Genomic DNA, 46,193 nt, shown 5'->3' on the forward strand with positions numbered 1-46,193 from the left:
GGGCAGGGCTTGTCACGATCCCCATATGGGATAGCACCATGCGGTCCGACAAGTCGGGCCCCAAAAGGAGTTTGCCTTGCGCTTCGTTTCCCTTGCTCTCTTTGCCGTTTCAACCCTTGCCCTGACGGCCTGCGACAAGGCCCCGGCGCCTGCCCCGACCGCCAGCGAGAGCGCATTGGATGCGCCGCCGCAGATTCCGGTCATGGGGCCGGAGCGCTCGATCCTGGCTTTCGGCGATTCGCTGCTGGCGGGCTACGGTCTGGAAGACGGCGAAAGCTACCCAGACCGCATGGAACAGGCTCTGCGCGCGCGCGGCGTGAATGCGAAGATCGCCAATGCCGGCGTGTCCGGTGATACCACGGCAGCGGGCTTGCAGCGTCTCGATTTCACGCTGAAAAGCCAGCCGGTGAAGCCGGAGCTGGTCATCATCAGCCTGGGCGGCAACGACATGTTGCGTTCGCTTCCTCCGGCGCAGACGCGCTCGAACATGGAGGCGATCCTCAAGCGGCTGAAGGAGGAGAAGATCCCGATCGTGCTGCTGGGGATGCTGGCGGCGCCGAACCTGGGGCGTGACTACGCGCAGGGCTTCAACCCGATCTATCCGCAGCTGGCCGAGAAATACGGCGCCGTGCTGGTGCCGTTCTTCCTCCAGCCGGTGATTGACAAGCCGGACCTCCTTCAGGGCGACCACGTGCATCCCACGGCGATCGGTATCGACGCAATTGTCGCCGCGACAGTGGATGATGTGAAGGATGCGCTGCCGAAGAAGGCGGGAACTTGAGGGAAGTTTAGCTCACCCGCCGAACCGCACCGCCGCTGACTTCCCACACGGCGGCTTCCTCGGCGATGGCTTCGAACGGCGCGATTTCGGTGCCGGTCAGCCAGACTTGCGCGCTGCCCGCGCGCAGGCGTTCGAACAAGGCCTCGCGGCGCAGCGGATCGAGATGGGCCGCCACTTCGTCCAGCAGCAGGAGGCGGGGGCGGGCCTCGCCATAGCCTTCCAGCAGCTGCGAATGCGCTAGGACGATGGCGATGAGCATCGCCTTCTGCTCGCCGGTGGAGCAATCGGCTGCCGGCTGGCCCTTGCCTGCCATGGTCACGCCCAGTTCGTCACGGTGCGGGCCGGTGAGGGTGCGCTGCGCCGCGCGTTCGCGGGGGCGCCCTTCGCGCAGCGCCGCTGCCAGCGCTTCGGCATCCAGAGGGCCGCCGGGCTGATAGGCCAGCGCGGGGCGCGCAAAAGGCGCCTCGGGTAGGGCGACCAGCGCCTCGTCCAGCCGGGCGACGAGGTCCGCGCGCGCGGCGGCGACCAGCGCGCCGGCCTCGGCGATCTGCACTTCGATGGCGTCTAGCCAGCGCGGATCGGGCGCGCGCTCGTCGGAAAGCAGGCGATTGCGTTCGCGGAGTGCCGTTTCCAGCCGCACGGTATTTCCGGCATGGCCGGGGGCGAGGGCGAGCACCAGCCGGTCGAGGAAGCGCCGCCGTGCGCCCGCACCTTCTACGAAAAGCCGGTCCATCGCCGGAGTCAGCCAGCCGATCGACAGCCACTCTGCCAGGCTCAGCGCCGAGCCTTGCGCGCCGTTGACCTGTACCAGCCGCCGTCCGGGCCGCTCCGCCGCGATGCCGGTGCCCAGCCGCACGGGGTCGCCGCCCGCTGCAGCCAATTCGGCGCTCACCGCGAAGCCGCCGTCGCCCGCCTGTCCCGGCATGTCGGCCAATTGCGCACGGCGCAGGCCCCGGCCGGGCGCCAGCAGGCTGATCGCTTCCAGCACGTTGGTCTTGCCCGCGCCGTTCTCACCCACCAGCAGGTTGAACTGCGCCGTGCCTTCCACCGCGGTCTCGCGGTGGTTGCGGAAACGGGACAGGAGAATGCGGTCGAGGCTCATCGCGTGGCTGACTAGCCGCACTTCACCATCAATGCGAGCGGCGAAGGATCAAACCGACCGGGTCTTGGCGAAAGGCGAGAAATCCACGTTCTCGTCGAACACCTCGACGCCTTCGCGCGACTTGAGCCAGCCAACGGCGGCATATGTCACCGGCGTCAGCACCGCTTCCCAGGCGACCTTCATCGTCCAGTTGGTGACCATGACGGTCATAACCTGCGTGGTGGTCCAGGTGCCCAGGAAGGCGATGGGGTAGAACAGCGCGCTGTCGATCGCCTGGCCGAACACGGTCGAACCGATGGTGCGGGTCCACAAGTGCTTGCCGCCGGTCATCAGCTTCATCTTGGCGAGGACGAAGGAATTGACAAACTCACCCGCCCAGAACGCGGTAACCGAGGCGAGCACGATGCGCCAGGTGGAGCCGAACACTGCCTCATAGGCGGATTGTCCGTCCCAGCCATCGGCGGGCGGCATGGCGACGACGAAGAAGCTCATGAAAGCCATGAACACCAGTGCGAAGAAGCCCGCCCATACGCAGCGACGCGCGTTGGCGTAACCGTATACTTCGGTCAGCACATCGCCGATGACGTAGCTGACGGGGAAGAACAGGATGCCCGCGCCGAAGGTCACGCCGCCCAGCGAAGCCAGTTTGGACGCGCCGATCAGGTTGGAAAGCAGCAGGATCGCCACGAAGGCGACCATCACATAGTCGAAATAGCGAAAGTGCCGCCGGGCTCCTGCACTGCCGTCGATTCGGGAGAGGTGGGGCGAAGGGGTGCGAAGTTCGTCCGGGCTGGCGTTCATGGCCTGTGCGTAACCTGCCTTTTCGGCGGCGCAAAGCACAAGTTTGGGTCAGTGTCCCGGTTTGCCAAGCCGCGCTTCCGCGCTATGGGGAACTCGCGCGCGCCCGTAGCTCAGCTGGATAGAGCACGAGCCTTCTAAGCTTGGGGTCACAGGTTCGAACCCTGTCGGGCGCGCCAATTTTCTGTGGGAATGCCGGGTCTGGGCTAAACGATGGTTCGAACTGTGTTCGAACAGGCTTGCCACTTTTTGCAGCATCAAGCGCCGGCGCGGATATTCGTCCGCTGCGCTATCCCTGGGTGAGCGCGGAGGGCGTTCGGCCTTGCGAACCCTGTCAGGTTCGCAGTCAGCTCAATACCTGGGAAGCGTTTTTTGGGGTGGTTCGAATTTGCTTCGAACGGCGGGGCGTTTTGTCCCGCAATTCGGCGCATAGGCGCCGAAAGTCGCAGGACCCGGTCCGGCCTTGGGCGCGGACCGGGTCCCGACGAAGATTACATTGCTTCCGAAGCAGCCTCGGTCGGCGCGTCGGTGGCATCGCCAACCACTACGTCGTCCGAAGCGCCGGTGGCGGTTTCGGTTGCCGTGGGAGCCGGGGTGCCGTTGCAAGCCGAGAGAGCCAGAGCAGCAGCAGTGGCAAGCGCGGCGAGAGCAATCTTCTTCATAGGTATTCCTTTGCGATGTCTGGTGCACAAGCCGCCGCTATCGAGCAGGCCTGCGCTGGTGCCCATTTGCTGGACTTGGCGCGCGAGTGCAATGCACTTTGCTGCATTGCATTAAAACTCCTTGGTTTCTGCACAGATGTCGCAAGGTTTGCCGGAAAGGTCGCCTTGGTGCTTCGGCGCGAACTTTCGGGGCTGCAATCGCTTGCTCTGCGCAGCAAAAGTGCGCAAAGACGCGGGTCTTGCCATGCCGTTTCTGCAGGTTCGGCCTTTCGGGAGAAAACGGCAATGGCCGTGATGATGGATACCGGTAGCAAAGCCCCGTCGGAATTTGGCGACGAAGTCCCCGGCGGCTATGTGGACGCGCCGGAGCTGCGGTACTTCGTGATGGCGCTGTTCTTTATCTTCGGTGGCATCACAAGCCTCAACGACGTGATCATTCCCAAGCTCAAGGAGCTGTTCACGCTGAGCTACACCGAGGCGATGCTGGTGCAGTTCTGCTTCTTCACCGCCTATGCCGTGATCGGCATTCCCGGCGCGATGCTGGTGCGCAAGGTCGGCTACATGCGCGGCGCGGCTGTCGGCCTGGGCATCATGATCCTGGGCTGCCTGGCTTTCATCCCGGCGTCGGAGACGGCGACTTACTGGCTGTTCCTGGCTGCCTATTTCGTGTTGGCGGCGGGCGTGGTGATCGTGCAGGTCGTTGCCAACCCGCTGATCAGCCTGCTGGGCAAGCCCGAGACGACCAGCTCGCGCCTTACTTTCGCGCAGGCCTTCAACTCGCTGGGCACCACCATCTTCCCGATCGCCGGTTCGGTGCTGATCCTGGGCAGCCTCGCCACGGTTTCGGCCAAGGAACTGGCAGGCCCCGCGCTCGATGCCTATCGCAGCGCCGAGAGCCAGGCCATCGTGCACGGCTACCTCGGTATCGCGGTCGCCCTCGCGCTCGTCGCGGCGGCGGTGTGGATGTTCCGCAACCGCCTCCCGCGCGAGCAGCATGAAAACAGTGCAGGCAGCGGCGCCGGATTCGCCGGGCTTGACCTCCTGAAGCGCGCGCGCTTCGGGTACGGCGCGCTTTGCATCTTCCTTTACGTCGGGGCGGAAGTCTCGATCGGTTCGCTGGTCGTCAGCTATCTCATGCAGGACCATGTCATGGCGCTGCCCGAGCAGTCTGCCGGAAAGCTGATCGGTGTGTACTGGGGCGGCGCGATGATCGGCCGGTTCATCGGTTCGGCAGTCCTGCGGGTGCTGAACCCGGGCCTGGTGCTGGTGTTCAATACTTGCGCGGCGATCGCGCTGATCGCGGTTTCGGTGACCACCACCGGGCATGTTTCGGGCTATGCATTGCTGGCTGTGGGCCTGATGAACTCGATCATGTTCCCGACGATCTTCAGCCTTGCCTGCGAGAAGCTGGGCACGCGCGCTGCGGATGGCTCGGGCATCATCAACGTGGCGATCTGCGGCGGTGCGATCGTGCCGCTGGCGACCGGCGCGCTGGCCGACGCAACCGGCGGGAACCTGGGTATCGCGCTCGTCTTGCCGGCGCTTTGCTATGCGGTGATTGCAGGCTTCGGCATCTTTGCGCGCAAGCCTGCGGCAGCCTGAACTGAGGAATGTGCGGCGCGATTAAGCGATGTTAAACCGAATCGGTCTAGACGTCGCTTTATGACTCGCCGCATCCTTCCTCGACGTTCGCAGCGACGCTCCGTCGCTCTGGCCGTCCAGTGCCGCACCCAAAGCGGCCTGCGCGATGATGGCGAGATTTCCGACATCTCCACCGAAGGCTGCTGCCTGCGCATGCGCGGCCTCTATTTCCGGGTCGGCTCCCGCCTGATCATCCGTCCGAAGGGGCTGGAGGGAATGCCCGGCGTGGTGCGCTGGGTCAGCGCCGACCTTGCCGGCGTCGAATTCGACCGCCCGATCTACGGTCCGGTGCTGGACCATCTCGCCTCGGCGCATGCGGTTCCGCAGCAGGCCTGACGGCCCCGGCGGTGCGGCTTGGCGTGCGACGACGCTTCAACTTCACGTCAACCCGTTCTAATCCTTGACGGCCCAAGCCGCAGGTGATGGAACACGCCCCGTGAACGATAGTCCCCCCCAATCCGAAACCAGCGCTCAGGCCCGTGCCGAGGCGAAAGCCGATGTCCGCGCTGCCGAGGCTGCGGCGATCCGGCGCCGCTGGGTCACGCTGGGCGAAGCGCTGGCGGTGATTGCCGTCGTGATTTCCGGCCTGACCCTGTGGAACAACTGGAGCCAGAGAAGCGACAGCGAAGCGGTGAAGACGGCCGAAGCGCAGCAGGCCTCCACCCGTGCGGCGACTCTGGTGTTGATGGCGACGGGCTCCGGTGACCGGGAGTTGATCCTGAGGCCTTCCGCGGCCGAACAGTCCGTGCAGAGCCAGGAGGTATCCTTCCCCAGCGCGCTGGAAGTGCCTCCCGCGCACACCACCGGAGAGCCTCGGATAGAGGCGGCATGGTTCGAACGTGCGCTCAAGAAGGCCCGCGATACGGCCCGGTTGCCCGACGACAGCCGCGGCGACGAACGGCTGCCCGTGCTCATCATCACCCGTTTTCTGGTCGGTGGCGAGCCGCATGAGGATGTTGCGCTCTACGATGTCGGCTACAGCATTTCGGGCCGTTGGCTTGGCGGGCACAGCGTCACCCTTCGCGGTGTCTCGCTGGTATCGCGGGTGAAGCGCGCCAGCGGCCAGGCAAAGCTGGATGCCCGCTGGAACGCATTGCTTTCCGCGAAGGGTGCCGACCACAAGTGAGCAGGCGGTTGGCGAGGTGCAACGACGCCCCCGCGAATTCTCGTTCATATTCGGTGAAAGTTCTGGCCAAGCTCTGAAGGCGCCCCGCACACTCCCTGCGATACGACCGGCGCATACTGCCGGCACAGCACAAGCATCGGGAGAGAGCGCTTGGCACTACCCTCAGGCCCCGCAAGCGAGGCCCCCAATCATCCGCTTGCCGTCCGCATGGGCGTTATCGCGGGCGTATCGCATAACATGGTCATCGGAACGGTGATGGGCTCGTTCGGGCTCATGCTGGCTTCGGCCGAGCAGCGCCTGGGCATTAGCGGTGAGCAGGCGGCGGCGGGTATTCCGCTGGTGCTGGTCGGCTCTTCGGTGCTGGCGCCTTTCGTGGGCGTACTGATCGCCAAAGTTTCGCTACGCTTGCTGATGCTGATCGGTGCGCTGCTGACGGTGGCAGGGTATCTGACGCTGGCCTTTACCCAGAGCTACGCGCTCTACCTCATCGCCTATGGGTTGTTATTCGGCCCGGCGATGAGCCTGGCCGGATCGATTGGTCCGGCGACGCTGGTGACCCGCTGGTTCAACCGCAACCGGGGGCTGGCGCTGGGCATGGTCCACTTGCCGGTAGTCATCGCCGTGGTGCCATGGACGCTGGAGCGCGCGCTGTCGGTAACTTCGCCCTCGACCATCTACCTTGTCATCGGCCTGATCTGCGCTGTGCTGATGCTGCCGCTGGTATTGCTTGCCGTCGATCATCCGCCGGGCAACGCCGAAACCGTCGCCCCCGAACCCAGCGAGAAGCGCACTGCCGATGGCTCGCTGAGCATGGTGCAACTCCTCGCGCGTCCGCGCTTCTGGGCGCTTTCGCTGGCTGCGGTGGCCAGCATGACCAGTTCGGTGCTGCTCGGCTCGCTACTCGTGCCGATGGGCATGTCCTGGGGCTTCACCCGGCCCGAAGCGGCACTGTTGCAGTCGATCATGTCGCTGGTGGGAATTGCCGGTTCGATCCTGTTCGGCTGGGTCGCGGACCGGATCGGCGGCGGACGTGCATTGGCGCTGATCGGCTTCGACTGCGCGGTGCTTTGGGTGCTCCTGTTGCAACACCCGCCGTTCTGGCTGGCGGCGTTGATCATCGGCCTGATCGGCATGCACGGTGCGGGCGCGATCCCGACGCTGGGGCGCGGGTTGTCGGACGCGTTTGGGCAGGCCAGCTATAGCCGGGGCTTCGGCCTCGTCACGCTGGTCGGCCTGCCGTTCATCGCCTTTGCAGTAGTGGGATCGGCGCGGGTCTTCTCGGTGACCGGCAGCTACGACGGCGCGATTGCGGCGATCAGCGCCTTCTTCGCCGTTGCGATCGTGCTGGGCCTCTACGGTGCGAGCGGCGCAAAAGCGCAAGCCCCGGTGTCGGCGGTAGCGTGAAACGCCTGCAACCCGTCCCGCTCAGGTTGAGCGGGACGGGCAAGCCCGCTTAGCCTCGCCGCGCGGTCGCTTTGAGCTGACCAAGCACGGGGTAGCCGTGGCCTTCCGCAATGACGAGCCATTCGCCGTCTTCGCGTTCCTCGATGCCGGGGTGTATCCGGGCGACCGGATGCGCGGCGATATCGGCCAGCGCCTCGGCGTGGCTGGCGTATTGAGCCAGGCGCTCCAGGTTGCGACGGGTCGGGAAGATCACCGAGATGTCGCCGTTGTCGGCCATATCCAGCGCCTCTGCGGCGCTGGTCCAGAACAGGCGGGTGTTTTCGGTGGCATCGACAGTGATGTCGACGGCGCCGGTGCCAAGGTCGATCACGAAGAAGCGGGTGTCGAAGGCCTTGTCCCACAAGGGGCACCAGTGCGCGAAAAAGGTGAGGGCGGCCGGCTCGAGTTCCCAGCCGAAACGCGCCAGCACGGTGTCGAGGCGGCCGTCTTCCAGTAGCAGCGCGCGCGCCTGTGCTGCTTCCTGCGCGCCCACGGGCTGGCGGGTGGCGATCATCAGGCCAGTTTCCTCCAGCGTCTCGCGGATGGCGGCAATGCGGGCGGCGGCGATTTCCTCGGCCTCGTCCGGTAGTAGCCGTCGGGCAAGTTCACGGTCGGCCGGATCGACGCGGCCGCCGGGGAACACGGCAGCCCCGCCGGCAAAGCGCATTTCCTTCGCGCGCTGTACCATTAGCACGTCCGGCGCGCTGCCGGTGGCGGAGTGACGGAAGATCACGACGGTTGCGGCGGGGACAACGGCGGGACCGTCGGCAGCTATCGGCTGGTCGGAAGGAGCACTGGACATGCAAGGGATGTCGGCCGCGCGGCGCCCGGGGGCAAGGGGAAACTGCTTCGCCCCGGCGGGAACTAGTGTCGGAATGCTTTACAAAACGCCGTAAGGTCAGGTGGAGGTGTGGTATGAAAACGGCTAATTACGGCCGATTATTGAAACTGGCACGCCTTGTGCTTATATGAGCGTACCCCGAGAAGCAGTCTCGATAGAGGCGGGGCCGATCAGTCTCACGGCCCCGCCTCCCCGAGAAGTTCTCCTCCCCAAATCGCCGGAACGTCTCGCCGCAACAACGATGGCTTGTGATTTGCCGCGTGATCTGCTGCCCGCGCAGGTCAGGCCCGGACGCACGAAAGGCCCGGGCGTTTCCACCCGGGCCTTTGAATATTCGGCTATGCCGAGGGCCGAGGGCCGAGGGGCTCAGCCCTGCGCGGCGATCCCGGATTCGGTGATGAGCTGGTGCAGTTCGCCAGCCTCGTACATTTCCATCATGATGTCGCTACCGCCCACGAATTCGCCCTTGATGTAGAGCTGCGGGATCGTCGGCCACTCGGAAAAGCCCTTGATGCCCTGGCGGATTTCCATGTCCTGCAGCACATCCACGGTCTCGTAAGGGACTGCGAGGTGTTCGAGGATCGCGATCGCGCGGCTGGAGAAGCCGCACTGCGGGAACAGCGGCGTTCCCTTCATGAACAGGACGATGTCGTTGCTGTTTACGATTTCGCCGATGCGGGCGTTGACGTCGGACATTTCAATGGAACCCTTAGTATGTATGCGACGTCAGTTGGGGACGGCGGTGGTCAGTTGCAAGGCATGGAGCACGCCGCCCATGCGTCCGCCAAGCGCTTCGTAGACCAGTTTGTGCTGGGCCACGCGGGGCTTGCCGGCGAAGGCGGAGGACACGACATGCGCGGAATAGTGGTCGCCGTCGCCGGCAAGATCGGTGATCGTGACATCCGCATCCGGCAGCGCGGCGCGGATGAGGGTTTCGATTTCTTCGGAAGACATTGCCATCGTGTAATTCCTTAGCCCAGAAACGCGCGGCGGGCTTCGACCTGCTTGGCCTCAAGCGCAGCGCGGATTTCGCCTTCGCTGGTGTCGACCCCGGCGGCGGTGATGTCGCCCAGCAGCTTGCGGATCACGTCCTCGTCACCGGCTTCCTCGAAGTCGGCCTGGACGACAGCCTTGGCATAGGCGTCGGTTTCGGCGGGCGAGAGCTTCATGCGCTCGGCCGCCCATTCGCCGAGAAGGCGGTTGCGACGGGCCTGGATGCGGAACGCGGTATCCGCGTCGTGCGCGAATTTTGCTTCTTCGGCGCGCTCGCGATCCTGGAAACTGGTCATCGGACAACCTCGAATGATGGATATGCATCAGCCGATAGGGCCGGGAGGGTTCCGGTTCAATCCCGATTCGTGGCCGGGTGCCATTCCTGCGCGTTGCGAGGCAATGGCGGCGTAGCGGCGTCTGACGCTGAGGGAGGCGGTTTTCTGCCCCTCGCCACTCGCTTTGCGGCCGGTTCACCTCCCCATCGCCATGCGACGGGGAGGAACTGGCGTGGTCAGGCGGCGCTGGCCAGGGTCTTTGCAAGGAAAGGCAGGCTTTCGCGGGCCTTGTCCTCGTAGGTCGAGATCGCGGCGCCCTGGGCCATCGTCAGGCCCACCTCGTCGAGGCCGTTCAGCAGGCAGTGCTTGCGGAAAGCGTCGATTTCGAAGCTGAAGCGGTCCTGGAACGGGGTGGTGACGCTTTGCGTGTCGAGGTCGATGTCGATCGGATCGGTCTGCGCCACTTCCATCAGGCGGTCGATCGCCGCCTGCGGGAGAGCCACGGTCAGGATGCCGTTCTTGAACGCATTCCCCGAAAAGATGTCGGAGAAGCTCGGCGCGATCACGCAGGTGATGCCCATGTCGAGCAGCGCCCACGCGGCGTGTTCGCGGCTGGAGCCGCAGCCGAAGTTGTCGCCCGCGATCAGGATCGGGGCGCCCGCGTTTACGGGGTCGGTGAAGACATTGCCTTCTTCCTTCTTCACCGCCTCGAACGCGCCCTGGCCCAGGCCGTCACGGGTGACGGTCTTGAGCCAGTGGGCGGGGATGATGACGTCGGTGTCGACGTTCTTGCGGCCGAACGGAATCGCCTTGCCGGCGACGTGGTTGATCGCCTTCATGTCAGTCCGTTTCGTTCGGGAAGTGCGGCGCGGTGCCGGTGGCGCCGGGTTTGGAATCACCCTTCTTGCGGTCGTTCCGGCGCTTCACGAAAAGGAGGGCCGCGGCGATCGCGGCCGAACCGATGGCGGCGCCGGCGGCAAGGGCGGCGCGACCGGCCAGCGAATTGTCGTTGTTGTCGGACATGGTGGCTTTCCTGTCAGTTCGCTGGTGCGAGATCGCGCACGTCGGTCAGCTTGCCGGTGACGGCAGCGGCTGCGGCCATCGCGGGGCTCATCAGGTGGGTGCGTGCACCCGGACCCTGACGGCCGGTGAAATTGCGGTTGCTGGTCGAGGCGCAGCGCTCGCCCGCCGGAACCTTGTCCGGGTTCATGGCGAGGCAGGCCGAGCAGCCCGGTTCGCGCCATTCGAGGCCGGCGTCGATGATGATCTTGTCCAGACCTTCCGCTTCGGCCTGCTCCTTGACCAAGCCCGAGCCGGGGACGACGATCGCCCACTTGACGCCTGCCGCCTTATGGCGACCCTTGAGTACTTCGGCCGCCGCGCGGATGTCCTCGATGCGGCTGTTGGTGCAGCTGCCGATGAAGACGTTCTGCACTTCCACCTCGGTCAGCTTGGTGCCGGGCGTAAGGCCCATGTATTCCAGGCTGTGCTTCACCGCGTCGCGCTTGGAGGCGTCGGCGAAGTCCTCGGGCGCAGGGACAACGCCGCCGATGGCCGACGTGTCCTCGGGGCTGGTGCCCCAGGTTATGGTGGGCTGGATATCCTCGGCGCGGATGTGGACCGACTTGTCGAAGGTCGCGCCCTTGTCGGTCGCCAGGCTCTTCCACCAGGCAAGCGCTTTGTCCCAGTCCGCGCCGGTCGGCGCGTAGGGGCGGCCCTCGACATAGGCGAAGGTGGTCGCATCGGGCGCGACGAGGCCGGCGCGGGCACCGCCCTCGATCGCCATGTTGCACACGGTGAGGCGGCCCTCGACGGTCATTTCCTCGAAGACGTTGCCGCAGAATTCGATGACGTGGCCGGTGCCGCCGGCGGTGCCGATCACACCGATCACGTGCAGGACGACGTCCTTGGGAGTGACGCCCGCGCCCAGCTTGCCTTCGACGCGAACTTCCATCGACTTCGACTGCTTGAGCAGGAGGGTCTGCGTGGCGAGTACATGCTCGACCTCGCTGGTGCCGATGCCAAACGCCAGCGCACCCAGCCCGCCGTGGCTGGCGGTGTGGCTGTCGCCGCAGACGATGGTTGCGCCGGGGAGCGAGAAGCCCTGCTCGGGCCCGACGACGTGGACGATGCCCTGCTCACGGTCGGCATCGCCGATGTAACGGATGCCGAAAGCGGGGGCGTTCTTTTCCAGCATGTCGAGCTGCTGCGCGCTCTGCGCATCGGCGATGGGCACACGCCCGCCGCTGGCATCGCGCCGCGCGGTGGTGGGCAGGTTGTGATCGGGAACCGCGAGCGTAAGATCGGGACGGCGCACCGGACGGCCGGCAACGCGAAGGCTTTCGAAAGCCTGCGGGCTCGTCACTTCGTGAACGAGGTGCCGGTCGATGTAGATGAGGCAGGTGCCGTCGTCGCGTGTGTCGACAACGTGGGCGTCCCAGATCTTCTGGTAGAGGGTGCGCGGAGTGTTTGTCATGATAAGGCGCGATTAAGCCCGGACCCTTCGAAATTCAAGAGGTAGGACGATTCGTTTGGCGGGTTTCGCGAAACTTTCGTTCAAGGTGCGGCACTTTTGCGATTTATCGTTGCCTTGGGGTGTCACTCTATCCGGCTGGCGAAACGCGCCCGGACCTGTCGGTCGGGCGCGTTCCTCTCGTTGTCTGCGATCCGGCGGGCGGCCGGTTCGATCAGCGGTGGTGTCGATCGTGAACCGAGGCGCGGTGGTGCGCGACATGGTGCTGCGGGGCGCGATGGACCGCGCGGTGCTTTACATGGCGCGGCGGTGCGTGGCGGACGTGATGCACCGGCTTGTGGTGACGGGCGCGCTGGTCATGGTGACCGCGCTGGTCGTAGTGGCGCGGCGCGGCCTCGGCGATCGAGGGGGTGAGTGCGGCGACGCCGAGCAGGGCGGCGAGGGCCGGGGCGATGATCTTGGTCAGCTTGCGCATGGGTGAATTTCCTGTGTGGGGTGTGCCTCCCCCTCTGCGGGGGTCGGCGTATGTTACTGGGATGAACCGCTGCCGGGCCGGATGCATGCCGGGCATTCGACACGTTCAGCTCATGGTTTAGAGGCTGAACGTGTCGGCGCGGGGCGTCAGCCGCGGCGGCCGTCGTAGTCGCGGCGCTCCATGTGGAGGGCGCCGTAGACCTTGTTGATCCGGTTCCCGAGGGTACGGGTCTCCTGGGCGCTCAGTCCGCCGCGGGCGTAGCTGGTGTAGAGGCGCTGGACCTCGGCGGCATCGCGGCGCAGGCCGGTCGCTTCGCGCTGCGAGATCGTGCGGCGTGCTGCGGCGCGGTCGATGTGGGCGCGCAGGCCGGAGATGTCGGCGCGGATGTTGGCGTTGCGGTTCGGAGTATAGCGAGCCGCTTCGTGACGCGGTGCGGCTTCGGCGATGGTCGGCGCGATGGCCGACATGCCGAGCACGGCGACGAGGGCGGGAGCGATGAGCTTGGTGAACTTGCGCATGAGTGGCACTCCTTCTTGAAACCTTGAAGCGGAGGAGGTGGATGACCTCGCTTCCGATGCATTCAGGTTTAGGACCACGAAGCTGAACGCAAGTGATATGACCCGTCGCAAAAAGTCTGCGATTGTAAGAGAGTGTCGCAAGCGCCGACGAGGCTGCTATAAGGAGCGGCATGTCCCTTGCCGCCGTGATCCTGACCGTCCTTGCTTCCGTCGCCGCGATGGAGTTCGTCGCATGGTCGAGCCACAAGTATGTCATGCATGGGTTCGGCTGGGCCTGGCACCGCGACCATCACGAACCCCACGGCAACCTGCTGGAGAAGAACGATCTGTTCGCCCTGTTCGGCGCGGCTATCAGCATCGGCATGTTCGCGCTGGGCTCGCCGCTGGTAATGGGCGCGGCTTCGTGGGAGCCGGGGACGTGGATCGGGCTGGGCGTCCTGATTTACGGTGTCATCTATACGCTGGTTCACGACGGGCTGGTGCACCAGCGTTACTTCAGGTGGGTGCCCAAGCGCGGCTACGCCAAGCGGCTGGTCCAGGCGCACAGGCTGCACCACGCGACGATCGGCAAGGAAGGCGGGGTCAGCTTCGGCTTCGTGGTTGCCCGCGATCCGGGAGTGCTCAAGCGCGAACTGCGCGAGCAGCGGGCCAAGGGCATCGCGGTGCTGCGCGAGGCGGTGGATTAAGACGGACTACTCAGCCCGCGTCCAGATCCACATCCCGATCGTCGCCAGCACGGCCACCGGGATCAGCGTCCACCAGCCCCCGGCGGTGAACCATACCACGACCACGCTCAGGCTCATCGTGAGGATCGCGGCGATCTTGCCCTTGCGGCTTATGGCCTTGCGGTCACGCCATTCGCGCAGGTGGTGGCCGTATTTGGGGTGTTGGTAGAGCCGCTCCGCCCATTCCGGGTGGCTTTTTGAAAAGCACGCGGCGGCGAGGATATAGAAGATCGTCGTAGGCAGGAGGGGCACGAAGATACCGAGCGTTCCGATCCCCACCAGGATCACCCCGCCGATAATCCAGAGTGCGCGCCGGGCCTTATGCATAGCGCGCGGCGGTCTCCCGGATCAGCGCGATCATATTGGGTATGCCCTGGGTACGGTTGGAGGACAGCTGGTTCTTCAGGTCGAAGGGGCTGAGCGCCTCGGCAATGTCGGTCGCGGCCACGTCGGCGGCGGGGCGGTCCTGCACGGCGGCGATCACCAGCGCGACGATGCCCTTGGTGATCCCGGCGTTGCTGTCTGCCAGAAAGTGCAGGGTGCCGTCTTCGCGGGCGGCGGGATAGACCCAGACGCTGGCCGAGCAACCGCGCACCTTGGTGGCGTCGGTCTTGAGGGCATCGGGCATATCGTCCAGTTCGCGCCCCAGTTCGATGAGGAGGCGATAGCGTTCGTCGCCATCGAGGAATTCATACTCTTCGCGGATATCTTCGAGGCTGCGCATGGCTTTGGCATTTAAGGCCGGCGGCTCCGAGGGCAAGGGGAACATTGTAAGGCGATGTTGCAAGGGGTGGGGGTTCCTGTCAGGGAAATGCCCATGACCGCAGATCGCAGCCACCCCTTTTACGCGATGCACGAGCACGGCTTCGTGCGCGTCGCTACCTCAACCCCGCGCGTGCGCACGGCGGACGTTGCGTTCAACCGCGATGCGGTGCTGGCCGAGGCGCGGCGGGCGCACGATGCCCATGTCGACCTGCTGGTCTTCCCGGAGCTGTGCCTGTCCTCCTACGCGATCGACGACCTGCACCTGCAGTCCGCGATGATCGAGGCTGTCGAGGCAGCCATCGCCGATGTGGTCAAGGCCAGCGCCGAGCTTTCGCCGGTGCTGCTGGTCGGCGCCGCGCTGATGCGCAAGGGGCGGCTGTATAACTGCGCGCTGGCCATCGCCGGAGGGCGGCTGCTGGGCGCGGTGCCCAAATCGTACCTGCCCAATTACCGCGAGTTCTATGAAAAGCGCTGGTTCGCCAGCGGCAAGGCGATTCGCGGCAGCACCATCACTGTGAACGGGCAGGAAGTGCCGTTCGGCGTCGACCTCGTTTTCGCCAGCCAGGTTCTGCCGAACTTCCGTTTCTTCGCCGAGATCTGCGAGGATTTCTGGGCGCCTACGCCGCCGTCGTCGCTTGGCGCGATGGCCGGGGCGACGATCCTGTGCAACCTGTCGGCCTCCAACATCGTGATCGGCAAATCGGACGAGCGCCACATGCTCTGCCGCGCGCAATCGGCGCGCGCGATGGCGGCTTACGTCTACTGCGCCGCCGGGCATGGCGAGAGCACCACCGACCTGGCATGGGACGGGCAGGGCGTAATCTACGAGCTGGGCGACCTGCTGGCCGAATCGGAGCGGTTCTCGCTCGATCCACAGCTGTGCGTGGCCGATGTCGACTGCGACCGCATCGTCATGGACCGGGTGCGGGCACCCACGTTCAATGACGCCGCTGAAGTTGCCGGGCTGCCGGAGGAAACCTTCCGCACCGTCCCGTTCCGCCATGCCCCGGCGGGCGGCGATATCGGGCTGACACGCCCCGTCGGCCGCTTCCCTTTCGTGCCGGACCGCGCCGACAAGCTGGATGCGGACTGCTACGAGGCGTTCAACATCCAGGTCGATGGCCTCATGCGGCGTATCGAATCGACCGGCGCGAAATCGTTGGTGATCGGCATTTCGGGCGGGCTCGATTCGACCCATGCGCTGATCGTTGCTGCCCGCGCCTGCGACCGGCTGGGTCTGCCGCGAACGACGATCCGGGGCTATACCATGCCCGGTTTCGGCACCAGCGACGGCACCAAGTCCAACGCCTGGAAGCTGATGAACGCGGTGGGCATCACGGCGGAGGAAATCGACATCCGCCCCGCCGCCACAACGATGCTGAACGATATCGGCCACGATTTCGCGGACGGCAAGCCGGTCTACGACGTGACCTTCGAGAACGTCCAGGCGGGCCTGCGCACCGATTACCTGTTCCGCCTTGCCAGCCAGCATTCCGGCTTCGTGGTCGGCACCGGCGACCTTTCGGAACTGGCGCTGGGCTGGTGCACTTACGGCGTCGGCGATCATATGAGCCACTACGCCGTCAACGCCGGCGTGCCCAAGACGCTGATCCAGTACCTGATCGGCTGGTGCGCGCGCGGCGACCGGTTCAGCGCCTCGACCGAGGAAATCCTGCTGGCGATCCTGGCCACGGAAATCTCGCCCGAACTCGTCCCCGCCGGGGCGGACGGCGCGATCCAGAGCACCGAGGCGAAGATCGGGCCTTACGAGTTGAACGACTTCTTCCTGCACCATGTGATGCGCTTCGGGCAGAAGCCGTCGAAGGTGGCTTTCCTCGCCTGGCATGCCTGGCGCGAGGCCGGGGTGGGCGTGTGGCCCGCCGGTTTCCCGGAAGCCAAGAAGAACGAATACGATCTGGCGACGATCCGCTCGTGGCTGGAGAAATTCCTGCGCCGCTTTTTCGCCTTCAGCCAGTTCAAGCGTTCCGCGATTCCCAATGGACCGAAGGTATCCTCGGGCGGCGCGCTGTCTCCGCGCGGAGACTGGCGCGCCCCGTCGGATGCGAGCGCGGCGGTGTGGTTGGCGGAACTGGACGCAAGGGTGCCGTAACGCCGGTCAGGCACGGTTTTGCACCCGCCGGCGAGCGCGGGATAACGCCAGGGAAATTCAGCGGACGGGCTGCGGCCGGCGCTGGGTTTGGTCGCCAGCATCAGGCGACTAGTGCTGGACCCTGCCTTTTGATCGCGAACGGCTGGTAAGGGGCGTGACCTCGTGTGACTTCCAGCTCGACCCTGCGGTGCATGGGGGTGAGGGGGCGGGTTCGCACTCTTGCCCTCTTCCCTGAGGGCACACCCTCAAGTTCATCCACGCATCCATGAATTGCGGCTTGTCCGGTCCGCACCGGACGCCGACCGCTTCGGGAGCATGGAGTGTCAGCTACACACCCCCGACCCGTCACGCCGCAGCATATAACCTATATGGTTATAAATGTCAAGATCGGGGATCGGGGGGGCCCCCGTTAGCGCAGCTTTTCGATTTCACGCGCCAGGTCGTTGCCGCGCTTGTCGTCAGTGGCGATGCGTTCGAGGACGATGATGCGCTTGCGCATTTCCTCGACTTCGCGCTCCAGTTCATGCTCGCGCGCGGTATGGTCGTAGCCTTCGGCGCGGGGCCCTCGCTTGTCGCCCAGCGCCTGATAGCGCTGCGCTTTGAGCCAGGTGACGCACCCGATCGCGAAAAGCACGACAACGGCAGTCCAGAAACTCATTGCGTGGTCACCTCAAGTCCGCTCTCGCCGCGCAGCGCCTCGATCTGAAAGGCGATGTCACGGCCGCTGCCGCCATCCGTAATGATCCTTTCGAGCACGCGCACGCGATTTTCGATGTCGCTGTTATGCGCCGCATATTGCGCGGCCTTTTCGGCGGTGGCGCCCACGGTTATCTCCAGCTTGCGTTCGAGAAAGGCGAGGCGGCGCTTGTAGGCGCCCGCAAGGATCGCGAACATCACGATCATGGCGGTGAGGACGGCGCACAGGCCCATGAAGTCGCCCGGGCTCATTGCTTGGTCTGCCCCGATGTGCGCCCGGTTTCGACCGCCCGCTGGTCACGCAAAGCCTCGATCTGCAGGGCGGTGTCGTAACCGCCGTCGGTGATGATCCGTTCCAGCACGCGCACGCGTTCTTCCAGTTCGCGAGAGTGCGAGGCGTATTGCGCGGCCTTCTCGGCGGTGGCCTCGATCTGCAACTCGGCGAGTTTGCGCTGGTGCTTGGTCCAGATCGCGAAGCCGCCCATGATGAACGGAGCGAGCGGTATCAGCACCCAGATTGCGTCTTCCATCGAATGAGTCCCCTGTTGCCCGGAAAAAGGCGCTTAGCGCAGGCTGTCGATCTCGGCCGCGAGGCGCGAGTTGCTGCTGGAATAGTGCGCTTCCATATCGGCGACCCGGCGGTCCATGTCGGACAGGTCGGTGCGCAGGCGGCTGGAAGGCGCCGAACCGTTCAGATTCAGGCCCTTGCGGGCGCGGCGGCGTTCCATGCGGCGCAGCAGGCGCATTTCTTCCTCTTCGCTGTAAAGCCCCATCGGCCGCTTTTCGGCTACCAGGGCGACCACGATATAGACCGCAATGACGAGCGGGAACCCGAACAGCAGAAGCAGTACGGCTCCCAGCCGCACCCACAGGCTGTCCACGCCGGTGTAATCGGCGATGCCCGAGCATACGCCGGCGATCTTGGCATTCGACTTGTCGAGATAGAACTGTCCGCGTGACACTGGTTTTTCCTTTCCCTGTAGGCCGGCGTTACTGTTCGGTCGAAGTCTTGTCGGCCGAAGTATGGGCGGCGCTCTGGTTCTGGCCCATGGCGCGCTTCATCTCGGCCAGTTCGGCGTCGATCGTATCGCCATCGGCAAGCGCGGCGATTTCTTCGGCAAGGCTGGGCTGGCGATGGTCGGAGAGGCTCATCGCCTCGGCGCGGCCTTCCGCATAGTCCACCCGGCGTTCCAGCTGGTCGAACCGGGCCATGGCTTCGTCCACGCGCTCACTCGACAGCAAGGTGCGCAGTTTGACGCGATTCTCGGCGCTCTGCAAGCGGGCCGCGATGGAGGACTGGCGGCTGCGGGCTTCACGCAGGCGGGTCTGCAGCTTTTCGATGTCCAGCTCGTAAGCGCGCAGCGCATCGTCGAGCACCAGCGTCTCGGCGGACAGCTGCTCGGCCATGTCGGCGGCCTTCTTGCGCTCCATCAGCGCGGCGCGGGCGAGGTCCTCGCGGTCCTTGGACAGCGCGAGCTGCGCCTTGTCGGCCCAGTCTGCCTGCAGCTTGTCGAGCTTGCCGACGTGGCGGCGAAGTTCCTTCTGGTCCGCGATCGTGCGGGCGCTGCTGGTGCGCACCTCGACCAGCGTCTCCTCCATTTCCAGAATGATGAGACGGATCATCTTCGCCGGATCTTCGGCCTTGTCGAGCAGGTCGTTGAAGTTGGCGGCGACGATGTCGCGGGTGCGGGAGAAGATGCCCATGGCGGTGGTTCCTCGGATGAAAGTCGGGCGGCGGCCCATAGTGGCATGGTCGCCGGTATGTTCGAAAGCGTCGAAGCGGCGGGCTTGGTTCGAGCCGCCGCCCTCGCGCGGATTCTGGAGAATTTCGATCTCCGCGTCGAGCCTGCTCATGCGAGCGGGGCTCCGCAGGCATGGGTCTTCACCGGAGAGGCATAAGCCTTGGTGCCGAACTGGTCGGCCATGACGTAGAGGTTGAACGCGCCCATCGCCAGGAGGCTGGCGATGATCGCCCAGTCCAGCCGGGTGCGGGCCAAAGTCGAACGCACCGGCGCGGGACGGACCTGCTGGGGCGCGGTGCTGGCGGTTTGCGATGACATGGCGGCGTTTCCTCATGAACCTGAATTTGTCTTGCCAGGCGTCTGCTCCGGCATTGCAAAACCTATCGCAATGACCGTGCCAAACTGCACAGACCGCATAAATCTGCGCTTTTTCCCGAATGTCGCGGAGCTGCGACGAAAATGAATTGCCAATGAATGGGAAATTTCGCTAATTATTGGGAATGGAGCGCGAAGCCCAATTCATCGGCCAGTCCACTGCCTTCCTCGACGCGGTGGAGCGGGCCAGCCGCGCCGCCGCTGTGCGGCGCCCCGTCCTCGTCATCGGTGAGCGCGGGACCGGCAAGGAGCTGATCGCCCAGCGCCTGCACCACCTCAGTCCCCGCTGGGGCGAACCGCTCGTCACCCTCAACTGCGCGGCGCTGCCCGAGACCCTGATCGAGGCCGAACTGTTCGGGCACGAGGCCGGGGCGTTCACCGGCGCCACCCGCGCGCGGGCAGGGCGCTTCGAGGAGGCGGACCGGGGCACACTGTTTCTCGACGAACTGGGCAATCTGTCGATGGCGGCGCAGGAGCGCCTGCTGCGCGCGATCGAGTACGGCGAAGTCGTGCGCATCGGCTCGTCGCGGCCGATGACGGTGGACGTGCGCATCGTCGCCGCCACCAACGCCAACCTGCCGCGCATGGCCCGCGAAGGCACCTTCCGCGCCGACCTGCTCGACCGCCTCAGCTTCGAGGTCATCACCCTACCCCCGCTGCGTGCCCGCGAAGGCGACGTCTACGAACTCGCCGACTACTACGGCCGCCGCATGGCGAGCGAGCTGGAATGGGACCGCTGGCCGGGCTTTTCGGCAGAGGCGATGGCGGCGCTGGAGGGGCACGATTGGCCTGGCAACGTGCGCGAACTGCGCAACGTGGTAGAGCGCGCGGTCTACCGTTGGGGTGACGAGAATGGCCCTGTTGGTGAGGTGGTGTTCGATCCGTTCGTCAGCGCGTGGGCGATGCAGGGTGTGGTTGGGCAGGGGGCGGTTGAAGTGTTGGCGCCGCCTGCTCCCGAGCCGGAGCCGCCAGTCCAGCCAGCGTCGCTACGCGATGCGGTGGACGCGCACGAGCGGGGCCTGCTGATGGATGCGCTCGAACGCCTGCGCTGGAACCAGCGCAAGGTCGCTGGCGCACTGGGGCTTACGTATGATCAACTTAGGCACTGTCTGAAAAAGCATGGATTGCATCAAGGGCGGGGCTGAGTTCGTTGCGCTGCTGGTCCGTGAAATTAAATCTCAGGCATCGGCCCGTGAATTTAGCTGTTTTTTCACTCGCTCGCGTCACCCATGCTTGCCATGATATTGAAACGATCCCGAGGCTGGCGGGCCTTTGCTGTTCTGGTGTTGATACTCGTCCTGCCGTCGGAATTTGGTGGCTTGTTCAAACATCCGAAGGCCTTTGATGCTCTGCGCTATGGCGTCGATACGCTCGCTGCGGTCGGTTTGACGGGCTATGCATTTGCGCGGCCGATGGGTCCGCAAGCCTTCTGGCGATTTTTTGCTCCCGTGTTCATCCTGTTTTCGACAGTCGTTTTCATGAGCGGGCTGCCTCGTATCCTGATGATATTGCAGGCAGCGTCCTATGCCCCCATGTTCTTGGCTGCCTTGGGTTCAATGCTGGCGATGATGTTTTCCCTGATTTGGTTCATTTCCGTTGGCCTCATGCGCCATGTCGGCTGGATAGCTGACCGTGCCTGCAAGTCGGTCGATTTGGCGAAGACCTTCAATTAGGGGGATCGGTCGGCGAACGGCTGTCGAGGTCGTCGACTTGCTTGCATGCCCTAACTGCCCCTTGCGTTTTTTCAGAATCGCGCCTATCTGCGCCTCATCCCGTCATTGGTGAAACAACGATCGGGCTGGCGCCGGTAGGGGCCGGCGCGAAACCGCGTTGTGGCAGCCTTGGCATTTTCCGGTCCGCTCAGGCGGGCCGAGTGCAAGCAATTTGGAGTTTCGTTTGGTCGATATCGCGCGTCTTACCGAAGTGATCGAGCCGGAGGCCAACGCCCTGGGCTTCGATCTCGTGCGTGTGCGCGTCTTCGGCAAGAGCGAGGTCGGCGACGACGAGATCGCCCTGCAGATCATGGCTGAGAACCCGGCCACCGGGCAGCTCATCATCGAGGACTGCGTCAAGCTCTCGCACCGCATCTCCGACCGCATGGACGCGCTTGAGGAAGCGGGCGACGTGCTGATCGCCGAGGCTTACCGCCTCGAAGTCAGCTCGCCGGGTATCGACCGCCCGCTCACCCGCCCCAAGGACTACGCCAACTGGGCCGGTCACGAGTGCAAGGTGAGCCTGATCAATCCCGTCGAAGGCAACCGCAAGGGCCTCAACGGTGATCTGGTCGGCATCGAGGGTGAACCCGGCAGCGAGATCGTGACGGTGGCCGACAAGAAGTCCGGCACCGTCAGCTTCCCGCTGAGCGACATTCAATCGGCTCGGCTGATCCTTACGGACAAGCTGATCGCGGCAACCCGCCCGCTGGATACCAGCGGCGCTGACGAAATTCTTGAGGAACAGGAAGACTAAGCCATGGCCAGTGCGATTTCCGCCAACCGCGCCGAGCTTCTCGCGATCGCGAATTCCGTCGCGTCGGAGAAGATGATCGACAAGTCGATCGTCATCGAGGCGATGGAAGAAGCCATCCAGAAGTCGGCCCGCAACCGCTACGGCGCCGAGAACGACATCCGCGCGAAGCTCGATCCGCGCACCGGCGACTTGCGCCTGTGGCGCGTCGTCGAAGTGGTTGAGGAAGTTGAGGACTACTTCAAGCAGGTCGACCTCAAGCAGGCCGAAAAGCTCCAGAAGGGCGCAGCCCTGGGTGACTTCATCGTCGACCCGCTGCCCCCGGTGGACCTCGGCCGCATCGATGCGCAGTCCGCCAAGCAGGTGATCTTCCAGAAGGTCCGCGATGCCGAGCGTGACCGCCAGTACGAAGAGTTCAAGGACCGCGCCGGCGAAGTCATCACCGGCGTCATCAAGTCGGTCGAATTCGGCCACGTGATCGTCAACCTCGGCCGCGCCGAGGGCGTGATCCGCCGCGACCAGCAGATCCCGCGCGAAGCGGCCCGTGTCGGCGAGCGCGTGCGCGCGCTGGTCATGCGTGTCGAGCGCCAGAACCGTGGTCCGCAGATTTTCCTTTCCCGCGCTCACCCGGACTTCATGAAGAAGCTCTTCGCGCAGGAAGTCCCCGAAATCTACGACGGCGTGATCGAGATCAAGGCCGCCGCCCGCGATCCGGGCTCGCGCGCGAAGATCGGCGTGATCAGCAACGATCACTCGATCGACCCGGTCGGCGCCTGCGTCGGCATGAAGGGCAGCCGCGTCCAGGCCGTCGTGCAGGAGCTGCAGGGCGAGAAGATCGACATCATCCCCTGGAGCGAGGACACCGCGACTTTCGTCGTCAACGCGCTCCAGCCCGCGACCGTCAGCCGAGTCGTCATCGACGAGGAAGAAAGCCGCATCGAAGTCGTCGTGCCCGATGACCAGCTTTCGCTGGCGATCGGCCGCCGCGGCCAGAACGTGCGTCTGGCTTCGCAGCTGACCGGCTCGCAGATCGACATCATGACCGAGGCGGAATCCTCGGAGAAGCGCCAGAAGGAATTCGTCGAGCGCTCGAAGATGTTCGAGGAAGAGTTGGACGTCGACGAGACCCTTTCGCAGCTGCTGGTGGCCGAAGGCTTCAGCGAGCTGGAGGAAGTGGCCTATATCGACATCAACGAGCTGGCCGCGATCGAAGGCTTCGACGAGGAACTCGGCGAGGAACTGCAGAGCCGTGCGCAGGAAGCGCTTGAGCGCCGCGAGGAAGCGAGCCGTGAGGCCCGCCGTGGCCTTGGCGTAGAGGACGCGCTGGCGGAATTGCCGCACCTCACCGAAGCGATGCTGGTCGTGCTGGGTAAGGCGGGCATCAAGACGCTCGACGACCTGGCTGACCTCGCCACCGACGAGCTGATCGCCAAGAAGCGCACCGAGCAGCGTCGCCGCGACGGCACGGTGAACCGCCGCGCCGCACGCGACGAAGACAAGGGCGGCGTGCTCGGCGAGTACGGCCTGAACGAAGAACAGGGCAACGAAATCATCATGGCCGCGCGCGCGCACTGGTTCGACGAAGAGCCGCAAGCTGAGGAGGCCGCCGATGCGGATTCCTCGCAATGAGCGCGTAAGCTCCGACATCGATGGCAACGCGGCGGAGAGGACCTGTATCCTCTCCGGCGGGAAAGCTGCGCGGGACGCATTCGTCCGTCTGGCGATTTCGCCGGACGGCCTGGTGCTCCCGGACGTCCACGCGCGTGCCCCCGGGCGCGGCGCGTGGATCGGCGTTTCTCGCGATGCTCTTGAAATCGCGCTCTCGAAGGGCAAACTTAAGGGAGCGCTGGCGCGCGCCTATAAAGGCGCATCGCTATCCATTCCCGAAGACCTCGCCGACAGGATCGAAAACGCGCTGACGCGTTCGCTGACCGACCGGCTGGGGCTGGAACTCAAATCGGGCAGGCTGCTCATGGGCTCGGACCGCATCGCGCAGAATGCGCGTGAGGGCCGGGTCGAATGGCTTGCCCATGCCGCCGACGCCAGCGTCGACGGGTCGCGCAAGCTCGACCAGGCATGGCGGGTCGGGCGCGACGAAGAAGGATCGGGTCTCAGGGGCACGCGCTTGCCACTGGACCGGGAGGCGCTGTCTGTGGCATTGGGCCGCGACAACGTCGTACACTTGGCGCTGAATGATCGCGGGGCAGCGACGCGAGTCGCATCGCAGCTCCAGCGCCTACTGCATTTCCAGGGTAAGGTTTCGGGCGAAGACATCGCCATGGAAACCGGCAGCCGGGAAACCCCTCAAGGGGACTTGAGCGCGACCGACATGGATGATGGCAGCGGAGCGGCACCGGCCGCCTCCGTTACGACGAACTGACCGAAGGGCGAAGACGAGAATTATGAGCGAGACCGACAACAAACCGACCCTGGGCCGCAAGCCGCTTGGGCTTAAGCGCTCGGTGGAAGCGGGTGAGGTCAAGCAGACCTTCAGCCACGGCCGCACCAACAAGGTGGTGGTCGAGGTGAAGCGCCGCAAGGTGCTGGGCAAGCCGGGTGAAGGCGGCGTCGTCGAAGCTGCTGCTCCCGAGCCCGTGGCCGCTGCGCCCGCTCCGGCGCCTGCACCGCAGCGCCCGGCTCCGCCGCCGGTCGTGAAGCGCGCCGTGCCTTCCAACGAGACCCCGCAGGAGCGCGTTGCCCGCCTCCAGCGCGAGGCCGAGGAAGACCGTCTTTCGGTTCAGGAAGAGAACAACCGCCGCGACCAGGAAAACCGCGTCCGCGCGATCGAGGAAGAGAAGCGCCGCGTCGAAGACGCGCGCCGCGCCGAGCAGGAAGCTGCCGCCGCTGCGGCTGCTCCCGCCCCGGCCCCGGTCGTGGAGGCACCGGCTGAGCCGGCTGCTCCCGCTCCTGTCGCAGAGGCCGCTCCGGCACCTGTTGCCGAAGCCGCCGTACCCGCAGCCGAAGCGGCTCCCGCTCCGGTCGCCGCCGAAGCAGCGCCTGCTGCGCCGGCCGCACCCAAGGCGCCCGTCGCCAAGGCTGCCGAGCCTGCGCCCGTCGCTGCAGCGCCTGAGCCGACCCCGGTGCCCGCGCCGCGCGCGTTTACGCCGGTTGCCCGCCGTTTCACGCCGGTACAGCGTCCCGAACCGCGCAAGCCCGAGCCTGCCGCTGCCACGACCGCTGCGGCCGGCCTCACCGCCGCCGCCACGGGTTCGACTGCTACGGCGAGCGCCGGTGCAGGCACCGCTGCCAAGCGTCCCGACGCCAAGAAGGGCGCTGCTGCAGCGCCTGCGCGTCCGGCCCAGCCTGGCGAGCGCGGCAAGGGCGTCGGCGGCGATCGCCGCCAGTCCGGCAAGCTCACCGTCACCCGCGCCCTGAACGACGACGAGGGCGCCCGCGCCCGTTCGCTCGCCGCTCTGAAGCGTGCCCGTGAAAAGGAACGCCGCGGCAGCTACGGCGGCCGCCAGCAGCAGCGCGAGAAGCAGGTCCGCGACGTGGTCGTGCCTGATGCGATCACCGTCCAGGAACTCGCCAACCGTATGGCCGAGAAGGGCGCCGACCTCGTGAAGTCGCTCTTCAAGCTGGGCATGATGGTCACCGTCAACCAGACGATCGACCATGACACGGCGGAGCTGCTGGTCGAGGAATTCGGCCACAACATCCAGCGCGTCTCGGAAAGCGATGTCGACATCGACACCACGACCGACGTCGACGCCGAGGAAACGCTGAAGCCGCGCGCTCCGGTGGTCACCATCATGGGTCACGTCGATCACGGCAAGACCAGCCTTCTGGACGCCCTGCGCGGCACCGACGTGGTGCGCGGCGAGGCCGGCGGCATCACCCAGCACATGGGCGCCTACCAGATCAAGACCAAGGGCGGCGACCTCGTCACCTTCCTGGACACCCCGGGCCACGCCGCCTTCACGCAGATGCGTATGCGCGGTGCCAATGTCACGGACATCGTGGTGCTGGTGGTCGCGGCCGACGACGGCATCATGCCGCAGACGGTCGAGGCCATCAATCACACCAAGGCCGCAGGCGTGCCGATGATCGTCGCGATCAACAAGATCGACAAGCCCGAGGCCAACCCGCAGAAGGTGCGTGAGCGTCTGCTCGAGCACTCGATCGTGGTCGAGGACATGTCGGGTGACGTTCAGGACGTCGAGGTTTCGGCCAAGACCGGCAAGGGTCTGGACGAGCTGATCGAGAAGATCCTGCTCCAGGCCGAAGTCATGGAACTCAAGGCCAACCCCGACCGCGAGGCGGAAGCCACCGTGATCGAGGCCAAGCTCGACAAGGGCAAGGGCCCGCTGGCCAGCGTGCTGGTCAACCGCGGCACCCTTCGGGTCGGCGACATTCTCGTCGTCGGCACCGAGAGCGGCCGCGTCCGCGCCATGCTCGACGACAAGGGGCGTCAGGTGAAGGTGGCTCTGCCGTCGATGCCGGTCGAGGTCCTGGGCCTCAGCGGCGTGCCGATGGCAGGCGACATGCTCACCGTGGTCGAGAACGAGAGCCGCGCGCGTGAAGTCGCGGCCTACCGTCAGGAGCAGGCCACGGCCAAGCGCACCGCGACCGCGCCCGCCAATATCGAAACGATGTTTTCGGCGCTCGCCGCCAAGCAGAGCGTCATCGAATATCCGGTGGTCATCAAGGGCGACGTGCAGGGTTCGGTCGAGGCTATTAACGCCGCGCTCAACAACCTGTCGAACGACGAGATCAAGGTGCGTATCCTCAGCTCGGGCGTCGGTGCGATCACCGAATCCGACGTGACCCTGGCCTCGGCCAGCGGTGCGCCGATCGTGGGCTTCAACGTCCGCCCGAACGCCAAGGCGCGCGAGCAGCTCGAGAAGACCAAGACGCCGATGATGTACTACGACATCATCTATGAGCTGACGGCGGAAGTCGCCAAGCAGATGGCCGGCATCTGGGGCCCCGAGCGGATCGAAACCGTGGTTGGCCGCGCCGAGGTCAAGCAGGTCTTCCCGGCCGGCAAGAAGGACAAGGCAGCGGGTCTGCTCGTCACCGACGGGTACATCCGCAAGGGCATCAACGCCCGTCTTACGCGCCAGGATGTCATCGTCTCGAAGACGCTCATTCAGTCGCTGCGCCGCTTCAAGGACGATGTGGACGAAGTCCGCGGCGGTCTGGAGTGCGGTGTGGTCCTGGCCGACACCAACGACATCAAGCCGGGCGACATGCTCGAAGTGTTCGAAGTCACGGAGCGCGAGCGCACCGTCGGCTGAGCCTTCCAGGTTTGACGCGAACACAGCGGCCACTGCCCGGGGAAACCCGGCGGTGGCCGTTTTCTTAGATGCGTCGGATTTAGGCAAACCTGGTCCAACACGGATTAATCAATAAGTTCTTGTGCTTAATTCGTTCCGAGAACTTGCCGGCCATTTACTCGGCACGGGTGGCCGGGCTCATCGAGCCGGGCCGCAAGTGACCGGTGAGGAGGCTGGAACCTCGGCCTCCGATACGCGATCGGCCCGCATGCTGGAACATCCGGGCTTGGGCAGTGATGTGATAGTATCGACTGTAATATCGCTTTGATGCGGCCGCTCGGCGCATTTTCCAACACGGGCCGTTCGGACCACATCGTGCCTTGCCGCCGCCCGGGCGCGGTGGTGTAACAAATTTAATCCGTGGCCACCATTTACCGGAACTTCAGATGACCCGCTATTGCGCCTTCTTCGCTTCGATCAATGTCGGCGGCAACCGCCTGACGATGGCCGACCTGCGCTATGCCTTTGAGCGCGAGGAATTCGAGAATGTCGAAACCGTGGTGGCCAGCGGTAACGTCCTGTTCGATTTTGACGAGCGGCCGACCGATGGTCTGGAGGACCTGTTCGCCCACATGATGCGCGACCGCTTCGACCTGGAAACCTTCGCGGCGGTGCGCAACCGGGACGAGGTTCGTGCCGCAGTCGACGAGAATCCCTTCACCGGCATCGGGCAGGACCACTACGTCCATACCCTGTTCCTTGAACGGCAGGCCGAGCAGGCGGCTTTCGACAAGCTTGTGGCCGACCATGCGACGCGTGGGCCGGAGAAGATCGCGATGGGGCCGCGCTCGCTTTATGTCGATTTTGTCGACGGGGCCGGATCGTCCAAGCTCACCGGAGCCTTCATCGAACGGCGGCTGGGCTGCCGGGCCACCGCGCGCAACGTGCGGTCGCTGGCGCGTATTCTCGCGAAGATGTAAAAGGAAGGCGGCCGCTCGGCAGAGCGACCGCCTTCCATTGCCTGTCCTGCCGCGCCCGGGGCCACGGCATCAGGATCAGGCGCTTTGGTATTAGCGGAACATCCCGGTCGTGACGGCCGAGATGATCCCGCTGGTAATGCCGACGAGCAGGAGGTCATTGCCCGAACGCACATAGTGATAGCCGCGCGGCGGGGCCTTCACGTTGCGATATTTGCGATAGTCGACCTGCTGGTAGTTGCGGGCGCGGTTGCGGTCGAACTTCTCGCCCTTGCGGAAGGTCTTGTAGGTGACCTTCTTGGTCACGACCGTCTTGCTGGAGCGCTTGTCGTCATGGCGCATGGGCTGAGCTATCGCCGGCGCTGCGGCAAGGGTGGGGACAACCATGGCGGCTGCGATCAGGGCGGCGGTAAACTTCTTCATTAAGCACTCCTTTGACGGGTCGTTCCATTCCAGATAACGCCAAAGGGGCGGGAATGAGCCGTAATCAATTGTTGCAAATTGTAGCAACCGACGCACATGGACGCAGGAATATGGCACGTAATCAGAGCACACCCGAACAGCACTCCGTCCGCCTCCTCAAGGTGGGCGAACAGGTGCGCCACGTAATTTCCGAGATTCTGACGCGCCAGCAGGTCCACGACGTGACGCTGAGCACGCATACCGTCTCGGTCACGGAAGTGCGCATGACGCCCGATCTTCGCCATGCGGCCGTCTTCGTGAAACCCCTGCTGGGCGAGGACGAGGAAGTCGTGCTCAAGGCCCTGCGGACGAACACGGCCTACTTCCAGCGCGAGGTCGCCCAGCGGCTCAAGCTCAAGTTCGCCGCCAAGATCCAGTTCCGCGCCGACGAGACCTTCGACGAGGCGAGCCGCATCGATGCACTGCTGAGCGACCCGCGCGTGAAGCGCGACCTCGCCGCAGAGCCTGAAGCCGACCCGGAGTCCGAGCCCAAGGACGATTGATCCAGCACACCGCCGGGACGATCAGCAGGGCGGCCGGGCTTCCTGCGCCGCCATGACCCGCTACTCTGCTGCGCAAAGAGGCAGGGAGTTCGGATATGCGCCAGTTGGTGTTCCTTCATGGCGGCGGGCAGGGCGGCTGGGTCTGGGATGAGACTATCGCGGCGATCGCTCGTCAGTCCGGCGGCGCCGCACAGTGTCTGGCGCTAGACGCGCCCGGCTGCGGTGCGAAGCGCGGAGTGGATACGTCCGGCTATGCCTTCGCCGATACCACCCGCGAACTGATCTCCGACATCGCCGCCGCCGGATTTTCCGATGTCGTGCTCGTGGGCCATTCGCAGGCCGGGATGACCATACCGCACATGGTGGAACTGGCCCCGACGGGGCTCATCGGCAGACTGGTCTATGTCACCTGCTCGGCGCCGCTGGCGGGCCTGACTACACTGGAGCAGATGGGCCACGGCCCGCGCGGCTCCAGCCCCGAAGAGGTCGGCTATCCGCTGGGCGCCGATGCGACCATGGCGCAGCGCTACGCCGCCATGTTCTGCAACGACATGGACGAAACAGGCGCCGCCGCCTTTCTCGGTCGGCTGGGGGAGGACGGCTGGCCGGCGAGCGCCTATGCGTGGAGCGACTGGCGTTACGAGCACCCGCGGGCCATGCCGTCGCACTACGTCGTGGCGTTGCGCGACACCGCGCTTCCGGTGCTATGGCAGGAGCGTTTTGCCGACCGCCTCCATGCCCGCCGCATCAGCCGTATCGATGCCGGGCATCAGGTCATGAACACGCGTCCCGAGGCTCTGGCGGAAATCCTTCTGGCCGAGGCAATGGTCTGAAGAACCGGCCTGAAGAACTGACGCTGAAGGCTCAGTCGCTTTCGAAAGTCAGTGTCGCCGCGCGCCAGTTACCCACCGCCGCGTCCTCGGGGCTGATCCAGAACTGGTAGAGCCCGGCCTCGCTCCAGCACCATTCCATCATGTCGTCGTAGCCCAGTTGCAGCAGCAGGAGGTCGCTGCGTGGCTGACCGCGCGCGCCGAGGCGGCTGGCGGGCAGGCCGAACATCTGGTGCTGGTCCACGGGGGGCAGGCGGTAGTCGCGGTTGATGCGGGCCAGAACGTCTTCTGGCAGGGCGGCAAGGGTTTCGGGCGGGCCGGAGACCATGGCTCGCAGCGAAAGCGTGGCCAGTTGCGCCAGCGAGCCGGGCGCGTGATAGCGCACCAGTTCGCCGAAGCGTTCGTGCACTTCGGCCAGGATATCGGCGACGATGTCCAGTTCCGCCGGCTCAAGCTGTGCCCAGGGATCGCGCCCGGCGACGAACTGGTCCAGCGCCTGGACCATATCGGGAAGCGCCGCGGACTGCTCCTCCATAGCGCCCATTTCGTCGGCCAGATAATCCGCTGCTTCCTGCGCATGCTCGAGCGCGTCAGCCCCGGCCTGCGGATCGCGGCGCAACTGCTCGAAAACAGCGCGTTTCTGGTCGAGGGCGGCACGGTGGGCGGCCAGGGGGCGCGCGCAGGCGGCCAGCGCTTCGTGGAGCTGGTCGGCGAGGTGGTTCACCGAATGCCACCACAGCGCCTCAACCGGGGCGCCGACGCCGGCGGCGTAGAACGGGTGGTCGCGAAGCGGGGCTTGGCGATCAAGCTGCACGGCCATCGCCTGTTCGATCGCGGCTTCGCGTAAGGGATCGTGATAGTCGCGCAGGGCTTCGGGAAGGTCGAGCGCGAGCAGCTGGACCGGCCAGAACGGGAAGAACCAGCGGCTCAGGCGGCTTGCCTCGGCCGGGAAGGGGTAGCCGCCCTCATCGAAAGCTGGCGCCAGGTCATGCGGCGGATCGGTGAAGTCATGCGCGCCCTCGGGCACTGCGATAACCGCGCCGGCGCCGACGAAGAAGGCCAGCGAGCCGGTGCGCGGCAGCGGCGTGTCCGGGCAGGCGAAGGCCAGTTCGACAAGATCGATCTGCGCGATGAAGGGCAGGGGCACGCCGTCGGCTCCGCGCGGCCAGGCCGCGGCGCCAAGGCGGGGCAGGCCGCCAAGCCAGCTGCTGTCGGAGAACCAGTCGCGCTCGCGCTCACGGGGCTTGCGTATCAGGATGACCGGGGCAGGCAAAGCGCCCGCCGGTTCGGCGAACGGGGAAGCCGGGAACGGTGCAGGTGCTTCCGGCAGGGGCGCGAGGTCGGCAGGGGCTTCGCTGCCGGACAGGGCGCGGCGGCGCAAATTCGCGATGCGCGCATCGGTGCGTGTTTCGGACCATGCTTCGGGTTGGGCGTCTGGCCATGCCTCGGCGAGGCCGTCCGTTACCGGGGCGGCGGCGGGCAACGGCTCGGGCGTCCAGACGGGCGGGGCGCCGGGCTCGTCGTCGCTTCCCGTGACGTGCTCGCGGCCGCGAAGGGTAAGCGCGGCGACCAGCGCCAGCACCACGCCCAGCACCAGCAATGCCGGAATGACGTTGCCCTGCCCCAGCGCGGCGGCGATCCGTTCGGCGCCCGCGTCGAGAGGGGACAGCGCGCCGCCGAACGGCGCCAGCGCCACATAGAAGGCCACGGCCGCCGGCAGCGCGAAACATGCCATCACCGCGATCATTCTCTTCATGCCCACTCCCGCTTCATGCTCTCGGTACTCCTCCCGGTTCTGGAGTGTTAGGGGCAATCCAGCCGGGGAGAAGCCCATGTAAGACAGTGCGCGGTGTCCGGTGGGGTGTTATCCCCAGCGTCGATGGCCAAGCTCTACTTCTACTACGCCAGCATGAACGCAGGCAAATCCACGACGCTGCTACAAGCGGATTTCAATTACCGCGAGCGCGGTATGCGCACAATGCTGTGGACGGCGGCAATCGACGATCGCAGCGCCGATCTAGGCACCGGACATGCGATCGAAAGCCGCATCGGCCTGCACGCCGGGGCGCACCGCTTCGTCGCCGGCACCGACCTGTGCGAGCAGGTGCGGGCGGCCCACGCCGCACAGCCGCTCTCCTGCGTGCTCGTCGATGAGGCGCAGTTCCTCACGCCGCAGCAGGTGTGGCAATGCGCCGACATCGCCGACAAAGTGGGCATTCCCGTCCTGTGCTACGGCCTTCGCACCGATTTTCAGGGAGAGCTGTTCCCCGGCGCAGCGGTGCTGCTGGGCATTGCTGACAGCCTCGTCGAACTGAAGGCGGTGTGCCACTGCGGCCGCAAGGCCTCGATGAACCTGCGCGTCGACGAAACCGGCCGCGCTGTCAGCGAAGGTGCGCAGACCGAGATCGGCGGCAACGACCGCTATGTTGCCCTGTGTCGGCGTCATTTCAGCGAGGCGCTGGGGCGGTAGGTATTTTCATCCGGGTGTATTGACTGTTTAATCCGGGTAAATATAGCAGCGTCCCGAAAGGACGTCCGATGACCGTTACCGTATTCTACAAGGATGACGTGATCGCGAGAGGATCCCCCGGCGATTTCGCGGCAGCGCTGCGCGATCTTGGCCCGCTTGCCCGCAGCAGTGACCTGCTCGCTTTCGACGACGACACCGGCCGCCAGGTCGACCTCGACCTTGCAGAGCCCGCTGCACCGCGCCCGCGCGGCCGCCCGGCGCTGGGCGTCGAGGCGCGCGAGGTCACTTTGCTGCCCCGGCACTGGGAATGGCTGTCTGCGCAGCCCGGCGGTGCGTCCGTCACCTTGCGCAAGCTGGCCGAAGCGGCGATGCGCAGCGGCCGTAGCGAGCGCGAATGTCTCGACGCCGCCTGCCGTTTTCTCACCGTCATGGCGGGCGACCGCCCCGGCTATGAAGAGGCGACCCGCGCGCTCTATGCCGGGGATCGCGACAATTTCGATGCCCTGTGCGTGCTATGGCCCAGCGCCGTAGCCGAACATGCCCGCCGTCTGGCGTGGCCTAGGGACAGCCAGAGGGACGCTTTCTGATGCCGCACGGATGGATCATTCTCGACAAGCCCGTCGGTCTCGGCTCGACGCAGGCGGTGGCCGCCGTGAAGCGCAACCTGCGTGAGGCGGGCTATGGCAAGAAGACCAAGGTAGGCCACGGCGGCACGCTGGACCCGCTCGCCTCGGGAGTTCTGCCCATCGCGGTGGGCGAGGCGACCAAGTTGACCGGGCGGATGCTGGATGCGAGCAAGGCGTATCTTTTTACCGTCCGCTTCGGGACACAGACGGATACCCTTGATCTCGAAGGCAAGGTCATTGCCACCAGCGACGTCCAGCCCTCGAAAGGTGATGTGGAAGGCGTGCTTGCCCGCTTCACTGGCCCCATCGAGCAGGTGCCGCCTGCCTATTCGGCGCTCAAGGTCGATGGCGAGCGCGCCTATGATCTCGCGCGGGCCGGCGTGGATGTGGAGCTGAAGTCGCGCAGCGTTACCATCTACGAACTGCGGCTGAACGCCTTCGATGCACAGGAGGGCGCTACTCTCATGGCGAAAGTCTCCAAGGGCACGTATATACGCAGTCTGGCGCGCGATATCGCGCTGGCGCTGGGTTCCTGCGGCACGGTGACCATGCTGCGTCGCATCCAGGCTGGCCCGTTCGAAGCGTCTCAGGCGATTTTGCTGGACAAATTGAACGAGGTGGGTAAGGGCGCGCCTCTTGAGCAGATACTTTTGCCGCTGGAGGCGGGGCTGGACGACATCCCGGCCATCGACCTCGACCCGGAGCAGGCAAGGGCGGTCCGACAGGGCCGCGTTCTAACCGGAATGCCCCATGAAGATGGGCTGTACTGCGCGCGAGAGGGGATGATCCCTGTCGCACTGGTAGAGCTTTCGGACGGAAACGTCCGCGTTTCCAGGGGGTTTAATCTCATTGATGTCGCGGAGTGAATTGAAATGACGGTTACTGCTGAAAAGAAGCTGGACATCATCACGGACAACGCCCGCGCCACTGGCGACACGGGCAGCCCGGAAGTCCAGGTTGCGATCCTCACGGAGCGCATCAAGAACCTGACCGAGCACTTCAAGGCTCACCACAAGGATAACCACTCGCGTCGCGGTCTGCTGGCCATGGTCAACAAGCGCCGCTCGCTGCTGGATTATCTCAAGAAGAAGGATGTGGCGCGTTACAACTCGCTCATCCAGAAGCTGGGTCTGCGTAAGTAAGATCGAGTGACGGCCCGCTTCGGCGGGCCGTTTTGTATTTGTCGTCCAGGACGTGTATCCGGGCGGCGCAACTTCATTCGGGTGTCCTTCGCAATTCGGCGAGGAAACCCAGGGGCGACGAAAAAGCCCCGCACCGGACCGGGACGGTACCCCGGCAGTAAGCCCCGCCGCGCAATAGGGCCGGTGGGTCAAGGAATTCGAAAATGTTCGACGTACAGACCGTAAGCATGGAGTGGGGCGGTAAGACCCTCACCCTGGAAACCGGCCGCATCGCCCGCCAGGCAAACGGCGCAGTTCTCGCCACCTACGGCGAGACTGTGGTGCTTTGCGCGGTGACCGCCGCCAAGTCGGTGAAGGAAGGCCAGGACTTCTTCCCGCTGACCGTTCACTACCAGGAAAAGTTCTCGGCTGCCGGCCGCATCCCGGGCGGCTTCTTCAAGCGTGAGCGCGGCGCGACCGAAAAGGAAACGCTGACCAGCCGCCTGATCGACCGTCCGATCCGCCCGCTGTTCCCTGAAGGTTTCTACAACGAAATCAACGTCATCGCCCAGGTTCTGAGCTTTGACGGCGAAACCGAAGCCGACATCGTTGCGATGATCGCTGCTTCGGCCGCCCTGACGATCTCGGGCGTTCCCTTCATGGGCCCGATCGGCGCAGCACGCGTCGGCTACGTCGACGGCGCTTACACGCTGAACCCGAAGCAGGACGTCGCCCTCAAGGATGGCAGCCTCGATCTGGTCGTTGCCGCCACCGGCGACGCCGTGATGATGGTGGAATCGGAAGCCAAGGAACTGACCGAAGAGGTCATGCTGGGCGCCGTCGTGTTCGCGCATGACGAGATCAAGAAGGTCGTGAACCTCATCATCGACCTGGCCGAAAAGGCCGCCAAGGAGCCTTGGGACGTCGATCTGTCGGACAACACCGCCGACATCAAGGCGAAGCTCAAGAAGGCTGTCGGCAAGGACATCACCGCAGCCTACAAGCTGACCGACAAGTCGAAGCGCTCCGAGGCCCTGAACGCCGCGCGCGCCAAGGCCAAGGAAGCGTTCTCGGGCGAGACCCCGCAGACGCAGATGGTCGCCATCAAGACCATCAAGAAGCTGGAAGCCGAAATCGTTCGCGGTGCCATCCTCAAGGACGGCAAGCGCATCGACGGCCGCAAGCTCGACCAGGTTCGCCCGATCGAAGCGATCGTCGGCTTCCTGCCGCGTACCCACGGTTCGGCGCTGTTCACGCGCGGCGAAACGCAGTCGATCTGCACCACCACCCTTGGCACCAAGGAATCGGAGCAGATGATCGACGGCCTCGAAGGCCTGTCGTACTCGTCGTTCATGCTGCACTACAACTTCCCGCCCTACTCGGTCGGTGAAGTCGGCCGCTTCGGCGCTCCGGGTCGCCGCGAAGTCGGCCACGGCAAGCTGGCATGGCGCGCGCTGCACCCGGTGCTGCCCGCCAAGGAAGACTTCCCCTACACGATCCGCGTTCTCTCGGACATCACCGAGTCGAACGGTTCGTCCTCGATGGCTACCGTCTGCGGCGGTTCGCTCTCGATGATGGACGCCGGCGTGCCGCTGGTTCGCCCGGTTTCGGGCATCGCCATGGGCCTGATCCTCGAAGGCAAGGACTTTGCCGTCCTCTCGGACATCCTGGGCGACGAGGATCACCTCGGCGACATGGACTTCAAGGTGGCTGGTACGGAAGTCGGCATCACCACGATGCAGATGGACATCAAGATCGCGGGCATCACGCGCGAGATCATGGGCAAGGCGCTCGAGCAGGCCAAGGCCGGCCGCGCGCACATCCTGGGTGAAATGACCAAGGCTCTCGGTTCCTCGCGTACCGAACTGTCGGCGCACGCACCGCGCATCGAGACGATCCAGATCGACAAGTCGAAGATCCGTGACGTCATCGGCACCGGCGGCAAGGTCATCCGCGAGATCGTCGCCGAGACCGGCGCCAAGGTCGACATCGACGACGAGGGGATCATCAAGATCTCGTCCTCCGACACCGCGCAGATCGAGGCCGCCAAGAAGTGGATCCTCGGCATCGTGGAAGAAGCGGAAGTCGGCAAGGTCTACCAAGGCAAGGTCGTCAACATCGTCGACTTCGGCGCTTTCGTGAACTTCATGGGCGGCAAGGACGGTCTCGTCCACGTGTCCGAAATGAAGAACGAGCGCGTTGAGAAGCCGACCGACGTCGTGAAGGAAGGCCAGGCGGTTTACGTCAAGGTCCTCGAGATCGACCCGCGCGGCAAGGTTCGCCTGTCGATGCGCGTCGTCGACCAGGAAACCGGCGCCGAGCTGGAAGACACCCGTCCGGCCCGCGAACCGCGTGAAGGCGGCGATCGTGGTCCGCGCAGCGGTGGCGGCGATCGCGGCGGTGACCGTCGTGGTCCGCGCCGTGATGGCGGCGGTGATCGCGGCCCTCGCGGCGGCGGTGATCGTGGTCCCCGCGGTGGCGGCGATCGCGGTCCGCGCGGCGGCAGCGAAGGCGGCAACCCGGATCACCTGCCGGCCTTCCTCAAGGAAGACTGATAGGGTCCGGTTCCGCTAGGAAACAAAAAAGGGTCGCGCGAAAGCGCGGCCCTTTTTTCGTTTGGGCTGAGTGGATTGGGTGAGAAACGCGCCCTAGGCGGGGTTTTGAAGTTTCATCGCCATTCCGGCGAAAGCTGGGGCCGCATGGCGCACGCACATCAGCACGGGCGCGGTCCTTTCGGGCGCCTTGTCCAACCGATAGCGGTTCCAGCCTTCGCAGGGATGACGATAGAGCGGGGCGGCGCCGATCAACTATCGAGGCCAGCGGTAGTGGAGATAGCCGTGAGGTCTAGTTGCCCGCAGGCGCCTTGGTGCGGCGGGCAGTCACGATCTTCACCTCGTTCTCGAGGATCTGGCCCTTCATCACGCCCAGGCCCTTGGTGGGGGAGAGCGGGGCGTTCCAGATCTTCCTGACGACGTCCATGCCCGAGACGACATGGCCGAACGCGGCGAAGCCGGCGCCGGGGTCCTTGCCCTGATTGCCTTCGTCGGCGTTGAGCGAGGTCATATCGGTGAGCAGGATCAGGAAGTCGGCGGTCGCGCTGCCGGGGGCGAAGCGAGCCATGGAGACGGTGCCGGCGACATGTTTGATGCCGGTCTTGCTGGTCGGCTCATGCGCGACCGGCGGCAGCAGCTTCGCGGCGTCACGTACGCCGCCCTGCAGCAGGCCCTGTTCGTGGTCGTAGTCGAAATGCATGGCCCGGTAGAACACGGCGCCGTCCATCTTCTTCGAATCGACGTACTTGAGGAAATTGGCCGTGGTCAGCGGGGCGTGAGTCTTGTCCAGGGCGAGCGTGACGACGCCTTGCGGCATCGTCAGCGCGACATAGACATATTCGGTCGGCACCGGCGCCGGAGCAGCTGTCGGTGCGGCAGGAGCCACAGCATCCTGCGCCGCTGCGGGCGAGAGCGAAAGTACCAGCGGTGCGCAAAGCACCGCGAGCATCGACCTGCGCCCGCTCACGATCTTAGCGGACCCGCGGACCGCCGAAGGGCAGCGGCGGGGGCGCACGGCGGGCACCGCGCGGGAGCTGCGCCTGGTAGGCACGGCCGCAGTGATCGACGCAGTACGGGAAACCGGGGTTCACCTTATCGCCGCAGAAATGGAAGTCGGGCTCGCCCGGGTGGCCCATCGGCCAGCGGCAGACGCGGTCGTTGAGGTCGAGCAGGCTAGTCTTGCCGGCGATCTCGGCGCTGGGCTTGGCCGGGATCAGGCGGCGCGGCGGGGCGGGCGGGATCGGCTGCTGCTGATCGCCGGGACCCTGGCGCAGGAAGCCACCGGGGCCGACGGAGACGACGCGAGGACGGTCCGAAACCGGCGCAGGGGCATCGCCGGCAGCAGGCGCGGCGGCGGGCTCAGCGGCGCGCGGTGCGGGCGACTCGGGAGGGGCAGGCGGTGCGGCACGCTGGAAAGAGGGCGCGGCGGGAGTTTCTGCCTGCGGCTCCGCAGCACGGGGCGGCGTCGGCGCGGCTTCGACCGGCTTGACCTTCTTGGGTGCGGCCGGACGCGGCGCGGCAGGCTTGTCATTCGCCTTCACGGGGGAAGGACGCGCCTTCAGGTCGAGGCGATGGGCCTTGCCGATCACCGCGTTGCGGCTGACACCGCCGAGTTCTTCCGCGATCTGGCTGGCGGTTGCGCCGCCTTCCCACATCTTGGTCAGCTTCTCGATCCGCTCGTCCGTCCAGCTCATTCCAGTTCCATCATTCAAGAGGACCGTTCTCAAGGATTGCTCCCGGGAATCGGTCCAGATACCTAGGCGCCGCTTGCCTCGGAAGCGATCAGCCGATAGTCGCCGGTCCATGGCCGATCAACCACATTCGACTGAGCTGCCGGATACCGCCGGGATTCTTGATCCCCGTGGCAATCCGGCCCTATCGCTTCCTGGCCGGTTTCCGGCAAAGGGAGAGCCCGTGATCCACCAGGTGAACTGGGTTGGGCTCAAGACGCTCTATATGAAGGAGGTTCGCCGCTTCTTCAAGGTCCAGACCCAGACGATCTGGGCACCGGCGATCACCACGATGCTGTTTCTGGTGATCTTCACGGTCGCATTGGGTCGCGGCGGGCGCGAAGTGCTGGGCGTGAATTTCGCGACGTTCGTGGCGCCGGGCCTGATCGTCATGGGCATGATGCAGAACGCCTTCGCCAATTCCAGCTTCTCGTTCCTCGCCGGCAAGATCCAGGGCACGATCATCGACTTCCTGATGCCGCCGCTCACAGAGGGCGAGCTGATGCTGGCGATCGTTGCCGCCGCCGTCACCCGCGCGGTGCTGGTGGGGCTGGCGCTGACCGGCGCGATGCTGCTGTGGCCGGGCGTTGACCTGTCCATGGCGCACCCCTGGGCGGTCCTTTGGTTCGGCCTGTGTGGATCGGTGTTCCTGGCGTTGCTGGGCTTCCTCTCGTCGATCTGGGCGGAAAAGTTCGATCACAACGCCGCCGTGACCAATTTCGTCATCGCCCCGCTCTCGCTATTGTCGGGCACATTCTACGTGATCGACAACCTGGCCCCGGCTTTTCAGGCGATCAGCCGTGCCAACCCGTTTTTCTATGTAATTTCGGGCTTCCGCTTCGGCTTCCTCGGCCAGAGCGACATTGGCGATACCAACATGGCGGTGCTTCACAGCGCGCTGGGGCTCGGCGTGCTCGACGCGGCCCTTGCTGGCGTGGTATTTCTGGTGCTGCGGTCAGGTTGGAAGTTAAAGGGTTAAGTAATCCGCCTAAGTGAAAAAACCCGAGTATATACGCGTCGTTAACGGAAATTTATTCGCTCTGGTGCAGGCCAAGGGGTGTGCCGTCAAGCAAGGTCTCAAGCGAAAACCGTAATAAGACTGTCGTGCGTTTCACCGCGCCGATCGTCGTGGCGGCGCTTTGCATCGGCGTACTGATCCTAGGCCTGCTCTACTGGTCCGGCCGCGAGGTGGACCGCATCGCCCGTGAGCGCGACCGCGCCGTGGTGTCGCTGGTGCTGTCGCAAGGGGTGGAGCGGGTCGCCCATGCCCAGGAATCCTCCACCGTATGGGACGAGGCGGTGCGCCAGGTGCGCAAGGTCCCGCTCGACATGGGCTGGATGGATCTCAATCTGGGCACCTGGTTCCAGGGCTATGCCGGCATCGACGAGGTTTATATCCTCGATCCGCACAATCGCCCGATCTACGCGATGCGTGAAGGCAAGCGCACGAGACCCGAAAGCTATATCGCGGTCGAGGGCGTGGCCGATCCGCTGGTAGTCAGGCTACGCGCCACGCGTACCGTCCAGAAGCGCAATAATGCCCGCTCCGCCATGCTCTCGGCCGGGCAGGGGGATTTCGCCGTTGTGCGGGGCCGGCCTTCGATCATCAGTCTCAAGCCCATCGTCAGTGATAGCGGGGATCTGCCGCAGGCGCCCGGCACCGAGGCGGTGCACATCGCCGTGCTTTACCTCGACGATAGCGTATTCACTCGGGTCGGCAGGCAGTACGGGCTGAACGATGCGCACTATGCCATCGCGCCGGACAGCGATACCAGCACTCGCTCGGCGGCGCTGCACAACCGGCAGGGGGGCACGATCGGCTACCTCGTTTGGAAGCCCTTCGCGCCGGGAAGTCAGGTAACGGCGGCGCTGGGGCCGATGCTGCTGCTGGTGCTGCTGCTGTCGACCGTGGTGATCTACGTCCTCGCCAGCCGCCTTGCCAGGCGGACCATCGACCTTGAGGAAAGCCGCCTTCATGCCCAGCACCGGGCCATGCATGACGAACTCACCGGACTGGGTAACCGCGCCATGTTCGAGCAGCGCCTGGACGAGGCACTGTCGCGCTCGCGTAGGCACAAATCGCTGCTGGCGCTGCTCTATATCGATCTCGACCGCTTCAAACAGGTCAACGACACGCTGGGCCACCCCGCCGGTGACGCGCTGATCCGGCAGGTCGCCCGGCGGCTCGTCGCGGAAGTGCGCGGCTACGACCTTGTCGCCCGGCTGGGCGGCGACGAATTCGCGATCCTGATCAGCGAGCCCGAGGACCGGCAGGCGGTCGAACGCATCTGCGCGCGCGTTGTCGCCGCGTTGGAGCGCCCGTTCGACCTGTCGGGCTCGCAGGCCTTCATTGGCGCAAGTGTCGGCGTCGCCCTTGCCCCGGAACACGGCGTCGACCGCACCGAGCTGATTCGCAAGGCCGACATCGCCCTGTACAAAGCGAAGAACGAGGGGCGCAGCCGCTTCCTGTTCTTCACCCCCGTCATGGATGTGGACGTGCGCTCGCGCGAGGAGAGCTACCGCGAACTGCGCCTCGCCCTTGTCGATTGCGACCGGCAGCTGCGGGTCCACTACCAGCCGATCTATGCGATGGACGGTGGGCGGATGGTCGGGGTGGAGGCGTTGCTGCGCTGGCAGCACCCTGAGCAAGGCCTCGTCGGCCCGGCCGACTTCATTCGCTCGGCGGAAGAGTCCGGCCTCATCGAGGTGGTCGGAGAATGGGTGCTGCGCCGGGCGATCCGGGACGCGCGGGCCTGGCCGGGGCTTCGCATCGCGGTCAATGTCTCGCCGATTCAGCTGCGCAGCCGCAAGTTCGTCGAGACAGTAAGCCAGGTGCTGGCCGAAAGCGGCATCTCCCCCGAACGGCTGGAACTGGAAATGACCGAGACCGCGCTGATGGCGGCCTCGGGTGATGTGGCCCGCTCGTTGTCGGACCTGCGCCGCCTTGGCGTCGCCTGCGCGCTGGATGACTTCGGCACGGGCTATTCCTCTCTCAGCCACATCCGCGACTTCGCGGTGGACCGGATCAAGATCGACCGCTCCTTCGTCAACGCCGTCGCCACTGTGCCTGGGGCGGCGCTGGTGGAGGCGATCGTCAGCCTGGCCCGTGCCAACGGCCTGCGCCTGACCGCCGAGGGCGTCGAGGCGCAGGAGCAGTATGCGTTCCTGAAAAGGGTCGGTTGTCACGAAGTGCAGGGCTACCTGCTCTCGCGTCCGGTGCCGGCCGGGGAGGTTTCGAGCCTGCTGCGAGCGCCAAGGCCCACAGGCGAAGGCATCGGCCTGCAGACTGCGCCGCCGCTATAGGATCGGACGATTCCGGCTGGCGCGCGCTGCCGGAGAACACCGTATCAGTGCGCGAGGCCGTGTCGCAGCGCGTAATGCCCGTCGTTATAATCCTCGAACATCTGCGAAAGCGAAGGGTGGTCTACCGGCCCGCCTTCGGCATCTTCGGTCAGGTTCTGCTGGCTGACGTAGGCAACGTAGCTTGATTCCTCGTTTTCGGCGAGGAGGTGGTAGAAGGGCTGGTCGCGGACCGGCCGCACCTCAAGAGGGATCGACTCGTACCATTCATCGCTGTTGGCGAATACGGGATCGATGTCGAAAACGACGCCGCGAAAGTCATGCAGCTTGTGGCGAACCACGTCGCCGATCGCGAATCGCGCCCGTGTCTGCCGTGGTGCGTCGATGACGCGTCCGGCCTGAGGGGAATAGAAGGACGCCCTGTTCATGCACTCGATATAGGTTTTGCAGCGGGGTGAAACAAGCGGGTGAAATGGAGGATGAACCACTCATTCCCGAAAAAGTGAAATTCGGGGCTTGGCAAGCTCGATCAAGTGGGCTAGCGGCGCACTTCGCTTGACCCGGTGGGGCTTCCCCACTGTAGCACGATCTCTAGCGGAGAGGTGGCAGAGTGGTCGAATGCGCTGCACTCGAAATGCAGTGTACGGGAAACCGTACCGTGGGTTCGAATCCCACCCTCTCCGCCAAGATCGCATGACCATACGGGCACAGGCGTGCCAGAACCCTTGAAAATCAGCGCTTTTTGAGCCATACCCAAGGGGTCATGGTGCCGGGTTGTGCATAGGCGTGCACTCGTCGCCATGGTATTCGACATGGTATCGGGCCTGTCGATCCATGGTATCGGGTTCATGCTCAACGACGCTAAGGTGAAAGCGGCCAAGCCGCGCGACAAAGCCTACAAGATCGCGGATTCGGGATCGCTCTATCTGAACGTCAGCACGACCGGCGTTCGATCCTGGCGCATGAACTATACCTTCGGCCGGAACCCCGCCGGCAAGCCCCAGCAAAAGACCCAGACCTTCGGAACCTACCCAGCGATGACGCTGGTGCAGGCCCGCGCCAAACGCGACGAAGCGAAGGCCATGCTGGGCGAAGGGCGAGACCCGGCCGTCGAGAAGGTCGTCGCGGCCAAGGCCCGCGCGATGGAAGCCGAGAACACGTTCCGGACTGTTGCCGAGCGCTGGTTCGAACTCAGCAGCGGTTGGTCGCTGGAGAAGCTCAACGCCTATCGCGAGGAGCGGGACGGCAAGTTCTCGCACCGAACCGCTCGCCACTGGACCGTCAGCCACGCGCCCTGGTCTTCTGTCCATAGCGCCGATGTTCTGATGAGCCTTGAGCGCGACATCTACCCTGAGATCGGCAATCTGCCGATCACGGCCATCAAGGCGCCCAAACTGCTCGACGTCCTGCAGAAGGTGGAGAAGCGTGGCGCGATAGAGACTGCCCAGCGCCTGCGCCAGCGGTGCGAAGGCGTGTTCGCATACGGCATCGGCGTCGGGCTGTGCGAGGCGAACCCGGCGGCCGGCCTGCGCGCCAACCTGAAGGACCGGCCCAAGGCGCGAAAGCAGCCCTCGATCATCGACGGCAAGCGCACGGTCGAGGACCAGATCGTCGCGGTGCGCCAGATGCTGGTCGACTGCGAGGCCGAGCGGTGCCGGGCGTCGACCAAGTTCGCGCTGCGGTTCATCGCCCTGACGGCGGCGCGGCCCAACGAGGTGCACGGCGCACGCTGGGACGAACTGCACGACCTCGACGGCGCTGATCCGCGCTGGGTGATCCCCGCTGCCCGAATGAAGGGCGACGAGGATCGCAAAACCGAGGAGGACGGCGATCACATCGTTCCGCTCTCGCGCCAGGCGTTGGACGTGCTCGACGCCGCCCGGCAGGTGACCGGCGGTTTCCCGCTGATCTTCCCCAGCGAGCGCAACCCCTTCAAGCCGATGTCCGAGAACACGCTACGCGCGCTGCTGATTCGGGGCGGGTATGGCGGCCGGCATGTACCTCACGGCTTCCGCGCTGCCTTCTCGACGATCATGAACGAGCGCGCCGATCGCGGCTGGCGCGCGACAGGCCACTCGGGGGCGTCGCCGGATCGCGCGATCATCGACCTGATGCTGGCCCACGTCCAAGGGAACAAGGTCGAGGGCGCCTACAACCGCGCATCCTACCTCGACCGCCGGCGCGAGCTGGCCGAGGAGTGGGCGGAACTCATCGTCGGCGACTTCTGGTCGCCCGAAATCCACCTGGGCCAGCCTATGCGGCATGCCGCGAACGGGCCGGTGCGCGGGGTGGATCGTTAAGATTTGAGGCCTAAGGCTGCGCTATGAATATGATGGCCATCCTTGCTCTCACCGCCGCTGCCAGCAATTTTTTGCCGGTCCAGCAAAAGCTGGATCAAATCGATCGCACTTTCATCTGCCCCGAGGACTTGCCGAGCGACGAGGCCCGCGACGCCGCGATGAATTTGTTTGTTGAGCAAGTGCGCTCGCTCGACCCGAGTGCGACAGTCGCCAATTTGGTCGCATATCGGTACTCGCTGCTTGTGAAGCATCAGTGCGTGAAGACCCTTGATATCATGAAGCGCAATTAGGGCTTGAGCCGGGCGCTGGCCCGGCCCAGCTCCTAGCTTTCGTGGCTGCCCAGGTCCAATTCGTCGAGCATCGCCTCGGTGGTGTCGTCGATGATCGTGTCTGTGAGGAAGTCCCACTTCTCATTCGCTGAACCGGAGCGGCTGTAGTCGGGAGCCTGCCGCATCCGGCCGCCGCCGTCAGCCCAGTAGGCTTTGACGAACACCACGTAGAGGATTCGGTTTGCCCATACTCGAAAGCGTTCCTCGATTGGCCGTTCGTCAAAGTCTCGCTTGAAGGTGTGCCGGGCGCGCCAGAGCGTCAGAATGCCATCATGCAGGAGATCGTCCTTCGAGCGCGTCGCAAGGCGTTTGGCGTAGCGGTCAGCGTGATCACGCAGATACGGCGTCACAATGTCGATCAGCGCGCTATATTCGTCCTCCGCAACCTCATACGTCCGGACCACGTTGGCGGGTTTTGCCTCCCTGTCGCGCATCGCCTCCTTGCGCTGGGCACGCTCGTCTGGCGTCAGTGCCTTGCGCATCTGAAGGACTGATAGCTCGGCGACATCGAGGTCGCGCACGATGTCGGGGAGGTGATTGCCCTCTAGGAGGGAGAGCCGGACCCGGCGCTTGCCGATCGCCGTGAGCCCGCCGCCCCGCCATGTCTTCCGGCGCTTCAGAGTGAATTTGCAGCAGTATTGATGCCCTAGCATCTTGCCGCAGCCGCAGGTCACCCCCAGTTCGAACATCTCCTGCCTGTAGGCTTTTGTCGCAATAAGAACATTCCCATGGGCAAAGCCCATAGCTTTGCCGATCTCGTGCGCGGAATGCCCGGCGAGGAACCGATCTTCCATCTGGCGACGGTGACGGTCGGTGATCTCCCCTTTTCGGGCGGTCCTACTGGATTTTGCGATTACAGCGCATAGGCGAGGATGACCGATTGGCTTTCCGCACCCGCATGTCACCCCGCTTTCCGTGAGGCCTTGGCGAATGCCCAAGCTGGCGCGCTGAATGGTGGTGTGATTGAAGCCCAACTGCTTGGCAAGTTGGCGCATCGAGATGCCGGATCGCAAACCTTCCTCGATTCGCAGCAGATGGCGTTTAGTGATCGGTCGCGCGGCCTTTCTCGGTACCGCCATCCCCGAGGGTTTAAGTTTCGCCGACGACCGAACTCCACGCGACCTTGCCGGTCGTACCGAAGCCGAATGGTCGAGAACGGCAGTCGTGCTGATGCCCAGGGCATGCGCAACGTCGGCAATGCGTTCTCCGGCTCTCACGCGGCTAATTATCTCGTCGTGTTCGCTATCCGAGACATGCAAGTAATTCCGCACTTTCAAGCCCAAGCGGGCGCGGACATAGCTTACCCAAGCCGATGTTCTGCCCATCGCCTCCCCGATTTGACGGTGCGTTTCACCAGCCGCCAGCCTGCGCCGCACCTCTTCTGCCTCGATCGGGTCTCCACTGGGCCGCGCGAAGCGTGAATCCTGCGGCGAGCCCTCGCCGTAGGCAATAATTGCCTTGCCGATCTTCGCACATCGCTCCTTGGCGACGTAATTGGACAGTTGAAGGGCCTCGGCAATTTCCTCTGGCCGTTCGCCGTTGACGAGGCGACGTGCAACCTCGCGGTCCCGCTCAGAGCGTTTCGCTTTGAGTAGATCAGACCCCCACAGTATATTCTGCCGGTTGGCGACGCGGCGGCATAGTTGCGATGCCCAGCCTCCGCCAATGCAAAGCGCCTCAGCGATGGTCGCTACGCTTTCCCTGGCTTTCATTCGCCGTGCGATCTCGGCGTTTCGATCGCTATAAAAAGCTCGGCCCTTGAACGGC

General features: G+C 65.0%; 51 protein-coding genes and 2 tRNA genes. 27 read left to right on the forward strand and 26 right to left on the reverse strand.

The window, feature by feature from the left end; genetic code table 11:
* Positions 1–76 precede the first annotated feature (76 nt).
* On the forward strand, positions 77–781 hold the full coding sequence (locus GVL61_RS20765; protein ID WP_159982565.1) for an arylesterase: 705 nt from the start codon (positions 77–79) through the stop codon (positions 779–781).
* A gap of 7 nt (positions 782–788) precedes the next feature.
* Here GVL61_RS20765 and recF read toward each other — a convergent pair whose 3' ends face one another.
* Positions 789–1,883: a DNA replication/repair protein RecF gene (gene recF, locus GVL61_RS20770; protein ID WP_159982607.1), complete on the reverse strand. Its 1,095-nt coding sequence runs from the start codon at positions 1,881–1,883 to the stop codon at positions 789–791.
* A 48-nt stretch (positions 1,884–1,931) separates the two neighbouring features.
* Positions 1,932–2,684 carry a queuosine precursor transporter gene (locus GVL61_RS20775; RefSeq protein WP_159982566.1) on the reverse strand — a complete coding sequence of 251 codons (753 nt, stop codon included), beginning with the start codon at positions 2,682–2,684 and terminating at the stop codon, positions 1,932–1,934.
* A gap of 99 nt (positions 2,685–2,783) precedes the next feature.
* Here GVL61_RS20775 and GVL61_RS20780 point away from each other — a divergent pair.
* A tRNA-Arg gene (locus tag GVL61_RS20780) sits at positions 2,784–2,860 on the forward strand.
* 312 nt (positions 2,861–3,172) lie between these two features.
* On the opposite strand, the gene GVL61_RS24840 is transcribed toward GVL61_RS20780, so the two are convergent.
* A complete protein-coding gene (locus GVL61_RS24840) occupies positions 3,173–3,343 on the reverse strand; it encodes a hypothetical protein (protein ID WP_200844901.1) in 171 nt (56 codons plus the stop codon).
* Positions 3,344–3,637: 294 nt separating this feature from the next.
* Between GVL61_RS24840 and GVL61_RS20785 the strand changes: the two genes are divergently transcribed.
* The 4 genes from GVL61_RS20785 to GVL61_RS20800 all read left to right on the forward strand — a co-directional run bounded on the left by GVL61_RS20785 (position 3,638) and on the right by GVL61_RS20800 (position 7,514).
* Positions 3,638–4,945, forward strand: coding sequence for a sugar MFS transporter (locus GVL61_RS20785; RefSeq protein WP_235037822.1), 1,308 nt, complete (start codon positions 3,638–3,640; stop codon positions 4,943–4,945).
* A 60-nt stretch (positions 4,946–5,005) separates the two neighbouring features.
* Positions 5,006–5,320 carry a PilZ domain-containing protein gene (locus GVL61_RS20790; RefSeq protein WP_159982567.1) on the forward strand — a complete coding sequence of 105 codons (315 nt, stop codon included), beginning with the start codon at positions 5,006–5,008 and terminating at the stop codon, positions 5,318–5,320.
* Positions 5,321–5,420: 100 nt separating this feature from the next.
* Positions 5,421–6,110, forward strand: a complete 690-nt coding sequence (locus tag GVL61_RS20795) for a hypothetical protein (protein WP_200844900.1) — start codon at positions 5,421–5,423, stop codon at positions 6,108–6,110.
* A gap of 150 nt (positions 6,111–6,260) precedes the next feature.
* Positions 6,261–7,514 carry an MFS transporter gene (locus GVL61_RS20800; protein WP_159982568.1) on the forward strand — a complete coding sequence of 418 codons (1,254 nt, stop codon included), beginning with the start codon at positions 6,261–6,263 and terminating at the stop codon, positions 7,512–7,514.
* 49 nt (positions 7,515–7,563) lie between these two features.
* On the opposite strand, the gene GVL61_RS20805 is transcribed toward GVL61_RS20800, so the two are convergent.
* From GVL61_RS20805 to GVL61_RS20845, 9 genes are all read right to left on the reverse strand, one after another.
* Complete coding sequence (locus GVL61_RS20805) at positions 7,564–8,355, reverse strand: NUDIX domain-containing protein (protein WP_159982569.1); 792 nt, start codon at positions 8,353–8,355, stop codon at positions 7,564–7,566.
* A gap of 405 nt (positions 8,356–8,760) precedes the next feature.
* Positions 8,761–9,090: a Grx4 family monothiol glutaredoxin gene (gene grxD, locus GVL61_RS20810; RefSeq protein WP_059152438.1), complete on the reverse strand. Its 330-nt coding sequence runs from the start codon at positions 9,088–9,090 to the stop codon at positions 8,761–8,763.
* A gap of 30 nt (positions 9,091–9,120) precedes the next feature.
* The gene (locus GVL61_RS20815; RefSeq protein WP_159982570.1) at positions 9,121–9,354 is read right to left on the reverse strand and encodes a BolA family protein; all 234 of its coding nucleotides are present in this window, start codon (positions 9,352–9,354) and stop codon (positions 9,121–9,123) included.
* 11 nt (positions 9,355–9,365) lie between these two features.
* Complete coding sequence (locus GVL61_RS20820) at positions 9,366–9,683, reverse strand: DUF1476 domain-containing protein (RefSeq protein ID WP_043972070.1); 318 nt, start codon at positions 9,681–9,683, stop codon at positions 9,366–9,368.
* A gap of 215 nt (positions 9,684–9,898) precedes the next feature.
* Positions 9,899–10,501, reverse strand: coding sequence for a 3-isopropylmalate dehydratase small subunit (gene leuD / locus GVL61_RS20825; protein WP_159982571.1), 603 nt, complete (start codon positions 10,499–10,501; stop codon positions 9,899–9,901).
* 1 nt (position 10,502) lies between these two features.
* Positions 10,503–10,685 (reverse strand): hypothetical protein, encoded by a 183-nt coding sequence (locus tag GVL61_RS20830; RefSeq protein WP_159982572.1) that lies wholly within the window; start codon positions 10,683–10,685, stop codon positions 10,503–10,505.
* A gap of 13 nt (positions 10,686–10,698) precedes the next feature.
* Positions 10,699–12,138 (reverse strand): 3-isopropylmalate dehydratase large subunit, encoded by a 1,440-nt coding sequence (gene leuC, locus GVL61_RS20835; RefSeq protein ID WP_159982573.1) that lies wholly within the window; start codon positions 12,136–12,138, stop codon positions 10,699–10,701.
* Between the two features lie 211 nt (positions 12,139–12,349).
* Entirely contained in the window at positions 12,350–12,610 is a 261-nt protein-coding gene (locus tag GVL61_RS20840) for a hypothetical protein (RefSeq protein WP_159982574.1), read from the reverse strand.
* 146 nt (positions 12,611–12,756) lie between these two features.
* Positions 12,757–13,128, reverse strand: a complete 372-nt coding sequence (locus GVL61_RS20845) for a hypothetical protein (RefSeq protein WP_159982575.1) — start codon at positions 13,126–13,128, stop codon at positions 12,757–12,759.
* 170 nt (positions 13,129–13,298) lie between these two features.
* On the opposite strand from GVL61_RS20845, the gene GVL61_RS20850 reads away from it, so the two are divergent.
* Entirely contained in the window at positions 13,299–13,814 is a 516-nt protein-coding gene (locus GVL61_RS20850; RefSeq protein WP_159982576.1) for a sterol desaturase family protein, read from the forward strand.
* A 6-nt stretch (positions 13,815–13,820) separates the two neighbouring features.
* Here the strand turns inward: GVL61_RS20850 and GVL61_RS20855 are convergent, their stop codons facing one another.
* Both GVL61_RS20855 and GVL61_RS20860 read right to left on the reverse strand, forming a co-directional pair.
* Positions 13,821–14,180 carry a YbaN family protein gene (locus GVL61_RS20855; protein ID WP_159982577.1) on the reverse strand — a complete coding sequence of 120 codons (360 nt, stop codon included), beginning with the start codon at positions 14,178–14,180 and terminating at the stop codon, positions 13,821–13,823.
* Positions 14,173–14,577, reverse strand: a complete 405-nt coding sequence (locus GVL61_RS20860; protein WP_159982578.1) for a SufE family protein — start codon at positions 14,575–14,577, stop codon at positions 14,173–14,175. The genes GVL61_RS20855 and GVL61_RS20860 overlap by 8 nt, the downstream gene beginning before the upstream one ends.
* Before the next feature lie 93 nt (positions 14,578–14,670).
* On the opposite strand from GVL61_RS20860, the gene GVL61_RS20865 reads away from it, so the two are divergent.
* The gene (locus GVL61_RS20865) at positions 14,671–16,728 is read left to right on the forward strand and encodes an NAD(+) synthase (RefSeq protein ID WP_159982579.1); all 2,058 of its coding nucleotides are present in this window, start codon (positions 14,671–14,673) and stop codon (positions 16,726–16,728) included.
* A gap of 409 nt (positions 16,729–17,137) precedes the next feature.
* Here GVL61_RS20865 and GVL61_RS20870 read toward each other — a convergent pair whose 3' ends face one another.
* From GVL61_RS20870 to GVL61_RS20895, 6 genes are read right to left on the reverse strand one after another with little or no spacing between them, the layout of a single operon-like run.
* Positions 17,138–17,386 carry a hypothetical protein gene (locus GVL61_RS20870; protein ID WP_159982580.1) on the reverse strand — a complete coding sequence of 83 codons (249 nt, stop codon included), beginning with the start codon at positions 17,384–17,386 and terminating at the stop codon, positions 17,138–17,140.
* Positions 17,383–17,676, reverse strand: a complete 294-nt coding sequence (locus GVL61_RS20875) for a hypothetical protein (protein WP_159982581.1) — start codon at positions 17,674–17,676, stop codon at positions 17,383–17,385. Before GVL61_RS20875 ends, GVL61_RS20870 begins: the two co-directional genes overlap by 4 nt.
* Positions 17,673–17,954, reverse strand: a complete 282-nt coding sequence (locus tag GVL61_RS20880) for a hypothetical protein (RefSeq protein ID WP_159982582.1) — start codon at positions 17,952–17,954, stop codon at positions 17,673–17,675. The genes GVL61_RS20875 and GVL61_RS20880 overlap by 4 nt, the downstream gene beginning before the upstream one ends.
* A 33-nt stretch (positions 17,955–17,987) precedes the next feature.
* Complete coding sequence (locus GVL61_RS20885) at positions 17,988–18,386, reverse strand: PspC domain-containing protein (protein WP_159982583.1); 399 nt, start codon at positions 18,384–18,386, stop codon at positions 17,988–17,990.
* 28 nt (positions 18,387–18,414) lie between these two features.
* On the reverse strand, positions 18,415–19,278 hold the full coding sequence (pspA, locus tag GVL61_RS20890; protein WP_159982584.1) for a phage shock protein PspA: 864 nt from the start codon (positions 19,276–19,278) through the stop codon (positions 18,415–18,417).
* Entirely contained in the window at positions 19,275–19,484 is a 210-nt protein-coding gene (locus GVL61_RS20895) for a hypothetical protein (RefSeq protein ID WP_159982585.1), read from the reverse strand. The genes pspA and GVL61_RS20895 overlap by 4 nt, the downstream gene beginning before the upstream one ends.
* Before the next feature lie 182 nt (positions 19,485–19,666).
* Between GVL61_RS20895 and pspF the strand changes: the two genes are divergently transcribed.
* The 7 genes from pspF (at position 19,667) to GVL61_RS20930 (ending at position 28,206) form a co-directional block, all read left to right on the forward strand.
* Positions 19,667–20,686 carry a phage shock protein operon transcriptional activator gene (gene pspF / locus GVL61_RS20900; protein WP_159982586.1) on the forward strand — a complete coding sequence of 340 codons (1,020 nt, stop codon included), beginning with the start codon at positions 19,667–19,669 and terminating at the stop codon, positions 20,684–20,686.
* 84 nt (positions 20,687–20,770) lie between these two features.
* Positions 20,771–21,214, forward strand: coding sequence for a hypothetical protein (locus GVL61_RS20905; RefSeq protein ID WP_159982587.1), 444 nt, complete (start codon positions 20,771–20,773; stop codon positions 21,212–21,214).
* Between the two features lie 223 nt (positions 21,215–21,437).
* Positions 21,438–22,010, forward strand: coding sequence for a ribosome maturation protein RimP (gene rimP, locus GVL61_RS20910; protein ID WP_159982588.1), 573 nt, complete (start codon positions 21,438–21,440; stop codon positions 22,008–22,010).
* 3 nt (positions 22,011–22,013) lie between these two features.
* Complete coding sequence (nusA, locus tag GVL61_RS20915; protein WP_159982589.1) at positions 22,014–23,636, forward strand: transcription termination factor NusA; 1,623 nt, start codon at positions 22,014–22,016, stop codon at positions 23,634–23,636.
* Complete coding sequence (locus tag GVL61_RS20920) at positions 23,617–24,387, forward strand: DUF448 domain-containing protein (RefSeq protein ID WP_043972033.1); 771 nt, start codon at positions 23,617–23,619, stop codon at positions 24,385–24,387. Before nusA ends, GVL61_RS20920 begins: the two co-directional genes overlap by 20 nt.
* A gap of 22 nt (positions 24,388–24,409) precedes the next feature.
* Positions 24,410–27,247 (forward strand): translation initiation factor IF-2, encoded by a 2,838-nt coding sequence (gene infB, locus GVL61_RS20925; protein WP_159982590.1) that lies wholly within the window; start codon positions 24,410–24,412, stop codon positions 27,245–27,247.
* 425 nt (positions 27,248–27,672) lie between these two features.
* Positions 27,673–28,206 (forward strand): DUF1697 domain-containing protein, encoded by a 534-nt coding sequence (locus tag GVL61_RS20930; RefSeq protein ID WP_159982591.1) that lies wholly within the window; start codon positions 27,673–27,675, stop codon positions 28,204–28,206.
* A 90-nt stretch (positions 28,207–28,296) separates the two neighbouring features.
* On the opposite strand, the gene GVL61_RS20935 is transcribed toward GVL61_RS20930, so the two are convergent.
* On the reverse strand, positions 28,297–28,626 hold the full coding sequence (locus GVL61_RS20935) for an RcnB family protein (protein ID WP_159982592.1): 330 nt from the start codon (positions 28,624–28,626) through the stop codon (positions 28,297–28,299).
* A gap of 110 nt (positions 28,627–28,736) precedes the next feature.
* Here GVL61_RS20935 and rbfA point away from each other — a divergent pair, with 110 nt between their 5' ends.
* Together rbfA and GVL61_RS20945 are read left to right on the forward strand one after the other, a co-directional pair.
* Positions 28,737–29,168, forward strand: coding sequence for a 30S ribosome-binding factor RbfA (rbfA, locus tag GVL61_RS20940; RefSeq protein ID WP_159982593.1), 432 nt, complete (start codon positions 28,737–28,739; stop codon positions 29,166–29,168).
* A 95-nt stretch (positions 29,169–29,263) separates the two neighbouring features.
* The gene (locus GVL61_RS20945) at positions 29,264–30,001 is read left to right on the forward strand and encodes an alpha/beta fold hydrolase (RefSeq protein ID WP_159982594.1); all 738 of its coding nucleotides are present in this window, start codon (positions 29,264–29,266) and stop codon (positions 29,999–30,001) included.
* Positions 30,002–30,032: 31 nt separating this feature from the next.
* Here the strand turns inward: GVL61_RS20945 and GVL61_RS20950 are convergent, their stop codons facing one another.
* Entirely contained in the window at positions 30,033–31,754 is a 1,722-nt protein-coding gene (locus tag GVL61_RS20950) for a DUF1963 domain-containing protein (RefSeq protein WP_159982595.1), read from the reverse strand.
* Between the two features lie 123 nt (positions 31,755–31,877).
* Between GVL61_RS20950 and GVL61_RS20955 the strand changes: the two genes are divergently transcribed.
* The 5 genes from GVL61_RS20955 to pnp all read left to right on the forward strand — a co-directional run bounded on the left by GVL61_RS20955 (position 31,878) and on the right by pnp (position 36,770).
* Positions 31,878–32,468 (forward strand): thymidine kinase, encoded by a 591-nt coding sequence (locus tag GVL61_RS20955; RefSeq protein ID WP_159982596.1) that lies wholly within the window; start codon positions 31,878–31,880, stop codon positions 32,466–32,468.
* Positions 32,469–32,536: 68 nt separating this feature from the next.
* Positions 32,537–33,055, forward strand: a complete 519-nt coding sequence (locus GVL61_RS20960) for a DUF2239 family protein (RefSeq protein ID WP_159982597.1) — start codon at positions 32,537–32,539, stop codon at positions 33,053–33,055.
* Positions 33,055–33,960: a tRNA pseudouridine(55) synthase TruB gene (gene truB, locus GVL61_RS20965; protein ID WP_159982598.1), complete on the forward strand. Its 906-nt coding sequence runs from the start codon at positions 33,055–33,057 to the stop codon at positions 33,958–33,960. The genes GVL61_RS20960 and truB overlap by 1 nt, the downstream gene beginning before the upstream one ends.
* 6 nt (positions 33,961–33,966) lie before the next feature.
* A complete protein-coding gene (gene rpsO / locus GVL61_RS20970) occupies positions 33,967–34,236 on the forward strand; it encodes a 30S ribosomal protein S15 (protein WP_043972013.1) in 270 nt (89 codons plus the stop codon).
* A gap of 203 nt (positions 34,237–34,439) precedes the next feature.
* On the forward strand, positions 34,440–36,770 hold the full coding sequence (gene pnp / locus GVL61_RS20975) for a polyribonucleotide nucleotidyltransferase (RefSeq protein WP_159982599.1): 2,331 nt from the start codon (positions 34,440–34,442) through the stop codon (positions 36,768–36,770).
* A gap of 289 nt (positions 36,771–37,059) precedes the next feature.
* Here pnp and GVL61_RS20980 read toward each other — a convergent pair whose 3' ends face one another.
* Positions 37,060–37,716 carry a peptidylprolyl isomerase gene (locus tag GVL61_RS20980; RefSeq protein ID WP_159982600.1) on the reverse strand — a complete coding sequence of 219 codons (657 nt, stop codon included), beginning with the start codon at positions 37,714–37,716 and terminating at the stop codon, positions 37,060–37,062.
* A gap of 22 nt (positions 37,717–37,738) precedes the next feature.
* Positions 37,739–38,461, reverse strand: a complete 723-nt coding sequence (locus GVL61_RS20985; RefSeq protein ID WP_159982601.1) for a GcrA family cell cycle regulator — start codon at positions 38,459–38,461, stop codon at positions 37,739–37,741.
* A gap of 109 nt (positions 38,462–38,570) precedes the next feature.
* Between GVL61_RS20985 and GVL61_RS20990 the strand changes: the two genes are divergently transcribed.
* On the forward strand, positions 38,571–39,476 hold the full coding sequence (locus GVL61_RS20990) for an ABC transporter permease (protein ID WP_159982602.1): 906 nt from the start codon (positions 38,571–38,573) through the stop codon (positions 39,474–39,476).
* Between the two features lie 125 nt (positions 39,477–39,601).
* Positions 39,602–41,800 carry a bifunctional diguanylate cyclase/phosphodiesterase gene (locus GVL61_RS20995; protein WP_159982603.1) on the forward strand — a complete coding sequence of 733 codons (2,199 nt, stop codon included), beginning with the start codon at positions 39,602–39,604 and terminating at the stop codon, positions 41,798–41,800.
* Positions 41,801–41,844: 44 nt separating this feature from the next.
* Here the strand turns inward: GVL61_RS20995 and hspQ are convergent, their stop codons facing one another.
* Positions 41,845–42,225, reverse strand: coding sequence for a heat shock protein HspQ (hspQ, locus tag GVL61_RS21000; RefSeq protein WP_159982604.1), 381 nt, complete (start codon positions 42,223–42,225; stop codon positions 41,845–41,847).
* A 168-nt stretch (positions 42,226–42,393) separates the two neighbouring features.
* Here hspQ and GVL61_RS21005 point away from each other — a divergent pair.
* The 3 genes from GVL61_RS21005 (at position 42,394) to GVL61_RS21015 (ending at position 44,387) form a co-directional block, all read left to right on the forward strand.
* A tRNA-Ser gene (locus GVL61_RS21005) sits at positions 42,394–42,483 on the forward strand.
* Between the two features lie 90 nt (positions 42,484–42,573).
* A complete protein-coding gene (locus tag GVL61_RS21010) occupies positions 42,574–44,097 on the forward strand; it encodes an integrase arm-type DNA-binding domain-containing protein (RefSeq protein WP_235037821.1) in 1,524 nt (507 codons plus the stop codon).
* A 23-nt stretch (positions 44,098–44,120) separates the two neighbouring features.
* A complete protein-coding gene (locus tag GVL61_RS21015; RefSeq protein WP_159982605.1) occupies positions 44,121–44,387 on the forward strand; it encodes a hypothetical protein in 267 nt (88 codons plus the stop codon).
* Between the two features lie 32 nt (positions 44,388–44,419).
* Here GVL61_RS21015 and GVL61_RS21020 read toward each other — a convergent pair.
* A partial coding sequence (locus GVL61_RS21020; protein WP_159982606.1) for a hypothetical protein occupies positions 44,420–46,193 on the reverse strand: 1,774 nt, incomplete at its 5' end.

It is taken from the genome of Novosphingobium sp. 18050, from assembly GCF_902706195.1.
In the GTDB taxonomy this organism is placed as follows: domain Bacteria; phylum Pseudomonadota; class Alphaproteobacteria; order Sphingomonadales; family Sphingomonadaceae; genus Novosphingobium.

Coding starts and splice junctions, on each gene's coding strand:
- recF (WP_159982607.1), bottom strand. CDS start 1,883: ATGAGCCTCGACCGCATTCTCCTGTCCCGTTTCCGCAACCACCGCGAG.
- GVL61_RS20775 (WP_159982566.1), bottom strand. CDS start 2,684: ATGAACGCCAGCCCGGACGAACTTCGCACCCCTTCGCCCCACCTCTCC.
- GVL61_RS24840 (WP_200844901.1), bottom strand. CDS start 3,343: ATGAAGAAGATTGCTCTCGCCGCGCTTGCCACTGCTGCTGCTCTGGCT.
- GVL61_RS20785 (WP_235037822.1), top strand. CDS start 3,638: ATGATGGATACCGGTAGCAAAGCCCCGTCGGAATTTGGCGACGAAGTC.
- GVL61_RS20790 (WP_159982567.1), top strand. CDS start 5,006: ATGACTCGCCGCATCCTTCCTCGACGTTCGCAGCGACGCTCCGTCGCT.
- GVL61_RS20805 (WP_159982569.1), bottom strand. CDS start 8,355: ATGTCCAGTGCTCCTTCCGACCAGCCGATAGCTGCCGACGGTCCCGCC.
- grxD (WP_059152438.1), bottom strand. CDS start 9,090: ATGTCCGACGTCAACGCCCGCATCGGCGAAATCGTAAACAGCAACGAC.
- GVL61_RS20815 (WP_159982570.1), bottom strand. CDS start 9,354: ATGGCAATGTCTTCCGAAGAAATCGAAACCCTCATCCGCGCCGCGCTG.
- GVL61_RS20820 (WP_043972070.1), bottom strand. CDS start 9,683: ATGACCAGTTTCCAGGATCGCGAGCGCGCCGAAGAAGCAAAATTCGCG.
- leuD (WP_159982571.1), bottom strand. CDS start 10,501: ATGAAGGCGATCAACCACGTCGCCGGCAAGGCGATTCCGTTCGGCCGC.
- GVL61_RS20830 (WP_159982572.1), bottom strand. CDS start 10,685: ATGTCCGACAACAACGACAATTCGCTGGCCGGTCGCGCCGCCCTTGCC.
- leuC (WP_159982573.1), bottom strand. CDS start 12,138: ATGACAAACACTCCGCGCACCCTCTACCAGAAGATCTGGGACGCCCAC.
- GVL61_RS20840 (WP_159982574.1), bottom strand. CDS start 12,610: ATGCGCAAGCTGACCAAGATCATCGCCCCGGCCCTCGCCGCCCTGCTC.
- GVL61_RS20845 (WP_159982575.1), bottom strand. CDS start 13,128: ATGCGCAAGTTCACCAAGCTCATCGCTCCCGCCCTCGTCGCCGTGCTC.
- GVL61_RS20850 (WP_159982576.1), top strand. CDS start 13,299: ATGTCCCTTGCCGCCGTGATCCTGACCGTCCTTGCTTCCGTCGCCGCG.
- GVL61_RS20855 (WP_159982577.1), bottom strand. CDS start 14,180: ATGCATAAGGCCCGGCGCGCACTCTGGATTATCGGCGGGGTGATCCTG.
- GVL61_RS20860 (WP_159982578.1), bottom strand. CDS start 14,577: ATGCGCAGCCTCGAAGATATCCGCGAAGAGTATGAATTCCTCGATGGC.
- GVL61_RS20865 (WP_159982579.1), top strand. CDS start 14,671: ATGACCGCAGATCGCAGCCACCCCTTTTACGCGATGCACGAGCACGGC.
- GVL61_RS20870 (WP_159982580.1), bottom strand. CDS start 17,386: ATGAGTTTCTGGACTGCCGTTGTCGTGCTTTTCGCGATCGGGTGCGTC.
- GVL61_RS20875 (WP_159982581.1), bottom strand. CDS start 17,676: ATGAGCCCGGGCGACTTCATGGGCCTGTGCGCCGTCCTCACCGCCATG.
- GVL61_RS20880 (WP_159982582.1), bottom strand. CDS start 17,954: ATGGAAGACGCAATCTGGGTGCTGATACCGCTCGCTCCGTTCATCATG.
- pspA (WP_159982584.1), bottom strand. CDS start 19,278: ATGAGCAGGCTCGACGCGGAGATCGAAATTCTCCAGAATCCGCGCGAG.
- GVL61_RS20895 (WP_159982585.1), bottom strand. CDS start 19,484: ATGTCATCGCAAACCGCCAGCACCGCGCCCCAGCAGGTCCGTCCCGCG.
- pspF (WP_159982586.1), top strand. CDS start 19,667: ATGGAGCGCGAAGCCCAATTCATCGGCCAGTCCACTGCCTTCCTCGAC.
- GVL61_RS20905 (WP_159982587.1), top strand. CDS start 20,771: ATGCTTGCCATGATATTGAAACGATCCCGAGGCTGGCGGGCCTTTGCT.
- nusA (WP_159982589.1), top strand. CDS start 22,014: ATGGCCAGTGCGATTTCCGCCAACCGCGCCGAGCTTCTCGCGATCGCG.
- GVL61_RS20920 (WP_043972033.1), top strand. CDS start 23,617: ATGCGGATTCCTCGCAATGAGCGCGTAAGCTCCGACATCGATGGCAAC.
- infB (WP_159982590.1), top strand. CDS start 24,410: ATGAGCGAGACCGACAACAAACCGACCCTGGGCCGCAAGCCGCTTGGG.
- GVL61_RS20930 (WP_159982591.1), top strand. CDS start 27,673: ATGACCCGCTATTGCGCCTTCTTCGCTTCGATCAATGTCGGCGGCAAC.
- GVL61_RS20935 (WP_159982592.1), bottom strand. CDS start 28,626: ATGAAGAAGTTTACCGCCGCCCTGATCGCAGCCGCCATGGTTGTCCCC.
- rbfA (WP_159982593.1), top strand. CDS start 28,737: ATGGCACGTAATCAGAGCACACCCGAACAGCACTCCGTCCGCCTCCTC.
- GVL61_RS20945 (WP_159982594.1), top strand. CDS start 29,264: ATGCGCCAGTTGGTGTTCCTTCATGGCGGCGGGCAGGGCGGCTGGGTC.
- GVL61_RS20950 (WP_159982595.1), bottom strand. CDS start 31,754: ATGAAGAGAATGATCGCGGTGATGGCATGTTTCGCGCTGCCGGCGGCC.
- GVL61_RS20955 (WP_159982596.1), top strand. CDS start 31,878: ATGGCCAAGCTCTACTTCTACTACGCCAGCATGAACGCAGGCAAATCC.
- GVL61_RS20960 (WP_159982597.1), top strand. CDS start 32,537: ATGACCGTTACCGTATTCTACAAGGATGACGTGATCGCGAGAGGATCC.
- truB (WP_159982598.1), top strand. CDS start 33,055: ATGCCGCACGGATGGATCATTCTCGACAAGCCCGTCGGTCTCGGCTCG.
- rpsO (WP_043972013.1), top strand. CDS start 33,967: ATGACGGTTACTGCTGAAAAGAAGCTGGACATCATCACGGACAACGCC.
- pnp (WP_159982599.1), top strand. CDS start 34,440: ATGTTCGACGTACAGACCGTAAGCATGGAGTGGGGCGGTAAGACCCTC.
- GVL61_RS20980 (WP_159982600.1), bottom strand. CDS start 37,716: ATGCTCGCGGTGCTTTGCGCACCGCTGGTACTTTCGCTCTCGCCCGCA.
- GVL61_RS20985 (WP_159982601.1), bottom strand. CDS start 38,461: ATGAGCTGGACGGACGAGCGGATCGAGAAGCTGACCAAGATGTGGGAA.
- GVL61_RS20990 (WP_159982602.1), top strand. CDS start 38,571: ATGGCCGATCAACCACATTCGACTGAGCTGCCGGATACCGCCGGGATT.
- hspQ (WP_159982604.1), bottom strand. CDS start 42,225: ATGAACAGGGCGTCCTTCTATTCCCCTCAGGCCGGACGCGTCATCGAC.
- GVL61_RS21015 (WP_159982605.1), top strand. CDS start 44,121: ATGAATATGATGGCCATCCTTGCTCTCACCGCCGCTGCCAGCAATTTT.